Source organism: Candidatus Omnitrophota bacterium (assembly GCA_018830005.1).
Classification (GTDB): Bacteria; Omnitrophota; Gorgyraeia; order JAHJTE01; family JAHJTE01; genus JAHJTE01.
The window spans coordinates 57,065-114,735 of sequence record JAHJTE010000001.1 but is presented as its reverse complement, the minus strand read 5'-3'; the positions used below and the strand labels follow the sequence as shown (position 1 = coordinate 114,735).

General features: G+C 39.4%; 64 protein-coding genes and 4 tRNA genes (2 of these 68 running past the window's edge). 3 read left to right on the top strand and 65 right to left on the bottom strand.

The genetic code is table 11. From position 1 onward, the window contains the following. From KJ593_00670 to KJ593_00630, 9 genes are all read right to left on the bottom strand, one after another. Positions 1-552: the 5' portion of a hypothetical protein gene (locus KJ593_00670; protein MBU2540392.1), read on the bottom strand. It extends 12 nt beyond the left edge of the window; only the first 552 of its 564 coding nucleotides appear in the window; the start codon lies at positions 550-552; its stop codon lies beyond the left edge, outside the window. Next, positions 545-1,495 (bottom strand): outer membrane protein assembly factor BamD, encoded by a 951-nt coding sequence (gene bamD / locus KJ593_00665; GenBank protein MBU2540391.1) that lies wholly within the window; start codon positions 1,493-1,495, stop codon positions 545-547. Before bamD ends, KJ593_00670 begins: the two co-directional genes overlap by 8 nt. Before the next feature lie 19 nt (positions 1,496-1,514). Continuing rightward, positions 1,515-3,131 (bottom strand): ComEC family competence protein, encoded by a 1,617-nt coding sequence (locus KJ593_00660; protein MBU2540390.1) that lies wholly within the window; start codon positions 3,129-3,131, stop codon positions 1,515-1,517. Between the two features lie 65 nt (positions 3,132-3,196). After that, complete coding sequence (gene glgC, locus KJ593_00655; GenBank protein ID MBU2540389.1) at positions 3,197-4,411, bottom strand: glucose-1-phosphate adenylyltransferase; 1,215 nt, start codon at positions 4,409-4,411, stop codon at positions 3,197-3,199. Between the two features lie 41 nt (positions 4,412-4,452). Further along, on the bottom strand, positions 4,453-4,797 hold the full coding sequence (locus KJ593_00650) for a helix-hairpin-helix domain-containing protein (GenBank protein MBU2540388.1): 345 nt from the start codon (positions 4,795-4,797) through the stop codon (positions 4,453-4,455). Next, complete coding sequence (locus KJ593_00645) at positions 4,790-5,623, bottom strand: HD-GYP domain-containing protein (GenBank protein MBU2540387.1); 834 nt, start codon at positions 5,621-5,623, stop codon at positions 4,790-4,792. Before KJ593_00645 ends, KJ593_00650 begins: the two co-directional genes overlap by 8 nt. A gap of 11 nt (positions 5,624-5,634) precedes the next feature. Further along, positions 5,635-8,073, bottom strand: coding sequence for a leucine--tRNA ligase (gene leuS / locus KJ593_00640; GenBank protein ID MBU2540386.1), 2,439 nt, complete (start codon positions 8,071-8,073; stop codon positions 5,635-5,637). A gap of 175 nt (positions 8,074-8,248) precedes the next feature. Further along, positions 8,249-8,324 (bottom strand) — tRNA-Ala (locus KJ593_00635). Further along, positions 8,315-8,734 carry a hypothetical protein gene (locus KJ593_00630; GenBank protein ID MBU2540385.1) on the bottom strand — a complete coding sequence of 140 codons (420 nt, stop codon included), beginning with the start codon at positions 8,732-8,734 and terminating at the stop codon, positions 8,315-8,317. Before KJ593_00630 ends, KJ593_00635 begins: the two co-directional genes overlap by 10 nt. Before the next feature lie 111 nt (positions 8,735-8,845). On the opposite strand from KJ593_00630, the gene KJ593_00625 reads away from it, so the two are divergent. From KJ593_00625 to KJ593_00615, 3 genes are all read left to right on the top strand, one after another. Then, entirely contained in the window at positions 8,846-10,234 is a 1,389-nt protein-coding gene (locus KJ593_00625) for a nodulation protein NfeD (GenBank protein MBU2540384.1), read from the top strand. 46 nt (positions 10,235-10,280) lie between these two features. Continuing rightward, on the top strand, positions 10,281-11,027 hold the full coding sequence (locus KJ593_00620) for a slipin family protein (GenBank protein MBU2540383.1): 747 nt from the start codon (positions 10,281-10,283) through the stop codon (positions 11,025-11,027). Positions 11,028-11,074: 47 nt separating this feature from the next. Beyond that, positions 11,075-11,157: transfer RNA gene (locus tag KJ593_00615), tRNA-Leu, on the top strand. A 51-nt stretch (positions 11,158-11,208) separates the two neighbouring features. Here KJ593_00615 and KJ593_00610 read toward each other — a convergent pair. The 56 genes from KJ593_00610 to KJ593_00335 form a co-directional block, all read right to left on the bottom strand. Then, a complete protein-coding gene (locus KJ593_00610; GenBank protein ID MBU2540382.1) occupies positions 11,209-12,249 on the bottom strand; it encodes a hypothetical protein in 1,041 nt (346 codons plus the stop codon). Next, positions 12,246-12,809: a hypothetical protein gene (locus KJ593_00605; protein ID MBU2540381.1), complete on the bottom strand. Its 564-nt coding sequence runs from the start codon at positions 12,807-12,809 to the stop codon at positions 12,246-12,248. Before KJ593_00605 ends, KJ593_00610 begins: the two co-directional genes overlap by 4 nt. A gap of 4 nt (positions 12,810-12,813) precedes the next feature. Further along, the gene (locus KJ593_00600; GenBank protein MBU2540380.1) at positions 12,814-13,266 is read right to left on the bottom strand and encodes a hypothetical protein; all 453 of its coding nucleotides are present in this window, start codon (positions 13,264-13,266) and stop codon (positions 12,814-12,816) included. Between the two features lie 14 nt (positions 13,267-13,280). Beyond that, entirely contained in the window at positions 13,281-13,784 is a 504-nt protein-coding gene (locus KJ593_00595; GenBank protein MBU2540379.1) for a hypothetical protein, read from the bottom strand. Positions 13,785-13,803: 19 nt separating this feature from the next. Continuing rightward, on the bottom strand, positions 13,804-14,757 hold the full coding sequence (locus KJ593_00590; protein ID MBU2540378.1) for an acetyl-CoA carboxylase carboxyltransferase subunit alpha: 954 nt from the start codon (positions 14,755-14,757) through the stop codon (positions 13,804-13,806). Between the two features lie 91 nt (positions 14,758-14,848). After that, positions 14,849-15,670, bottom strand: a complete 822-nt coding sequence (locus KJ593_00585; GenBank protein MBU2540377.1) for a L,D-transpeptidase family protein — start codon at positions 15,668-15,670, stop codon at positions 14,849-14,851. Between the two features lie 61 nt (positions 15,671-15,731). Continuing rightward, the gene (locus KJ593_00580; GenBank protein MBU2540376.1) at positions 15,732-16,181 is read right to left on the bottom strand and encodes a divergent PAP2 family protein; all 450 of its coding nucleotides are present in this window, start codon (positions 16,179-16,181) and stop codon (positions 15,732-15,734) included. A gap of 10 nt (positions 16,182-16,191) precedes the next feature. Then, the gene (locus KJ593_00575; protein MBU2540375.1) at positions 16,192-16,797 is read right to left on the bottom strand and encodes a hypothetical protein; all 606 of its coding nucleotides are present in this window, start codon (positions 16,795-16,797) and stop codon (positions 16,192-16,194) included. A 285-nt stretch (positions 16,798-17,082) separates the two neighbouring features. Continuing rightward, positions 17,083-17,499: a secondary thiamine-phosphate synthase enzyme YjbQ gene (locus KJ593_00570; GenBank protein ID MBU2540374.1), complete on the bottom strand. Its 417-nt coding sequence runs from the start codon at positions 17,497-17,499 to the stop codon at positions 17,083-17,085. Between the two features lie 177 nt (positions 17,500-17,676). Further along, positions 17,677-18,126: a prepilin-type N-terminal cleavage/methylation domain-containing protein gene (locus KJ593_00565; GenBank protein MBU2540373.1), complete on the bottom strand. Its 450-nt coding sequence runs from the start codon at positions 18,124-18,126 to the stop codon at positions 17,677-17,679. 326 nt (positions 18,127-18,452) lie between these two features. Next, positions 18,453-18,854 carry a hypothetical protein gene (locus tag KJ593_00560; protein MBU2540372.1) on the bottom strand — a complete coding sequence of 134 codons (402 nt, stop codon included), beginning with the start codon at positions 18,852-18,854 and terminating at the stop codon, positions 18,453-18,455. Further along, positions 18,851-20,299 (bottom strand): glycosyltransferase family 39 protein, encoded by a 1,449-nt coding sequence (locus KJ593_00555; GenBank protein ID MBU2540371.1) that lies wholly within the window; start codon positions 20,297-20,299, stop codon positions 18,851-18,853. The genes KJ593_00560 and KJ593_00555 overlap by 4 nt, the downstream gene beginning before the upstream one ends. 8 nt (positions 20,300-20,307) lie before the next feature. Further along, positions 20,308-20,703 (bottom strand): hypothetical protein, encoded by a 396-nt coding sequence (locus KJ593_00550; GenBank protein MBU2540370.1) that lies wholly within the window; start codon positions 20,701-20,703, stop codon positions 20,308-20,310. A 23-nt stretch (positions 20,704-20,726) separates the two neighbouring features. Continuing rightward, a complete protein-coding gene (folE, locus tag KJ593_00545) occupies positions 20,727-21,287 on the bottom strand; it encodes a GTP cyclohydrolase I FolE (protein MBU2540369.1) in 561 nt (186 codons plus the stop codon). A 15-nt stretch (positions 21,288-21,302) separates the two neighbouring features. Next, complete coding sequence (gene mnmE, locus KJ593_00540; GenBank protein MBU2540368.1) at positions 21,303-22,703, bottom strand: tRNA uridine-5-carboxymethylaminomethyl(34) synthesis GTPase MnmE; 1,401 nt, start codon at positions 22,701-22,703, stop codon at positions 21,303-21,305. Between the two features lie 22 nt (positions 22,704-22,725). Further along, positions 22,726-24,117 (bottom strand): bifunctional folylpolyglutamate synthase/dihydrofolate synthase, encoded by a 1,392-nt coding sequence (locus KJ593_00535; protein ID MBU2540367.1) that lies wholly within the window; start codon positions 24,115-24,117, stop codon positions 22,726-22,728. 33 nt (positions 24,118-24,150) lie between these two features. Continuing rightward, positions 24,151-25,713 carry a bifunctional phosphoribosylaminoimidazolecarboxamide formyltransferase/IMP cyclohydrolase gene (gene purH, locus KJ593_00530; protein MBU2540366.1) on the bottom strand — a complete coding sequence of 521 codons (1,563 nt, stop codon included), beginning with the start codon at positions 25,711-25,713 and terminating at the stop codon, positions 24,151-24,153. A 62-nt stretch (positions 25,714-25,775) separates the two neighbouring features. After that, entirely contained in the window at positions 25,776-27,734 is a 1,959-nt protein-coding gene (locus KJ593_00525) for an elongation factor G (protein MBU2540365.1), read from the bottom strand. Positions 27,735-27,978: 244 nt separating this feature from the next. Next, a complete protein-coding gene (locus KJ593_00520; GenBank protein MBU2540364.1) occupies positions 27,979-29,169 on the bottom strand; it encodes a KamA family radical SAM protein in 1,191 nt (396 codons plus the stop codon). 18 nt (positions 29,170-29,187) lie between these two features. Further along, complete coding sequence (locus tag KJ593_00515) at positions 29,188-30,192, bottom strand: ATP-grasp domain-containing protein (GenBank protein MBU2540363.1); 1,005 nt, start codon at positions 30,190-30,192, stop codon at positions 29,188-29,190. Between the two features lie 255 nt (positions 30,193-30,447). Further along, the gene (locus KJ593_00510; protein ID MBU2540362.1) at positions 30,448-31,086 is read right to left on the bottom strand and encodes an HAD-IA family hydrolase; all 639 of its coding nucleotides are present in this window, start codon (positions 31,084-31,086) and stop codon (positions 30,448-30,450) included. Positions 31,087-31,102: 16 nt separating this feature from the next. After that, positions 31,103-31,435, bottom strand: a complete 333-nt coding sequence (locus tag KJ593_00505; GenBank protein MBU2540361.1) for a DUF1805 domain-containing protein — start codon at positions 31,433-31,435, stop codon at positions 31,103-31,105. After that, positions 31,380-32,345 (bottom strand): PAC2 family protein, encoded by a 966-nt coding sequence (locus KJ593_00500; protein ID MBU2540360.1) that lies wholly within the window; start codon positions 32,343-32,345, stop codon positions 31,380-31,382. The genes KJ593_00505 and KJ593_00500 overlap by 56 nt, the downstream gene beginning before the upstream one ends. A gap of 32 nt (positions 32,346-32,377) precedes the next feature. Continuing rightward, positions 32,378-33,259, bottom strand: a complete 882-nt coding sequence (locus tag KJ593_00495) for a PD-(D/E)XK nuclease family protein (protein ID MBU2540359.1) — start codon at positions 33,257-33,259, stop codon at positions 32,378-32,380. A 145-nt stretch (positions 33,260-33,404) separates the two neighbouring features. Next, positions 33,405-33,662, bottom strand: a complete 258-nt coding sequence (locus KJ593_00490) for a hypothetical protein (GenBank protein MBU2540358.1) — start codon at positions 33,660-33,662, stop codon at positions 33,405-33,407. Between the two features lie 55 nt (positions 33,663-33,717). Continuing rightward, positions 33,718-34,827, bottom strand: a complete 1,110-nt coding sequence (locus tag KJ593_00485; protein MBU2540357.1) for a M20 family metallopeptidase — start codon at positions 34,825-34,827, stop codon at positions 33,718-33,720. A 48-nt stretch (positions 34,828-34,875) separates the two neighbouring features. Beyond that, on the bottom strand, positions 34,876-37,785 hold the full coding sequence (locus KJ593_00480) for a BamA/TamA family outer membrane protein (GenBank protein ID MBU2540356.1): 2,910 nt from the start codon (positions 37,783-37,785) through the stop codon (positions 34,876-34,878). Then, entirely contained in the window at positions 37,730-38,551 is an 822-nt protein-coding gene (locus tag KJ593_00475; GenBank protein MBU2540355.1) for a WYL domain-containing protein, read from the bottom strand. Before KJ593_00475 ends, KJ593_00480 begins: the two co-directional genes overlap by 56 nt. Positions 38,552-38,572: 21 nt before the next feature. Further along, positions 38,573-38,992: a secondary thiamine-phosphate synthase enzyme YjbQ gene (locus tag KJ593_00470; protein ID MBU2540354.1), complete on the bottom strand. Its 420-nt coding sequence runs from the start codon at positions 38,990-38,992 to the stop codon at positions 38,573-38,575. A 2-nt stretch (positions 38,993-38,994) separates the two neighbouring features. Beyond that, entirely contained in the window at positions 38,995-39,315 is a 321-nt protein-coding gene (locus KJ593_00465; GenBank protein MBU2540353.1) for a hypothetical protein, read from the bottom strand. 61 nt (positions 39,316-39,376) lie between these two features. Then, positions 39,377-40,951, bottom strand: coding sequence for a type II secretion system GspH family protein (locus KJ593_00460; GenBank protein ID MBU2540352.1), 1,575 nt, complete (start codon positions 40,949-40,951; stop codon positions 39,377-39,379). A gap of 11 nt (positions 40,952-40,962) precedes the next feature. Continuing rightward, positions 40,963-41,514, bottom strand: coding sequence for a prepilin-type N-terminal cleavage/methylation domain-containing protein (locus tag KJ593_00455; GenBank protein MBU2540351.1), 552 nt, complete (start codon positions 41,512-41,514; stop codon positions 40,963-40,965). After that, positions 41,511-41,897, bottom strand: coding sequence for a hypothetical protein (locus tag KJ593_00450; GenBank protein ID MBU2540350.1), 387 nt, complete (start codon positions 41,895-41,897; stop codon positions 41,511-41,513). The genes KJ593_00455 and KJ593_00450 overlap by 4 nt, the downstream gene beginning before the upstream one ends. Positions 41,898-41,992: 95 nt before the next feature. After that, positions 41,993-42,071, bottom strand: a tRNA-Asp gene (locus KJ593_00445). Between the two features lie 23 nt (positions 42,072-42,094). Then, positions 42,095-42,168, bottom strand: a tRNA-Val gene (locus KJ593_00440). Positions 42,169-42,218: 50 nt separating this feature from the next. Continuing rightward, the gene (locus KJ593_00435) at positions 42,219-42,833 is read right to left on the bottom strand and encodes an MCE family protein (GenBank protein ID MBU2540349.1); all 615 of its coding nucleotides are present in this window, start codon (positions 42,831-42,833) and stop codon (positions 42,219-42,221) included. A 25-nt stretch (positions 42,834-42,858) separates the two neighbouring features. Continuing rightward, positions 42,859-43,587 carry an ATP-binding cassette domain-containing protein gene (locus KJ593_00430; protein ID MBU2540348.1) on the bottom strand — a complete coding sequence of 243 codons (729 nt, stop codon included), beginning with the start codon at positions 43,585-43,587 and terminating at the stop codon, positions 42,859-42,861. Further along, positions 43,574-43,915: a hypothetical protein gene (locus tag KJ593_00425; GenBank protein MBU2540347.1), complete on the bottom strand. Its 342-nt coding sequence runs from the start codon at positions 43,913-43,915 to the stop codon at positions 43,574-43,576. The genes KJ593_00430 and KJ593_00425 overlap by 14 nt, the downstream gene beginning before the upstream one ends. 3 nt (positions 43,916-43,918) lie before the next feature. Beyond that, positions 43,919-44,710, bottom strand: a complete 792-nt coding sequence (locus KJ593_00420) for an ABC transporter permease (GenBank protein MBU2540346.1) — start codon at positions 44,708-44,710, stop codon at positions 43,919-43,921. A 12-nt stretch (positions 44,711-44,722) separates the two neighbouring features. Next, the gene (locus KJ593_00415) at positions 44,723-45,181 is read right to left on the bottom strand and encodes a YbhB/YbcL family Raf kinase inhibitor-like protein (GenBank protein ID MBU2540345.1); all 459 of its coding nucleotides are present in this window, start codon (positions 45,179-45,181) and stop codon (positions 44,723-44,725) included. Positions 45,182-45,248: 67 nt separating this feature from the next. After that, positions 45,249-46,178 (bottom strand): DUF2156 domain-containing protein, encoded by a 930-nt coding sequence (locus KJ593_00410; protein ID MBU2540344.1) that lies wholly within the window; start codon positions 46,176-46,178, stop codon positions 45,249-45,251. A gap of 61 nt (positions 46,179-46,239) precedes the next feature. After that, on the bottom strand, positions 46,240-46,782 hold the full coding sequence (locus KJ593_00405; GenBank protein MBU2540343.1) for a VanZ family protein: 543 nt from the start codon (positions 46,780-46,782) through the stop codon (positions 46,240-46,242). Positions 46,783-46,793: 11 nt separating this feature from the next. After that, positions 46,794-47,588 carry an alpha/beta hydrolase gene (locus KJ593_00400; protein ID MBU2540342.1) on the bottom strand — a complete coding sequence of 265 codons (795 nt, stop codon included), beginning with the start codon at positions 47,586-47,588 and terminating at the stop codon, positions 46,794-46,796. Continuing rightward, on the bottom strand, positions 47,585-47,647 hold the full coding sequence (locus KJ593_00395; protein MBU2540341.1) for a hypothetical protein: 63 nt from the start codon (positions 47,645-47,647) through the stop codon (positions 47,585-47,587). The genes KJ593_00400 and KJ593_00395 overlap by 4 nt, the downstream gene beginning before the upstream one ends. A 48-nt stretch (positions 47,648-47,695) precedes the next feature. Further along, the gene (locus tag KJ593_00390) at positions 47,696-48,037 is read right to left on the bottom strand and encodes a histidine triad nucleotide-binding protein (GenBank protein ID MBU2540340.1); all 342 of its coding nucleotides are present in this window, start codon (positions 48,035-48,037) and stop codon (positions 47,696-47,698) included. A gap of 22 nt (positions 48,038-48,059) precedes the next feature. Then, positions 48,060-48,509 (bottom strand): V-type ATP synthase subunit K, encoded by a 450-nt coding sequence (locus KJ593_00385; GenBank protein ID MBU2540339.1) that lies wholly within the window; start codon positions 48,507-48,509, stop codon positions 48,060-48,062. A gap of 2 nt (positions 48,510-48,511) precedes the next feature. After that, a complete protein-coding gene (locus tag KJ593_00380; GenBank protein ID MBU2540338.1) occupies positions 48,512-50,254 on the bottom strand; it encodes a hypothetical protein in 1,743 nt (580 codons plus the stop codon). An 8-nt stretch (positions 50,255-50,262) separates the two neighbouring features. Continuing rightward, positions 50,263-50,880: a V-type ATP synthase subunit D gene (locus KJ593_00375; GenBank protein ID MBU2540337.1), complete on the bottom strand. Its 618-nt coding sequence runs from the start codon at positions 50,878-50,880 to the stop codon at positions 50,263-50,265. Between the two features lies 1 nt (position 50,881). Then, positions 50,882-52,177 carry a V-type ATP synthase subunit B gene (locus tag KJ593_00370; protein MBU2540336.1) on the bottom strand — a complete coding sequence of 432 codons (1,296 nt, stop codon included), beginning with the start codon at positions 52,175-52,177 and terminating at the stop codon, positions 50,882-50,884. Then, complete coding sequence (locus KJ593_00365; GenBank protein ID MBU2540335.1) at positions 52,170-53,915, bottom strand: V-type ATP synthase subunit A; 1,746 nt, start codon at positions 53,913-53,915, stop codon at positions 52,170-52,172. The genes KJ593_00370 and KJ593_00365 overlap by 8 nt, the downstream gene beginning before the upstream one ends. Beyond that, positions 53,915-54,448, bottom strand: a complete 534-nt coding sequence (locus KJ593_00360; GenBank protein ID MBU2540334.1) for a DUF2764 domain-containing protein — start codon at positions 54,446-54,448, stop codon at positions 53,915-53,917. Before KJ593_00360 ends, KJ593_00365 begins: the two co-directional genes overlap by 1 nt. Then, positions 54,445-55,047, bottom strand: a complete 603-nt coding sequence (locus KJ593_00355) for a hypothetical protein (GenBank protein ID MBU2540333.1) — start codon at positions 55,045-55,047, stop codon at positions 54,445-54,447. The genes KJ593_00360 and KJ593_00355 overlap by 4 nt, the downstream gene beginning before the upstream one ends. A gap of 74 nt (positions 55,048-55,121) precedes the next feature. Beyond that, positions 55,122-55,805, bottom strand: coding sequence for an orotidine-5'-phosphate decarboxylase (gene pyrF, locus KJ593_00350; protein ID MBU2540332.1), 684 nt, complete (start codon positions 55,803-55,805; stop codon positions 55,122-55,124). Then, positions 55,802-56,752 (bottom strand): dihydroorotate dehydrogenase, encoded by a 951-nt coding sequence (locus KJ593_00345; GenBank protein ID MBU2540331.1) that lies wholly within the window; start codon positions 56,750-56,752, stop codon positions 55,802-55,804. Before KJ593_00345 ends, pyrF begins: the two co-directional genes overlap by 4 nt. Positions 56,753-56,758: 6 nt before the next feature. Further along, positions 56,759-57,205: a hypothetical protein gene (locus KJ593_00340; protein MBU2540330.1), complete on the bottom strand. Its 447-nt coding sequence runs from the start codon at positions 57,203-57,205 to the stop codon at positions 56,759-56,761. Between the two features lie 117 nt (positions 57,206-57,322). After that, on the bottom strand, positions 57,323-57,671 hold the 3' end of the coding sequence (locus KJ593_00335) for a glycosyltransferase (protein MBU2540329.1). The gene runs 803 nt beyond the window's last position; 349 of the gene's 1,152 nt are visible here — the last part of the coding sequence; its start codon lies off the right edge, out of view; it ends in the stop codon at positions 57,323-57,325.

Below are 57,671 nucleotides of genomic sequence, written 5' to 3'. Positions count from 1 at the left end.
TACAACTCTTTCTACAATCCTGCGCGCAAGATCAGAAACAGCATCTTCCACTGCCACAGTCTCGCTTTTCGCTAAAGAACCTTGAGTATAATAGGTAGCTTCACCAGCGAAATTATTCTCTTGAAAGACGACCTTATCATTGGCCTTATCTTTTAATGTTATATTTGAGAAAAGGGTAACGCGATACTCTGTAACATCTTCATTATTATCAGTATATTGAAGTGCATCGCGCTTATATCTTAGAATTTCGCCTTCCAGAATTAAATCCGTGTTTTCTAAGCGGGATACTTTAAGATTTCCATCCATCAGGAAACGATCAACAACAGCATTCGTTACCTTTGTCTCTAAGAGTGGGAAATAATTTACGAGTCTACGATATTCACTCCTTTCATCAGCGATATTAATTTTATTCAAGAAAGGCATTATGGCAATTGTGGTGCCAGCAGGATAAATACTCGAGCGCGTAGTATAACCGCAGCCGACAAACGCAAAAATAATAAGATATAAGAACAAAAATTTAATAGGCCCAACAAGGCGTAATCTTTTACTCATTTTCCTCCTTGATTTCTGCCAGCCTCTCTTTTGCCTTCTTAGCCCAAGGACTTTGAGGATGATTAGCAATAACGTATTGATAATAGATTTTAGCGCTTTTATAGGCCTTCTGTTTTTCATAAAAGTGGGCTGTATTAAAATTGCCCTGTGCTTCGTCTTCTTTCAAAGTAGCAACCCTCTTACTAGCCTCAGTCTTCAATTGCGTATCCGGATGTTCTTTAATAAAATCTTCCAATTGCCTCCTGGCTGAAGAAGCGCCGGCCTGATCGTAATCAAAGCCTCCTGACATCTTGGCTGTAACTACAGCGATCTGATATTCAGCTTCCTCAAGCCATTCGCTATTAGAATAATTATCCAAGACCTTAGTAAATGCCTCTTTTGCTTCATAGAGACGCTTGTCCTTTAGCAGGGCAAGCCCTAACTTATATTGACTGGCGGCAGCAAATTCACTATAAGGGGCATTTTCGATTACGCTAGAAAATATCTCTATTGCTGGTTCATCGCCGCTTAAAAAACTATTCCATGAATGTTTTACCTTTCCTTCAAGAAATAGATTTCCTATTTCGTATTGACGCTGCGTCATTTCCATAATCCTTTCAGAAAAAGGATACTTTTCTATTGCTAGCTGATATGCCTTATAGGCGTCATAATACTGATTCAATTTCTCAAGGCTTGCCCCAACATAAAATTGACCTTCAGCTGCCTCACGCGCACTCGGAAAATAACTTACTAACTTTCTCGCCTCGCGTAAACTTAGAGTATATTGCTCACTCTTATAGTACTTGAGAACTTCCTCTAGCTGCAATCTTGCATTCTCTTTAGCGCTATATTTGGGATTTATCCAGCGTTGAGTCTCAGGTGTCCAAATCCAGAATGCACTTACGTCGCTAACCCATAAGATTAACAGAAATATCGCCAATATACTAATGACTTTCTTGTTCATGCTCTCAACTTTAACATAGCTATGTTTCTTTGTCAACCCCGTTAGATAGACTTTGCCTAAAAGAATCGATACGTTCATATAATCCAAAAATCAGGAAAAACAATAAAATGTAGTAGCCAACGATTGGCCAAAGAGTTAGCTTAAAACCCACGTAAAAATAAGCCCCTGGGAGTTTACTGACAAAAGAGATAAAATGGATCATAACCGCTGCCGCCATTCCTAGAGGTGTAGCCAAAATTACGGCAATTGGTGGAAGAAGAGTAGCAAAAAGCAAAAATGTAAAACCCAATGCCAAAATTAGAGTTAAGGCCGGAATCACGATGATATTAGTTAGAATTGCAAATGGCGTAATAATCCTAAAATGATAGATTAACAACGGCATAACACTCAAGTAGGCACAAATCGAGATAGAAAAAGCACAAATTAGTGCCCTAAAAAAGCTAGGCAGGTCTATAGCACCCTTATAAAATTTAGCCAAACAAAACATTATCATATTCTCTAAAATTTGCTCAAGGCGCGAACTAAAAAGAACAATGCCTAAAACAGCGAAAAATGAAAGCTGAAATCCTACTTCAAATATATAGCTTGGCTTAAATAATAATATCAAAAATGCCGCCAGAGAAAGGCAATTATAAATATTCTCCTCTCGCTCAATTAAGATGGCGACGATAACAAAAGTTGCCATTATTGTTGCGCGCACTACCGGCGGCCTCATCCCAGAAAGAATGCAATAAAATATAAGACAGATCAGAGAGATTATCAGCCTCGTTCTCCTTTTCACGCCAAAGGCCTTAAGCGTTAGAATAAAGATAAAGGCAACTATTCCAATATGCAGGCCGCTGATAGCCAGAATATGCGATGTGCCAGTATTGGCAAAGACCTCTCTTAATTGCGGATAAAGGACCTCCCTTCTTCCTAATAACATTGCCGCGTAGAAAGTTGCGCTTATTGGTGGTAACTGAAAAAATAACAAATCATTTAACCTCTCGCTTATCCTAGCGGCTATTCTTAAAATAAGATATCTCTTGTCCATACCAAGTATCTGGATATTGGCAGCATCTCTTATATTAATAATAAAATGTATGCCCTGCCTCGCCAGATACTGGCGATAATCAAAAGAACTCTTTGCCTCCTTAAAGCTAAGTGGCCTATAAATCTTCCCCTTCAATCTAACATTGTCAGCGCAAGAGAGATCATCTATCAAGTCCTTATCTACTACAGCTAAAATCTTGCCTGATGCGTTTAGCTTTAGGTTGTCTTTACAAATGCTTTTAACCTTAACTCTAAACTGGGCCTTTGACTTCTTTAAGACAGGGCTATCTATAATAGTGCCTGTTAATTCTAGGGGATTGTCCTTGGATTTAAATAAGTTGCTGATGTGGTTGGAACTTAATGCATTGCTATTGGCTAAAACAGATGAGCCCAAAAAGAAAAAGCCAATTAGCAATAAAAATACTGATTTCCCAGGCTGGTTTATAAGGATAGAGGCAAAAATCAGAAATAATGCAGATAATAACGCAGCTATAAAAAAACCAAATCCAAAAAAATGATTACAGATTATGCCTAAAATAAAACTGATAACAAGAGCGGTGAGGATACTAATTTGACTTAACTTATCAGATAGGACTAAAGACAAATGTGCTAATTTTTTAGAAGCGAGAGGCACTTTATTTATATCTAATGGAAGGGGGTAATATTCTTCTAGGTGATTTTTTCACCCTTAGCAACAACAACAATCCCGCTATCAGTTACAAAAAAGCGTTTTTTGTCTTCCTGGAGATTATAGCCAATTTGCATATGCTGTGGGATTTTTACATCCTTATCTATAATGGCACGTCTTATTTTTGCATAACGGCCTATATCTACTCCTTCCATGAGAACGCAATCCTCTACCAAAGAAAAGCTATTAATGCGCACATTAGCTGAAAGCACCGAACTTACGACTTTGCCTCCGCTTACAATCACCCCGTTGGATAACAGAGACTGTATTGCTGTGCCTTTTCGGGAGGGATCCCAAGAGCCATCATAGACGGTTTTGGCAGGAGGGAATTGGCCTTGAAGCGTTCTTATCGGCCACTCCTGATCATATAGATTAAATGTCGGTGTTACCTGGATAAGGTCCATATTTGCTTCATAATAGGCGTCTATTGTTCCAATATCCCGCCAATAAGTGCCGTACCTTTCATGTTTATTAAAATCATAAACAAGAACTTTATATTTGTTACAGATAGCTGGCATTATATCCCTGCCGAAGTCATAATGAGATAGGCTCCCGGATTGCTCGCATAAGATCTTTTTAATCATAGAACTAGAGGCAAAATATATACCCATAGATGCATAGATTCGCTTATTATCACCCGGAACGGTTTTGGGATTTTGCGGTTTTTCTTGAAATCCAACAAGTCGACCGCCTCTATTTACCTCACATACTCCAAGTTGACTGGATTTATCTATTGGCATCCTGACTACACCGATGGTAAAATCTGAATTTTTTTCTTTGTGGAAACGGATCATGTTCCGGTAGTCCATTTTATATATATGATCACCTGCTAAGATAAGAATGTAATCAGGTTTTTCGCTATCTATGATATATATATTTTGATATATCGCATCAGCCGTTCCCTTATACCAACTCTCGCCTACGCGATGCTGAGCCGGCACAGCATCTATATAATTTCCTACACGCGGATCAAAAATATTCCAACCTAGTCTTATATGCCGATCTAAAGAAATAGACCTATATTGTATCAGTACGTGTATCCTGTTAAGTCCGGAATTCAGACAGTTGGATAGAGAAAAATCAATAATACGGTAAACTCCTCCGAAAGGGACTGCGGGCTTAGCCCTGTCTCTTGTAAGAGGAAGCAGCCTTTTTCCTCTGCCTCCGGCCATTATGAATGTAACGACGTTTGATATATTCATGCTATTCTTATCTACAATTTAAATGTCTCTCTTTGCTACTCTATCCTTATATACTGCTCTATTTTCTTAAATTTCTTCTCGCCCATGCCTTTTATATTTTTTAGTTCTTCCTTTTCTTTAAAATCACCGTGGATTTCTCGATAACGGATAATAATCGAGGCGGTTTTCTCGCCTACTCCCGGAAGCTGCGTAAGCTCTTCTTTAGTGGCATTGTTTATGTTAATATTTAGATGTTTGCTATCTTTATCAATAGCAGAACATTTATAAAAACGACTTAAGGCCGGTCGCTTTTTTAAAGCATAATTTATACATACACCTGAAAGAATCGTTATAGCTAAAAAAACAAGAAGCAGCCTCTCTTGACGTGTAAGACTAAGCATAAAATCGGTTGATTATAGTTAAGAATACCTTAACAAGATGGGGATCAAACTGCGTACCGCTATTTTCTTTAAGTTCCTTTATAACAACGGACTTGGAAAGTCGCTTGCGGTATACCCTATCAGAACTCATGGCATCAAAGGAATCAGCAATTGCCAGAATGCGCGAACCCAAAGGGATCTGATCCATTTTAATACCCTCTGGATAACCTTTGCCATCATATCTTTCATGATGATGTAGGATTATTCTCTTTTCCTCGTCGATAAATTTTAGCGGCTCCAAAATAGTAACGCTCTTTACAGGATGACTCTTGATAACCTCGTAATCTTTAGCACTTAATCTGCCTTCAAAAAATAAGATACTGTCCTTTATTCCGATTTTTCCAATATCATGCAATTTGGCAGCGCGCTCAATTACATCTACTGTATGTAGGGGCAACCTAAGTTCCCTGGCTAAGGAAACAGAATATTTGGTTACGCGATTCGTATGCCCGTAAGAATAGGGGTCTTTCGCTTCTTGACTTAAGATCAAGGCCATAATCGCATCTAGTTCGCTCTCTTTTAGAATATCTTTGGTGATTATTAACTCCCGATTAATCCTTTCAAGCCTTGCTCGATCTCGCAATTCTGCAATCCAGAGATAGCCTATGCAAACTAAAGCTACTGTCAGCGACCAGCCTACAGAAAATATATCAACTCCAGGATAATAAAAGATTGTTATCACCCTTAGGGCGATAAGAATAAAAAGGAAAATAAGCACAGCTAACTTAAACCCCTGCTGGGCCAAAAGATTGTTTACGCTACTACGCATAGAAGTTACATAGCTCATATATTCTCCTTTTAGATAACTATATTTACCAGTTTTCCTTTAACCGTAATTATCTTTTTAATTTTTTTACCTGCGATTAACCTCTTTATTTTTTCATCATTTAGGCTAAGTTCCTTGATCTTTTCATCCTCGACCCCAGCATCTACATCTATCTTAGAGCGCAATTTGCCATTAACCTGGATGATTATTGTCATACTGCTCGTCTTTGTCAATTCTTGCTTATAGGTTGGCCAAGCTGCTTTGGCAACGCTCGCTTTCCCACCCAAAATCTGCCACATCTCTTCGCAGATATGAGGGATAATAGGAGCCAATAATAAAACAACCGTCTTAACTGTCTGTTTTATCTCTAGCGAGACTGCCGGCTGTTTATAAATCTCATTCACTAGCTCCATTACTGCGCTAATGGCGGTATTAAATTTAAAATTCTCTAAATCCTCACTAACCTTCTTAATCGTCTGATGAGTTTTTCTTTGCAATTGAGGATCTGGAGTCTTCTCTTCTCTCTTGCATCCAGCATCTTGCACCCTCTCCAGGAGTCTCCATACACGCTGCAGGAATCTCCAACTGCCTTCTATAGCACGTTCATTATATTCAAGTTCTGTCTCTGGAGGAGCGGCAAAAAGTATAAAAAGTCGCAAGGTGTCAGCCCCGTATTTATTGATAACAGTATCTGGATCTATGACATTGCCTTTAGACTTAGACATTACCTCTCCGTCTTTAAGTACCATGCCTTGAGTCAGCAAGCGTTTAAACGGCTCTGGAAAATTGAGCAGGCCCAGATCCTTTAAAAATTTAGTGAAAAAACGCGAATATAACAAATGCAAAATAGCATGTTCAATGCCACCAATATATTGATCTACCGGCATCCAATATTTTACATCTTCCTGTTTAAAAGGGGCTTCATTGAATTTGGGTGAGCAAAAACGCAAGAAATACCAAGAAGAATCAATAAAGGTAGTCATTGTATCCGTATCACGACGAGCTTTTTTATTACACTTCGGACAGGAAACATCTAAAAACTCCTTACTTTTTGCTAAGGGAGAGCCTTCTTTGCCTGATACCTTTAGATTTTGCGGCAGTCTAACAGGTAAATCCTTATCAGCTACAGGAACAGTGCCGCAATCCGAACAATAGATAATAGGAATAGGCGTGCCCCAATAACGCTGCCGCGATATCAACCAATCACGCAGACGATAATGAACAGTTCTTTTTCCTATCTTTTCTGCTTCCATCCAGCATGCAATCTCTTTCTTTGCCTTCTGATTATCCATGCCATCAAATTGACCAGAATTCACCTGTTCACCATCTGCCTCATAAGCCTCAGTCAAATCTTGCACTGTTTGAGCCTTACTGTTCGGCTCTTGAATAACAATCCGCATCGGCAATGCGTGCTCTTTAGCAAATAGGAAATCACGCTGATCGTGACAAGGCACTGCCATAATTGCGCCTGTGCCATACTCCATTAATACATAATCGGCTATATATATCGGTATCTTTTCATTATTCACAGGGTTGGTGGCAGCCACACCTTTTATTTTTACTCCGGTCTTTTTATTAATCAAATCTATGCGTTCGCGCTTAGTCTTTTGCTGCGACTTCTTAATATATCTTTCAACTTCTTTGATATTTGATATCTTATCTTTGATTTTTGATATTATCTCATGCTCGGGGGCAAGCACAATATATGTAGCACCGAATATAGTATCAACCCTTGTAGTAAATACACTAATCGTTTGGGGAAAACCTTCTATTTTAAAGGAAATCTCTACGCCCTCACTTCTGCCGATCCAATTTTCCTGCATGGTCAGTACACGGCTTGGCCAATCTTTAAGCAACTTTAAATCTTCCAATAAAATATCTCTGTATTCTGTAATTTTTAAAAACCACTGCTCTAATTCCTTCTGTACAACAGGCTTATCGCAACGCCAGCAAACACCTGATGCAACCTCTTCATTAGCCAAAGTCGTGGCACAATTTGGGCACCAATTCACCGTAGCCGGCTTTTTATATGCCAGACCACGCTCATACATCTTTAAGAATATCCACTGATTCCACCGGTAATATTCCGGCTCACAAGTTGAGATCTCTCGCGGCCAGTCGTAGGAAAAGCCCATGCGCCGCATCTCTTGTCGCATCCAATCAATACATTTATATGTCCAGCTTGCTGCATCGCTCCTGTTTTTAATAGCGGCATTTTCCGCAGGCTGACCAAATGCATCAAATCCGATTGGGTGCAAGACATTGTAACCGCGCATCCATTTATAGCGTGCTGTGACATCAGCGATTGTATAATTACGCACATGGCCCATATGGATTTTTCCAGAAGGATAGGGAAACATCTCTAGACAGTAAAATTTGGGCTTCTTGGCGTCAGGCATAACCTCAAATACCTGATTCTCCTCCCAGAATTTCTGCCATTTTTCTTCAGTTGCTTTAAAATTGTAAGTCATATTTTCTGATTTGTTTATTGTATCTTTTAAGTAACTTATAAATTCTATCAACAATCGAGGTAAAAGTCAACTTGTAGCGAGTGATTGACAAAACCCCCTGCAGGTGTTATGATTTCTACAGTTTAGAAGGATTATTATGGGCAGACGAAGAGAGGCGGTTCGTTTCCTAAAAGGATGGTGGAGCTGACGGGGTTCGAACCCGTGACCCTCTCAATGCCATTGAGATACGCTCCCAACTGCGCTACAGCCCCACAGCTGTAAAAATATAACATTTATAATAAACCCTGTCAATACATTCGTATCTTAAAGATACCCTGCGTTGACACTGACTGCGACCCCCTAGGTTGCTTAATCTGATTACGTTGAAACTAAATAAAATTGAAGGCATTAAAATCTTTGCGCTCATTGAAATCTCAATTGGAGGATTGACGCTTTCCTCAACTATCGCATCAATACTTTTACATACATCAATAAAACCCCTCAACATCCTGACATTCGTACTTATCACAAGTCTTATATCCTTATTTATTGGGTTCGGTTTGCTGTTCAAAAAGAGTCTTGCTGTAGGGCTTCTTAGATATTTTGCCTTTAGTATCATCTTAACTAAAATACTTATCTTTGCAAAGATAATATATCTAAACGGGGCTTTGGAAACAAACATTCCTGCCGATATAAAGAATTTCGTATCTATTATCTATCACTCTTTAATTCTCTGGTATTTTAACCAAAAAAATATAAAATTAGACTTTGAAAAAACTAAAAGGTGATAAAAATGATTAGAAAAACTAAAAGAATGTATCTAATATTTGCTCTGTCTTGTATATTTGTACTTCTTAGTGCGCCTTTAGGCTATTCGCAATCTAGGAAAATCAACGTCGTCACCATAGATAACTATATTATTAATCCAGTAACCAGGGATTATATTACAGAGGCAATTGAGACAACACAAAAAGATAACGACATCTGCCTCCTGATACAGCTGGATACTCCCGGCGGCCTCTTAGAGGCAACTAGAGACATCGTTAAAAAAATGATGAATGCTGATATACCAATCGTGGTATACGTTGCGCCTTCGGGAGGACGGGCTGCCTCAGCAGGATTATTCATAACGCTTGCAAGTCACGTGGCAGCTATGGCGCCTTCTACCAATATTGGAGCAGCCCATCCTGTTGCCTTAGGAATTGGTGCACCAAAATTTGATGAGAAAGATAAAGAGGCTGAAAAATTTAATTTTTCAAAAAAAGACAAAAAGCAATCAGAATCCCCTGATGCAATGGCAGATAAGATTATGAATGATACAATTGCCTGGGTTACTACTATTGCTAAAAACAGGAATCGCAATGTAGACTGGTCAATCAAGGCGGTTACCGAAAGCGTATCCGCAACAGAAAAAGAAGCGCAGAGACTAAAAGTTGTAGATTTTATCGCCGATGATTTAGACCAGCTAGTTAAAAAACTCCACGGCCTGACAATCAAAACAAAAACAAAAGAATTTAAATTGGACACAGAAAACTCCCAGATAAACTTTATCGAATTGAGCACACAGCAAAAAATCTTGAATTCCCTGATAAACCCTAATATCGCCTACATCTTCATGCTTCTAGGGTTTTTGGGGTTACTTTTTGAATTTACGCATCCGGGAATTGGTTTTCCTGGCATTGCCGGACTAATAGCTATAATCCTTGCCTTTTATGCATTTCAAGCGCTTCCAGTAAATTATGCCGGGGTAGCCTTAATTATCCTGGCAATAATACTTTTCATCGCCGAAGCCATGACCCCGACATTCGGACTGCTGACATTAGGAGGGCTTGTGGCAATGACATTGGGCTCTTTGATGTTATTTAATTCAAAACTGCCTTTTTTGCGAGTTTCTTTAAATGTAATTATTCCAATAGTTCTGGCCAGCAGCCTTATTATAATATTTCTGATGAGCAATGTAATTAAGGCACATAGAAAGAAGGTGGCTATAGGGCCTGAGACAATGATCGGGAAAGAGGCAACTGTTTACAGTCAGATAAGAAAAAAAGGCAAGGTTTTCTTTGACGGCATGATCTGGAATGCCATAAGCACATCAACCATAGGCAAAGGCCAAAAGGTCATTATTGAAAAAATTGACGGCCTTACCCTGACAGTTAAAGCGAAGAAAAAAGAAAAAGGTTAATCTATCCGCCAAACTAGTTGGCGGACTCATTAAAAGGAGGTAATATATGAACTTCGGAATTTTTGTTGCCATCATTGTTTTTTACCTGTTAAACTGCATCAAGGTTTTAAATGAATATGAACGTGCCGTTATCTTCAGGCTAGGCAGGGTTGTCTCCAAACCCGCTGGCCCGGGTCTAATCTTCATCTTCAAGCCTATAGATCGTGCCATAAGGGTTAGCCTGCGTACTGTAACCTTAGATGTCCCGCCACAGGATATTATCACAAAAGACAATGTCTCGGTAAAAGTAAACGCTGTTGTCTATTATAAGGTTATGGATCCTAACAAATCAATCCTCGACGTTGAAGACTACGATTTTGCTACAAGTCAGATGTCTCAGACAACTCTGCGCAGTGTAGTAGGTCAAGCTAGTCTTGATGAGTTATTATCAGAAAGGGATAAATTAAATTCGCGCCTGCAGGAAATTATTGATAAGGCAACTGACCCCTGGGGAATTAAGGTCTCCACAGTTGAGATTAAACATGTTGATTTACCTCAGGAGATGCAGAGGGCAATGGCAAGACAGGCCGAGGCAGAAAGGGAAAAGAGGGCCAAGATTATAGCTGCAGACGGCGAACATCAGGCAGCAGAAAAATTAACCATGGCGGCGGAACGTGTTGCCAAACAGCCGCTTGCAATGCAGCTGAGATATCTGCAAACACTGGTAGAGATAGCTAGCGAAAAATCTTCTACTATAGTATTCCCCATTCCCTTGGATATGCTTAGTTCTATATTTAATACGGGAAAGAAATAAGAGCTTGGAAAGATTTCAAAACAAGGTTAGATAGATTAAAGATTATTGCTGGAGTGGTGGAATGGCATACACGCCAGTCTCAAAAACTGGTGGGGTCACACCCGTGTGGGTTCAAGTCCCACCTCCAGCATTTTTTTATATTAGCTAGGGATTGAATAAGAAGGGTTAACCGAAGAAAGATTTAGGGATTTATTTCTCTCCAGGATATAAGCTGGGCATCTGCCTGGATACTTGCTGAGAGTGCTACCATATAATCAGCGTTATAGTTTACCGTTGCGTTTCCGTTGATCCTTGTCTTAGTACCTGACCAGACTCCGCCATCAATATTTAATCCTCCGCCGCCGCCATTGATTCTGAATTCTCCCCGAGTGTAGACGCAACCATCAATCTCGCCTACTCCATTAATTGTAGCATCATAAACTGCTGAAGGATTATTTAACACATCGCCAACAACGATAAAAAAGCCTCCTATGTCAATATTGCCATTTAATACTAAGTCTCCTTCAATATAGACAAAATTAGGATCTCCTGTTGTCGGATCCCCAGGAATAACTGGAGGCGTATTCCAAAAGGAGCTGGGAAAAGAATCCGTCCCGTCTTTCACATCCTTTAGTCTCTGTACATCGTATACATTCCCCTGGATTGCACTTTTATTATACAAGTCCTCAAAATCTAACATTGCTAAAGGATTTGCTGTATCATCCTGGGTAACCGTGCCAGTGATATTGCTAGGATTATCTAACTCTGAGTAATAAACAACATCTCCGTTAATTGTATAAGCAGTTCCATTTAAATCCACCTCTCCGGAAGAATATATGGCATTATCATAAAAATTACTTGGTATATCCTCCTTCATCCATGCCTCAAGCATTTTTTTCTCTCTGTAATTTGCCTGATCTGGTATAAAACCCGTACTTTCCACAAGCTTTTTTGAACCAACTGTTGTTACGCTGATGAGGAATTCTCCATTCTCAAAAGGAATTAGATTTCCTGAAGGCGCCCAGCTGTAATTATCCCTCAAATTTGATAAGGCATAGTCTAGGCCTGATTCAGCAATATGCAACGCCTGCATCCTCTCTATATTGCGTGATGAAAACGATTTATTAACAAATATTTTACTGCTCAAAGCAATAAATAAAACCAGTAGCGCAACTGAAATTGAATAAACAAAAACCAATGTTAAGCCACCGCGTTCTTTTGAAAAATGAATATCTTTTTTCATGGTTCATTCCTCATTTTGACTTGATTAGTTAATGAAATTTCGATCGTACGATTGAAAAACGTATCTTTCTGAAGAATGATTGAAACATCTATGAATGAAGGCGCAACTACAGAACGCCTAAACAGCAACGATGTTACATGGTTAGCCAGAATAGGAGCACGGCCGTCTCCGGCAGTCCTAATTAACTGGCTTCCTGAAAGTGCATAGGTGAGTGTCCAATTTGCTGGATTCTGATCTGACCACTCGATTAAACCCGAAGAATCTAGTATATCACCATCAGCATCAATATCATAGGGTATGGCGAAAGTAATGGAATTATACCACATACCATCAGCAAGTATAGGACCATCGTTTATCTTGGTGCTAGTAGTCTCTCTCAATTCAGCAGTTACCAAGCTTAAGGCATTGTACATCTCTTCCTGGAGCTCTGTACTTACTATAACTACCTCTATTGATTGCCGGGTGTAATTTAAGGTCAAAACTAAGGCTAAAGAAACAACTAAAAAGACAAATGCAGCAATCATAAACTCAGCAAGGGTTATAGCTCTGTTTGTCTTCATGGGTTTAGCGTCTTGTGACATAGCTAGCAAGGGTAACTGGAGAATCCATCTTATTATTATTGGGATTGGTATCTTCTGCTGGATCTAAGATGCCATCCAAATTGGCATCCTCACCAATAACCCTGCCATCAGAACTCCTCCAGCATACTGCGATATATGCCTTTAGAAGATCCGGATTTGAATTGTCTATAGTAACAGTGCCCTTGCTTGATCCAGCCGGTAATTCAGCAACTTCGAAAGTATGTCCGTTATAATAATTATAAACATCAATAAAATTATGCCCTCTAATCTCTTCCATCTTTGCAGAAGCACTATACAAGACGAAAAATGACTCCTTTGAGACCTGGGCTAATTTAAAACAGCTGACTATGCCGAATAAAAAGGCAACAAAAGTAATAATAATAATCGCACTAGTTATTGCCAATTCTATTAATGTTATACCTCTTCTAGGAAACATATGATTCCTTCTAGCTATTCCTGCTCCAGCCTTAAATCCTCTTCTATATATTGCTGCATCTGGGCCTGGATAGACTCAATCCTTTCCTGCTCTATTCTTTCCTCTTCCTCATCCTGGGCATCAATCTTAGCGCGGTAGTCCGGGTCATTTTCATATTTATGGTATTTCGCACCTTCTACGGGAGCACGAAAAGGAGCAGAGAAAGATGCTAAAAAGAGTCGAGTGTTCTCCATAACTCTTGAGCCAAAATATCCAATCTCTTCATAGAAATGCAATATCTTCTTTTTTCTGCGCTTGAGGCGCTGCTCTGCAGTCTTGATATCCTCCGGAGCTTTTCCTTGATTATCTATAGTGAATTCAGGGATAATAACTTCATTTCTTTTTACGACATAACCATTATTGTACTTCTTTCCAGCACGCTCAATCTTATAGATTGCAGCGCAACCACTAAGAAATACAGCCGCAATGCAAACCGCAAATAGTAAAAGAGGTGTTTTTCTTCTTGAATAATTTATCATCGTTGCCTGCTTATTATGATTAGCTAGACTGAATACGGCCAATGCTCCTGAATTTTTCGTAACGAGCCTGTAAGATTTTATCAATACTCTTTGAATCCAATTCATCAAACAGCCTTATAATTGTCGATTTCATCTCATTGCCTGCTTTATGAGGATCGCGGTGGGCGCCTCCCAATGGTTCAGATATTACCTCGTCAATAATCCCAAAATCCAATAAATCTTTTGCTGTCATCTTGAGGGTCTCAGAAGCCAAAGGCGCCTTGCTGCTGTCCTTCCAAAGTATGGCTGCACATCCTTCAGGGGAAATTACAGAATAATAGGCGTTTTCCATAACGCAGATTTTATCACCAACGCTTATGCCTAAAGCTCCGCCACTACCACCTTCTCCAATAACAACAACTACAATCGGCACTGCCAAAGAAATCATTCTTCTAAGATTATAAGCTATTGCTACGGCCTGTCCTCTTTCTTCTGCGCCTATGCCTGGATATGCTCCAGGGGTATCAATGAATGTGAGAATCGGAAGTTTGAAATCTTCCGCTAGCTCCATAAGTCTTATGCTTTTGCGATATCCTTCAGGATGAGCACAGCCAAAATTACGCAATATATTTTCCTTTGTATCTCTGCCTTTTTGATGGCCTATAACAACTATCTTACGCCCCTCAAGTTTAGCTAGACCACCGATAATCGCCAAATCATCAGCAAAAGCCCTATCCCCGTGTAACTCTAAGAAATCAGTCAAGATCATCTGGATATAATCGGCTGAATAAGGCCTTTTGGGATGGCGCGCAATCTGAACTCGCTGCCAGGCACTAAGATTACTATAGATTTCTTTTTTAAGTTTCTTTAACTTCTCCTCCAGCTTATTTATTTCTGCTTTGATGTCGATTTTTTTATCAGAGGTAAAATTCCTCAGTTCTTCAATCTTTCTTTCTAGTTCTATAATTGGTTTTTCAAAATCTAATCCATTCATATCTTTTTAAGTCAAAAATAGAATATTAAAATACAGTCATTTTGCTACATTGGCGTTTACGGAAGCTTTGAAAAATCGTATGGATAAGCACTTAGTCTATTACAGTTACCTCAGTACCTAAAGGAAGGAGATCGAACAATTCTTCTACTTGTTGGTTAACCATGCGTACACAACCGGCTGTTATCTGCTGGCCAATGGTCTCTGGCTCTGTTGTCCCGTGTATACCGTAACCAGCGATAGAAAAACCCAACCAGCGGGACCCCAATATATTCTCAGGGCTATCAGGCAAAACTATCGCCCCCTGTTTATACCAGACAGGATCTATTAATTTGCTAGTTATTGTAAATATTCCTACAGGAGTGGAATTGTGCTTGCCTGTAGAAACTGTATATACCTTAACCACTTCATCATCGGATTTAAGGGTCAATGTATTCTGGGATTTGTCCACAATACAGGAAAATTTCTCAGTCCATATGCGCAGGCGCTGCTCTGGTCTTATAACGTTGCTCTTTAAGTTGTTGCTACGTTTTATCAAGGCAACGGTGGTATTGAATTTCTTGGCAATCTTAGATAGGACATCGCCAGGCTTAACCTCATAGATAATCGTCTTTTCTGTCTGCAATGTTGAAAAGATTATACGGATATTAAGATCATAAAGCTCTTCACCCGCCTTAGTGATAATCTTATTGTCACTGGCTATAGATATGATACGTTGGTAAGCCTCTTTTGCCTGGAGCAAATCGCCTTTGTTTTGAGCAAGTCCGGCTATATCAAAAAGCTCTGATACAGAAGGGACATCGCTACTTTCCTTTAAGCCAGAGGAAACCTTTTTGCCTGATAAAGAAAAAACAAAGAATAAAACTAAAAGAACAGCCAAAATAACGCTGATCAAAATAATAACATTTCTCTTCATAAACAAGCTCCAAATGTTTTATCTGCCTTAGCCGCAGATAGTTGCAAAAATAATGTGATGATTATAAATAGCTTAAAGCAACAAGAATGCCCACAAACGCCCCAGCAATAACCTCAATCGGTGTATGACCCAATAATTCTATAAGCCTCTTTTCTTGCACCTTGATATTTTCAGGGTGTTCTGAAATTAATTTATTCAGGATGCTTGCTTGTTTGCCTGCTGCGCGTCTTACGCCTTGAGCGTCAAACATAGTAACTACAGCAAAAGTTAGGCCTAGAGCAAACAAGGCAGAATCAAAACCAAACTCAATTCCTATTGCAGTAGCTAAGGAGGCGACTCCTGCAGCATGTGCTGAAGGCATACCGCCGGTTCCCAGCAGCCATCTAAAGTCAAATTGCTTCTCGCGAATTGTGCCTATACCTATCTTTATGCCTTGAGCAGTCACCCATCCTAAAAGGGTACTGATAAGGATGTCATTATTTAATGCTGCGGATATAATACCTTTAGTCATTTATTTATTATTAAGGTACAGGTAAGACTCTGATATCGATGCTGGATTTATGAGTAGATTTTCCTCTTTTAATTAAGTAGCCTTTATTACCAGAAGAATCATCTCCTTCTTTACTCTGAGATTGGAGCTCTTCTGAAGGATTGTCTTTAAGCCGCTTAATTACCTTTTTTAACTCAGTCACTGAATTAAGCCGCATCTGGAGATCTTCCTTTTCTTGTATTAGCTCTTTAGCCTTTACTATTAACCTCTTTCCTGCCACAGCTAACCTATTTATACGCGAGCGCAAGGTTTCATTATCCTTCTCTAAAGCGTCTGCATGTACTTTTAGGCCACTTATATCCTGCTCCAAGCCCTCAATTGCCTGCTTTGATCTTGTTATCTCTTCCTTAGCAAAAACAAATCCACGCTCTAAAATTATTTTCTCCTGCACAAGACGCCTATTAGAAACAATTTCACCATCCAGATCTACCTTTAATTGTGAGATCGCCGTATGCGCCTTGGCTAAATCCGCAGCAAGTTGTTTTGTCATTCTAAACAAAGAAAGATAATTCCAAAAAGAAAATACAGCCAATCCTATCAGAATGGCCACAACTATTCTAATAATCCTCTTTTTCATAATATCCTCACCCTGCCCTTTTTTTTGACGTTGCTTCCTGCTGTGTTAGATTAATTATAATCATATCCATTCTAAAAAGCAAGGATTTTGTCACGGCGTTATTATGCTCTCCAAAACAAAAGACTGATAGATAGATTTGTGGGAAGGAAGAATAGGAAGACTATATGCGAGTCTTTTGAAATGCCTTTAATTTATCCTTATGTAATTGCTTTCTCTCTCTTTGTAGACGCCATATATTCTTCTGTCTTCTTGTAATCTTTTCTTTAGTCATTTCATAGACCACATTTATTCACCGATAATCTTAACTAATACTCTTTTTCTCCTCTGGCCGTCAAATTCTCCGTAAAAAATCTGCTCCCAAGGCCCAAAATCAAGCTTAGCGAGCGTGATAGCCACAACAACCTCTCTGCCCATAATTGTGCGCTTTAGATGTGCGTCAGCATTATCTTCGCCATTATTGTGCTTATACTGGGATATCGGCTCATGCGGTGCAAGTTTCTCCAGCCAAACATCAAAATCATGGTGCAGGCCAGACTCATCATCATTTATAAATACACTTGAAGTGATATGCATGGCATTGACCAGACAAAGGCCCTCTTTCACCTTACTCTTCTTGAGAAGCTCCTCCACCTGATCTGTTATATTAATAAATGCGTATTTCGTCCTCGTATTAAAGGAAAGATACTCTGTTAAGACCTTCATTGCCCTTCCATCTTATATATAGATGAACGCATATTATCTGTTATCGAGTTAGTGTGTTTGCAAGTTAACCAGTTAATTGTTGAACCCCCTATAGAAAAATCTAGACCAATGGCTCAGTGACTTAGTAATTATAACACGGCAATCCCTAGGTCCGATAAAGGATAAGCGATCTACCGGTTATTTATGTGGGAGATCCTGATAACAATCCACCACTGCGCCCTCAGCAGTAAATAACCATTTCTTACCTCTACAATTTGGCGGGTCAGGCAGCGAACAGGGATAGAATGCATGGGGGCATATTATTTGCCACTGGTCTATCGAAAAATGCAAATACCACTCTACATTCTCCTTAATGGCACAGTCAATACAATGAGGCGGCGGATTCTCCAAAAGATCAAATGGATTCTCGCTTGAATTTACCCCCCACCATCTACCGTTAGCGGCAAAATACAGAAGGGCAGCAGACTTTAGGGCACACATCGTCGCCCTTTCCTGTACATCTAATGCCTTGTTCGCTATATCTACAAACCGCGCAACAGCATAACTGGCAAGAATTGCCAATAATGCCAAGGCAATGATCAATTCCAGAAGAGTAAAAGATTGGTTATTGCCCCTCTTTCTCTTCATCTCTTGCTCCTAAATTTCTCCTCATTCTTACTTGTACAAAAAAACATGGAGCGAATTTATTGTGACTACTCTGCTAACCTGTATATAACAATTATACTACTTGAATAAACAGTAGAAAAGGTCAAAATTTGGTAAGGAACGAATAAAGTAGACAAAAGAATAAAGGAATAATTTTTCTCTTTAGCAGATAACAAATTAATTTAAAAATCTCCTTGGAGATTTTGTTAACCCGCTAACGCGCGAACTCGCTTATCTAGATATCTATAATCATTTCTATGCTCTCATCCGCGGGTTACCACAAACAGAAAATTCGCAATCATCCGCGTTTACTCCTCTGTCTCAAACCTCATCTTGCAATTTTCACACTCATATACACTCATCTCATAATGAGGTTCAACAAAATGCGTGTTCTTACTGTAACATTTCGGACAGCTTACGGGTGGATGCCAAGTTGGGATCTCTTCTTCTTCATCCAAAGAGCCTCCCTCTACATCAATAACATCTTTATCAAAAGTATTCTGTGTATGTTTAAAGAAATTTGTATAAAGCCCCTTTCCAAAAAGGACAAAAGTAAACATCAAAAGAAATATTAATGCTATCTCGATTAGTAGCCAGTAATAAAAGCCGAAAAATACCCAGCCAAAAAATAGATTAAGCACTATAAGCGTTGGCAATAACATGGCGATTTTTCCTAATATAACAAAAGGCTTGATATTATTCTGTTTCATAGTCTGTTAGCAATTAATATCTCCTCATTCAATATTAATAGTATATGCCACCCATTCTTTATTGACGCGCTCAAGGAATTAAAATCTACTTTATTAATAAGGCAGAATCTTTTATTTACTGACGCCTTGTTTTCTAATAGATTTTTCAGAGATTCGTAATCTTTTATGTGTGTAATATTATCTAATTCTTGAGAGTAGATAATTAGAGCAGCATCGTGTTGGTTAAATGTAAAAAAATCATAGTGCTGCTCTTCTTGTAAAAGACTATCTATATACGCTGCAACTTGCACTTTATCCATAAAAAATGTCTTGCCCCAACGAACTGGAATAGATAGACGCAATAGCCCTAAGAAAATCAAACCAACAATAAATATCTTTAAAATACGCAACTTAATCTTTTGTTTACATAGCTCATTCAGAGCAATCCCGGCCAGGAGTGCGGCAGCTGGATACATAGAATAAATAAAGTAGTGAAGTTTGCGATTACCGAAGGAAAAGGCAAAAGGGATAAATACGGCCCAGGTTAAAATCAACAAAGGTTGATCGGATTCTCTTGTTTTGGCCTGGCGAATTGCAAGAAAGGCGCCATGAACAAAAATAGGAACAAAATAAAAATATCGTTTTATAATCTCACGCGGATAATAATAAAAAGGCGCCGCAAGTTCCTTGTGTCTGAGCAGATGGAGAAAATTCCAATTAAGCCATTTAGCGAATAAGGTTTCACCGTATATATGCTTCTCAAGCCAGATCCAAAGCAAGACAGGAATAAAGGAGATCACGAAGCCAAACAAAAAATAAGGATCAATTAATTTCTTAAATTGTCGGCTTATGAGTAAATAGATACATGCTATTGCCAATGGCGCAAGACCATTAACATCCTTGGTCATTATTGCTAGGCTGGTGAATAAACCGAACAGCAAATAAAAGGTCTTTTTACCTCTAACTGCGAGGATAAAAAAGTAAAGACTTAAGATAATAAATAAGGTAAGCGGCATGTCCATACGGCATTGCTGGGCGAGACGAGGGGTATAATTAATCAGCAAAAAGACCACGGATGCAAAAAAACCAACCCAGTTATTTTTGATAATTTTACCAAAGTAAAATATTGCAATTACAGCACCTAAGCAACTAAGGAGTGAAAATAAGGAAGCGCTCACTACATTCACCCCGAATATCTTAAAACTTAATGCGCTAACCCAAATCGCAAGAGGAAAATGATAGTAAAATTGGCCTCCCCAGCTTGAGTCCTTAATTGCTAACCACCTGCCTGAATCAGCCACCCACTTTGCAGTCTGGGCATAGCCAAGAGAATCACCGTCAAGATATCCTGGCTGCCAACAAAAGGCAAATACAATGATAAATGTCATTCCAATAAGAAGAATCAAAAATAATGAGTCCTGTATATCTGAGGGGTTATTTCTCATCTGGAATATATCGTTAAACATATTAATCATTAATACTGCCAGCTATATAGCAGATTATCCTTAAAATTTAAGTAATAGCTGCGTCTGGTTAAATTCGTATAATCTATATCTTTGTATATCCATTGCTCATTAACAACGTTATTAGTAGCAGTGCGGTAAACAATAGTTGGCGCGCCCCAGCTTGCCCTCACCTCTTCTTTGCTCATACCCTTTATAATCTTTCCCTCTGCGATTGCTTTATTCATCTCTAAACTCAAATCAGGGTACTTCTTTATATATTGCCTCCTGCCATGTTCTAACATCTCCTGTTGATATTCTAAGTCATCTTCAGAAGAATACTTCTTCTTTGTTATCGGGCCTTCAACCGTAGCGCAACCATAAAAAAAGAGAATAGATACTATTAGAAACAAACCAAATCTCTTCATCTTATCCCTCCGCTCTAAAAAATTCAACGCGCATTAATTAAAGAAAGCGCTTCGCTACGTGTCTTAAAATTATCTTTGAAGATCCCTCTCACCGCGCTGGTAATAGTAAGTATTCCGGGTTTCTTGACTCCTCTCATACTAAGACAAAGATGCTCTGCTTCAACAACCACCATAACCCCGCGTGGTTTTAACTTCTGCATAAGTATATCGGCTATCTGAGTAGTCAATCTCTCCTGGACCTGAGGTCGCTTAGCCAGTATGTCAACAACCCTGGCTAATTTGCTCAATCCCGTAACCCTGCCCGCCTTAGGAATATAAGCAATGTGCGCCTTGCCAATAAATGGAATGAGGTGATGCTCACAGACTGAATAAAGAGGGATGCCTCTTAAGAGTACTATCTCATCGTGCTTGTGTTCAAGGATTACCTCAATCGCCTTCTTAGGGTCTTCTTTTATGCCGCTAAATATCTCCTCATACATCTCCGCAACCCGGCGTGGCGTGCCTTGCATATCTTTTCTGTCCGCATCCTCACCAATTGCCTCTAAAATCATTCTAATTGCTTTTTCTATTTTTTTCTTATCCATATTAGTACTCCCTAATTATTTGCCGATACAGAACTGAGAAAATATTGTATCCAAAAGCTCCTGTTCATAATCATCCGATCTACCGCAAAGCTTATTAACTGCTGATAAAGCTCTTTTTAAATCCTCAACAATAATTTCCAATGAAAGCTTAAGTTTAAAAGAAGAGAATGCCCTCTGGAAAGATTCTACTGCATCCAAAAGCAAATTCTCCTGGCGTGCATTGACAACAAACTCATGATTGAGCTCTGTTATTCGACCCTGCCAAAATCGTCTGGTGATTCTTTTCTTTAACTTATCCAATCCCGTCATCTTGAATGCGGATATTTTTGTAAAATCTCCGAATGCACTCTTAATAATACTCTGATTAATCTTTGTAGGCAAATCTATTTTATTCAATACAACCAATACGTTCCTCTTGCGTCTAAATTTATTGATAAAACTCAAATCCGACTCCTTTATAGCTGATGCGCTATCAAAGACTAATAATATTAAATTGCTGCTATTTATAACCTGTTCGCTTCGTCTTACCGCCACTTTCTCGACGGGATTATCTGACCTTCTCAGGCCTGCTGTGTCAAAGATGCGCATTGGTATACCATCAAAACAGACTGATGCCTCGATTGCATCTCTGGTTGTTCCAGCATAAGGCGTAACAATGCTGCGCTCCTCATTAATTAATACATTCAAAAGAGAGGATTTTCCAACATTTGCCCTGCCGCATATGGCAACACTCAATCCCTCCCGCACTACCTTTGCCTCCTGAGTGCTCTTCAGGCAAAATTTTAGTGTATTTTCTATTTTTTCTACCCGCCTAAGCAGTTTTCTTAGCGGATAGGCTGTATCCTCTTCGGGAAAATCAATTTGGGCCTCGCACTGTGCAATCACATCAAAAAGCTCTTGGTTCAACTTATTAATTTTGCGTGAAAATCCGCCGCTCATACGATTCACGCAAGCATGATGATAGCTTTCACTTCTTGTGCGTATTATCTCCAGGACCGATTCTGCCTGGGAAAGATCAATCCTGCCATTAAGAAACGCTCTGCGTGTAAACTCTCCTGGCTCAGCTAGGCGCGCACCATAGCTAAGCAGGAGATCGAGGATTTTCTTTAATGGCACAATGCCAGAATGACAGTTGACCTCTATTATATCCTCTCTGGTATATGTCTTTGGCGCCTTCATAATTGTCAACAATACCTCATCAATAACATTTTGATTGCGCCTGTCTACTATCCAGCCATAGTTAATGCTGCCAGACTTAAGAGAAGAACTCACAAATCTTCTCCGGCCATTATGATTTGCAGATTTAAAGATTTTATCTGCAATTAAAAGGCTCTTTTTTCCGCTTAAGCGGACTATGCCAATGCCCGCCTCTCCGATCGGCGTTGATATTGCTACAATAGTATCGTTAATATTCATAATATTAAATTGGCTGTTTTATTTAAACAGTTCTGGCTTGCTCAAGATGCCTTCTAACGTCCCCGATTAAAAAGATGGATCCGGTAACAACAATAAGCTCATTAGATTTAGCGCGCCTTTTTGCCAGATCAAGTGCCTGCCTGAAATCTTCACGAGCAGATAAGGAAAATTTTCGGCAATACCTAGATCTTGTCTTTTTTAAATTCTCGACTAAACAAGAAGTCTCTGCGGCCCGGGCATTGTTTGAACGTGTCACGGTGATAGAATCTGCGACCTTGGAAATCTCCTTTGTTATCTCGGCTATATTCTTATCTTTGGAAATTCCTAATATTATATGTTTAGGCCTATGAATAAAATTCAATCTTAAGCTGTGTACTAAAGCTTCCATAGCGCCTTTATTGTGTGCGCCATCGAGTAAGATCTCAGGGGAGCCAGCAATCAATTCCAGTCTGCCTGGCCAAGAGGTAGCAGTCAGGCCCCTGCGAATAGAATCCTCTGATATCCTAACGTGAAAATTACCTAGCTCTTCTATTGCTGAAACCGCACAAGAGGCATTTATTAACTGGTGAGTCCCTAACATTTTAATAGAAAGATTACGGTAGTAATTCCTGGGCGTCTTAAGATTAAAGCATTGACCTTCTGAATTGGTGTAATTTTTTTTAAAGCTGCTATCTTTACCCAGCTGTATTAATCCTACGCCCAAATCCCTGCATCTATTTTTAATTACCTCTCTTACACATCTAGGCTGAGAAGCACTAATAGTAACCAAGTTTTTTCTCTTCTTAATAATCCCGGCCTTTTCTGCTGCTATCTGCTTCAATGACTTACCTAAAAACTCTTCGTGTTCATAGCTTATTGGTGTTATGACGCAGAGCAAGGGGCGAATAACATTGGTTGCATCGAGCCTGCCACCTAATCCTGTTTCCAAAACAACAAAATCAGTTTTTTTTCTTTTAAAATATATTAAAGCGATTAGCGTAATGACTTCAAAAAATGTCAAAGAACCATAGCTTGAGTGCTTATTAAACCTCTCTAGTCTTGGTCTTAAGATTGATAGTATTTTTATAAAATCGTTCTTTGAGATTAAGCCTTCAAATACACTTTTTTTTATATTCCGGGAATGCCCTGGCGAGAGTATTCTAATGCGCTCTCTAATATCGCTTAAGTGAGGAGAGGTATAAAGTCCGGTTGAAAATCCAGCCTCTCGCAATATATAAGCAATAAAGGCAGATGTGGAACCTTTTCCGTTGCTGCCGGCAACATGGATGACGTTTAAATTCTTTTGGGGAGAATTGATGCTTTTTAAGAATGTGGTGATTTTATGTATGTTAAAAACTGGGGCAGTAGAAAACTCACGGATATTCTCATAATTGGTCAAGGAATTAAGGTACTGTAGAGCCCCTCGGTAAGTCATCTTATGGTTAAGCCAGTTAAGAGGCTAAGTGAATTAGTGCTTGAAGTGACGTATGCCGGTAAATACCATAGCTATACCGCATCTATCAGCTTCTTTTATAATATCTGCGTCGGCAATGGAACCGCCCGGCTGAATAATCGCCTTTATCTTGGCCTTTGCAGCTAATTTGATACTATCGGGCTTAGGAAAGAATGCATCAGATATAAGACAGGAGCCATTTTTTAGTTTTCCTGCCTTTCTTATGGCAATATGTACTGCATCCACCCTTGATGTCTGACCCGGGCCGATGCCGACTGTCCTTGTGCCCCTAACCAACATAATAGCGTTAGATTTAGTATGTCTTATTGCCTTCCAGCCAAACAAAAGAGATTGCAATTGGCTTGAGGTAGGTTTTCTCTTAGTGACCACTTTAACAGAATCCTTATCCAGGTTTTCCTTATCCATCTCCTGAACAAGGAGACCGCCGATAACCTTTCTCATGTCAAAATTATCTTCGTATTCTCTCAATAGATCTGGAACTTCTATAAGGCGAAGATTCTTCTTTTGCTTTAATATCTCCTGTGCCTTTTTACTAAAACTAGGGGCAATTACGCATTCTAGAAAACCGCTCTTGCTGATATATTGGGCAGTCTTGGTATCAACATCTTTATTTAACCCAACAATGCCCCCAAATGCAGAAAGTGGATCGCATTTATGTGCTGCCAGATATGCAGCACTTATGGTTTTATCTTGTGCAACTCCGCAAGGATTAGTATGTTTTATCACCACAGCTGCCGGGCCGCTAAATTCTTTCACTATGTCTAAAGCAGCTGTCAAGTCAAGGATGTTATTAAATGATAGCTCTTTTCCATGTAGCTGTCTAAAATTATCTGCCCAGCGAAATTGTTCCTGTCGATATAGCGCTGCCTTCTGATGTGGGTTTTCGCCATAGCGTAAATCCTGCACCTTTTCAAATGAATGATTGAGCGTAAAAGGAAAGGTCTCATCAAATATTGGCACTGTTGCCAATGTGCCTTTTAAGTATTTATGAATAGCGCTGTCGTAGTGGCTGGTTAATTCAAACACCTCGAGCCCTAACTGCGCCAAGGTATTATCGCTGATAAGGCAATTCTGACGCTTCATCTCCTCAAGTATTGAATTATAGCGCGCCGGATTGCAAACTACAGCCACACTATTATAATTCTTTGCAGCAGAGCGTAACATCGAAGGTCCACCAATATCAATATTCTCTATAGCCTCAGCGAGTTCAATATCTTTTTTCTTTATTGTCTGCTCAAAAGGATAAAGGTTAACAACTACCATATCTATAAGGCCGATCTTATGCTGATGCAAACTTTCAAGATGCTCTTGATTATTACGTAATGCCAACAATCCGGCGTGGATTTTAGGATGCAATGTCTTAACCCTGCCATTGAGCATTTCAGGAAAACCAGTATAATCTCCCACCTCTATAACGTCAATCCCACTATTCTTTAGGAGCGCTGCTGTGCCGCCAGTAGAAATAATCTCAGTACCCAACTCCTTCAATCCCTTAGCAAATTCCACAATTCCGGTTTTGTCAGAAACGCTAATCAATGCCCTTTTTACCTTTACCATAGCAAAGCTCCTTTTAATGACCCTATAATCTCGAGGCTGCCGGATTATTCGGGTGAATCAGTTTATTTCTTTTCTTCTTTATCTTGCTTTGCAGCTGCAACTATTCCCTGCAAAACCTTCTGGGGAGTGTCTTCGTAATGAGAAAAACGCATACTATAGGCACCTCTATCAGCAGTTATAGATCGTAAGTCATTGGCATACTTGAACATCTCTGAAAGAGGCACCTGTGCCTTAATCTTCTGTTTTTTGCCAACAGTCTCAATGCCCATAATCCTTCCGCGGCGAGAATTCAGGTCTCCTGAAATCTGCCCTGTATAGTCATCAGGAATCACTATCTCTACGTCCATAATCGGCTCAAGTAATTTAGGCGCTGCCTCTAAAACTCCCTTGCGTAAGGCCATTGCGCCTGCAATCTGAAATGCCATATCCGAAGAATCGACATTATGATAAGAACCATCATAAAGAATGACCTTAATATCTACTATCGGATATCCAGCAATTGCACCTTCTCTACAGGCCTGCAGCACACCTTTTTCCACAGAAGGTATAAAATTTTTGGGGATTGCTCCACCAAAGACTTTATCCACAAACTCAAAATTCTCACCCTGAGGCAGAGGTTGCAACTCTAGCCAGACATCTCCATATTGACCTCTGCCGCCAGATTGCTTCTTATATTTAGCCTGAATCTTTACTGTTTTGCTTATTGTCTCTTTATAGGCAACCTTTGGTGTACCCATTTCAACATCAACATGGAAGCGTTGGCGCATACGGGCAACCATAACATCAAGATGCAAATCTCCAACCCCGGATATAATAAGTTCTTTTGTCTGTTGATCAAGGCTTATTTTGAAAGTAGGATCTTCCGCAGTCAATTTAGAAAGTGCAACAGAAATCTTCCCCTCGTCAGCGCGTGATTTTGGCCTTATAGAAGAAGATATGGCTGGCTCGGGAAATTGTATAGGCTTGAAGAGAAAATCTCCTGCTCCATCAGTTATGGTATCGCCGGTTTTGGTTGATTTTAATTTAGCAATAGCTATGATATCGCCGCAACTAGCAGTCGGTATCGGTTTTTGATTCTTACCTTGAAGCGAATGGATCTGGCCAAATCTTTCCCACACATCCTTAGTGACATTATAAAATGAACCGTTGGAAGAAAGTGTTCCAGAAAATATCCTCAATATGGAAAGTTGACCAACGTAAGGATCAGATATTGATTTAAAAACTTGTGCGCTCAAAGAATCAGAATCAAAAGAAGTGATCTCTTTTTCCTCTTTGGTCTTAGAATCGATAACCTTGAGTGGGGGACGTTCAAGTGGAGAGGGAAGATACTTTATGATTGCCTCAAGAAGCTCTCCTATTCCCTCTTGTTTATGTACGCTGCCGAAAACCAAGGGAAAAAGCTCACATTTTGAAGTAGCCTTATGTAATGCAGGAAGCAATTCCTCTTGACTCAAAGACCCCTGCTCTAGATATTTCTCCAGCAAGGCATCATCAGTCTCGGCAATTGACTCAATCGCTACTTCATCAAACTCTTTACCAACAACGATTATTTTTTTTGAAAGACCTTCTTTTATGTTTCCTAAAAGCTCCTCTGCGTTAACATCTTCCTTATCTGTCTTGTTTACAAAAATTATCCGCGCCAGGCTGGCTTCCTCTAAAAGCGCCCATACCCTTTCAGTTCCAACCTCAATGCCTTGAGCCGCATCTATAACCACAATGCCGGCGTCTACAGCGGGCAGGCTTGAGTAAACTTCGCCTATAAAATCTGCATAGCCCGGGGTATCGATAATATGAATAAAGTGGCCATTATAAGAACAATTTATAATGCTGGAATTAATCGAGATCTTTCTTTCGATTTCGTCATGATTGTAATCACTTAACGTATTGCCCTCTTCCGGCTTACCTAAGCGGGAAGTGGCTCCAGTAACAAACAATAAACTTTCTGCCAGAGAGGTCTTCCCCGCCTGGGCATGTGAAACCAAGGCAATGCTTCGCACCATCTTAGGATCAAAACCTTCCATATTAAATACCTCCGTAATCTTAAGAAGATTGTATAGGGCTGTCCGTCTAGGGCGAAGACTCTAAAAAGATGCCATAAGTTATCTATTAGTTAGCAGCTAGATTGGTGAGTGTAAACTTCACGCTCTAAGTTCTGAGTTCAATTAATCTGTAATATAGGCCAATATTATAATAAAAAAGGAGGTTGGCGTCAACTAATTAAAGCCTGACACCAACCTCCAAATAAAATTCCTTAATTTCTCAGAATTACTCTATATACTTATAGATCTTACCCCTGAAGTTCCGCAATACGTATTTCCCCTTAGATTGTGATATTAAATAATTCGGGCCCAAGGGTATCTTGCCTCCACCACCCGGTGCATCTATTACATATATTGGCACTGCATAACCAGAGGTATGACCTCTTAACTTCTCAATAATACTTATTCCAGCAGCAATTGGGGTGCGAAAATGTGTCGTACCTTTTGCCGGATCGCACTGATAGATATAATATGGCCGCACTCGCAGGGTAAGAAGTTTATGCATTAATTTCTTCATAATAAAGGGGCGATCATTTATGCCTTTTAACAATACTGTCTGGCTACCTAAAGGAATACCGCTATCTGCTAATAAATTGATTGCCTTTTGCGTCCTTGCTGTAATCTCTTTAGGATGATTGAAATGAATACTAATCCATAGCGGCTTATATTTCTTCAACAAGGCTATGAGATTATCGGTTATGCGCATGGGCATGGTAACCGGAACGCGCGTGCCGAGGCGCAAAAATTCAATATTGTCTAATGAACTAAATTTTTTAAGTATCTCTTCTAATTGATTGTCTTCAAGCATAAAAGGGTCACCGCCCGAGATCAGACAATCACGAATCTTCTTGTTAGATTTTATATACTCGACTGCAGCATCTATTCTTTTAGTATAAACACTAACTGATTTATTGCCTACCAATCTCCGACGCGTACAGTGGCGACAATACATGGCGCACTGTTCAGTAGCAATAAACAACACTCTATCTGGATAGCGATGCACTAATCCTGGCACAGGAGAATCTCTATCTTCAGCGCAAGGATCAATCATTTCGTGAAGATATTTCTTAAACTCTGCAGCCAAGGGTACGCCTTGTTTACGAATAGGGCAATTAACATCCACAGGATCCATCAGATTCGCCCAATAAGGCGTAATCGCCATGGCAAGACGCCCGTCAGAACGCCTAATACCCTCTTCTTCTTGCGGTGTCAATGTTATAAAGCAAGATAGCTGCTCCTTGGTATAAATTCGGTTCTTTATCTGCCAATGCCAATCTTCCCACAACTCTGCATCTACATCCTTATAAATCTCAAAGCGGTGATAATCAGTGCTGCCTTTACGGAAAGTAGGAGGCGCCTGCTTCTCCAGTTGAGATGCATCCTTTGTCTTTATATTTTGTTCTGTTGTTGAGGGCAATGTATCCTCTTTAGTTTTTTAATTCCAATTATACCTTTTGAATGCACTCCTTAGAATTTCTCCAATTACGTCGGAAAATTTTAAACCATCATATTCAGCTATCTTCATAAATACATCATCCGTAGATAAAGAAGGCAGGGGATTAACCTCAAGCACAAAAATTTCATTTTTTTCATTTACCCTAAAATCGACCCTGCCGAAATCACGACATTCCACGGCCTGATAGGCTGCAAGTGCTAATTTGCGAATCCGCTCAGTCAAGGCCTTGTTAATCTTTGCAGGATAAATATATTCCAATTTATCAGAAGTTATGCGCTCAAAAGTGTAAAATAAATCACCTAATTTTAGTTTTCCATCTATCTTAATCTGCACAGGACAATAGACAGTAGGTTTATCGTTACCGATTATCGGAACAGTGAACTCCTTGCCCATTATAAATTCTTCAATTAATGCTGACTGTTGATATGTCTCTATGAGCCATTTAACCCGCTTCTTTAAATTTGAAAAATCATATATTAGAGACTCCTGATTTACTCCTTTTGAAGAACCTTCAAAGCGTGGTTTAACAATTAAGGGATACTTTAACTTCATGGTTCCTAAATCAGAGGCATTATTTGCCTGAAAAAAAGCAGGGGTTGGGATACCCTCGGCAATAAAAATTTTTTTTGTCATGATCTTATCTAAGCTAATTCCCAATGTTAAGGCATCCCCTCCTACAAAAGGAAGTTGCAAAAATTCTAAAAACATTGGCACTTGGGATTCGCGATTCCTTCCTAGTTCACCTTCAGCAAGGTTAAAGACAATATCTACTTGCGGCCTTCCTCTTAAATTCAAAAGCGATTTTATATCACCTAGTGGTAAAACCTTGTGGCCATTATCTTCAATCGCCTTTTTTACTATATCAATGGTTGCCTTTACATCAAACTCGGCATATCTATCTACTGGATCGCCTTTCTTTAATCTATAATCTTCCTTCAGATCAAAGGTAAGTCCGATTGTTTTGTGGTTGTTATTATTTCTCATATCTTGAAAAATAAAAAAGGATAGCACGCCTTATTAAAACCTTAAAGGGCTATCCTTTCCTGCGACGGAAATTTACAATCCTAACATTATTTATTTTTTTCAATTTAAATTATTTTTCTCAAAAAATTAAATTTTGCTTATAAAAAAATTTTATACGTTTTTATAACACCTGTCAAGTTATATTTGTGATTTTTTGAAAAAAAATTGATTGTGTAGATTATTTTTTTTATTAAACTTAACAAATAAAGAAATAAATTATGCGGGGAGCGCCTTTTTTTCTTGTTTTATGATTCCTGCATCGTGCAGTGCGCTCATAAGAGGTGGGAATGACTTAAAGACAACTGCGGGAATGGAAAGTAGTTTTGCCGCAGCAATTAGATCATCTCTGTCATCTATATAGAATGCCTGCTCAGGTCTTACTGAAAACAAATCAAGGGCATGTCGATAAATTTCAGGAGCGGGTTTTCTTAAGCCTATCTTATAGGAAAGTACTAACCTATTAAAAGGATCAAAGATATTAAAATTATTCTGCAGATATTCGAAGTGCAGCTGGTTTATATTTGAAAGTAGGACTATTTTATATTGCGTTTTCAACGTAGAGAGGAGCTTGTGGACTGCAAGATTATCCGGAGTAAGATAGAATATATCATTCCATATTGGCAGGAAGCGTTCATAGTCTATATCTAACCCTAAATCTTCTTTCACTGCCAAGAAAAAATCCTCGGGAGTCATTTTGCCTTCTTCAAAATCTTTCAAGGTGGGAGAATCGAAAAACAAGGTATGAATTGCATCGAGACTCTTTGAGCTGTATTTTAATAATTTATTTGCAGCAATCCAATGATTGAAATTTATTAAGACATTGCCTAAATCTACTATAATCAATTTATACTTCATATTTTTAAAAAATTATCTAACTTAATTTTAAGATGGCTTCACTTGCCTTCATATCAGGATAAACGCCAAGTTTACGCGCACGTTTAGTCGCAAATACAATTTTTGCTTTGAGCAAATCCTTGATAGTTTTAACCCCCTTAACAATACATGCAGCATCGTCGAATTTTTCTGCTGCAGCCAAATTAAGATAGCCGCACATTATATAGCCCTTCTTCGCCTTAAGTAAAACTATTCTTTTTGCTCCTAATTTAAAAACTAGCCCGAAAATCTGCCTGTCTGCAATCGCAAAATTTTTACTGATTACTCGACCTTTTCCTGTCTTTGAACAAATCCAAAAATCTATCTTCATAATCCTTATAGATGCTCCATTTATCCAATTCACATTTGAGTTCGTTGGCCTTGGAGATATCTTTCTTTACTACCTCAAACAGTTTCTCAATTCTTTCTTTAACTGAATTAGGCAATTTAGTGTAAAACTGTAGTGACTTTTTAATACGCTCTATCTCTTCCTCACTTATCGTTTCTTTATGCTCTGAGCCGCCTCTAAAATATTCTATTAATCTATTCATCTCTTCTTCCTGAAGCTGTGCTTGAATTCTTAATTCATCTAGATTTATACGAATGCCTAAAACCTTTGTGAAAATTTCCAGTATGGCTAAACTTGCCTTGAGATTGTCAATCTGAATTGTATAGAGAGGGACCTCTCCTAATAAACAAACACCGCGCTGGCCTCTTTCTCTGACAATCGAAAGCAAAAGTCCGTTCAGACCGCTAATCTGACCTGTGTCCATACGTTTTGCCTTAAATCTTTTTAAATCCAGGCAAAATGCTCTATCCGTGGCTGCAAACCAGACGTTTGATTTCTGGGTATGCTCAATCGGCGCTGGCATTGCAGCAAAGGTAAACACCTTTTTAACCTGAAAACTTTCTGCCACTTCCATTATCTTGTGAGTATAGAAATACCCCTTATCTGCGGAGGGTTGAGACTCAGAGATAAAAATAATCAAATCATTTCTACCAAGCTTGTTCTTCCAATAATAGAACTTACCTTTAGGGAAATAGGGAACCTGGATAATACCTTCCTTAACCAAGGCCTCATCAGGATAAAATAAATCTGCGGTATCCAAAATAGCGAATTCCTCAGCATGCAGGCTATCCTTCAAATACGTGGCGCATTTAATAGCAACATTACCCATACCTGGCCAGGCAGCAATAAAAATTGGGCTTTTTAGTTTAACCTTTCGTGTAAATTTAATCATGTTCTTCATAAATTACCTATGAATACCTTACGTTACCTTGTTCCGTAAGCCATACCCTCACTTGAGGCTTCTTTCATCGCTGCAGCAGGACAGATAGTTGCAAAATTACAACCCTTGCATAAATTAAAGTTTGGCTTAGGAATAAAGTCTTCTTTCTTCCTGAAAGAAACCATCTTTCGCGCCTGCTGGATTATATAATCCTTGAGCGTGTCAATCTGTTCTTTCTTGCGTCTTGTAGGAAAACTCTGTGCTGTCTTCAAAAAAGTAAGTTCTGCCCCGATTCCTTCGATATTTACAGCAAAGTGCAAAGAGGCCCATAAAATATAAACGGAAAGTTGTAAATCAGTATCAGCCGATACGGAAACCTCCTTACCGGTCTTCCAGTCAGAAATTATCAATTCTCCTGCAAGATTTTTTGTAACTAAGTCTGGTTGCACCCAGACTTTAACATCCCCAATCTGAAAATTCTCCAATCGCTCATGAGCGAGAATTTCTAATGATTCATAGCTAGGCCAAAGCACCGAAAAAAAAGTAGTAATCTGAGATAGGGCGTCTTGCCTTTCATTTTCTAAAAAAGATCTTTCCAGAGGAAAACCATTATGCGCCTCGGATATGTATTTGGCCTGGTCATTAGATATCTTGCTGAATTCTAAATCAATAAAATTTTTTGCTGCCTCTAAACTTATCGGCCTCTTTGATATCTTTTGAGTAATCTGGCCTCTAACAGCGCTGTGGATTAAAGTCCCTTTGAAAAAATAGAATTTTTGCAATTTAAGCAATTGTGTAATTGTTTTTCCTTCTTCTGTCTTTTCATACCTACCTATATAGGTATAATAATAGGCAAAGGGGCATTGTTCTAAAATCCCCTGACGAGATTTTGACCAGCTAGGCCGCCTCTTCCAATAAGTATTCATTATTATTCAAATATGATTATAGAGATTAATTTAACGCTGCATCTGATTACAGATAAGAGGAAATCTCGGATCATCCTTATGTCTTTGAGCCTACATTAGCACAAAACAAAACCCGCGTCAACCAAACAGTAGAAAGACTTAATATTCAGAGCTCTGGCAAGAATTCATTTACGGCCTCGGCTATCTCTTCCCACCTCTTAGTATTGTGAATACTAAATTTCTGCTTTCTCTTCCAGCCCTCTTTTTTCTTCTGCCATAAATAAATATTTATCATCTTTCTACCCCAGCCATCTACTAAAACTACTGCCTGCCACCAACCTGCCTTTTTGGAGATAGTCTTAGATTTGACCACAGCTAGCGGAGCACCAATTGGTAGCTGTTCCTGTTGTGTATTTTCTGTCATATCTCTCACCTCCTACAATTTAGCTCCCCCATGCACTGCCTAAATTGTTCCCTCATCAAAACTCTTTAATAAACTTCTCCAATGCCAGAGCGCCTCGATATAGATTACTAACTTTAACATATTCGTCAGCTATATGTGCACAGCCGCCAGAACCAAATCCGGTTGCAACAGCTGGTATCTTATGTCTCTTAAAAAATGTTATAACGGTCGCTCCTTCACTTCCGCTTAAAGTGAATCTCTTATCAGATTCGAGGATGCCCCTTATGAAGGTATGCCTTTTAGAAATTTCATAAGGCACTTGTAGGGAATCTACATGCAGAGAAAATTTCTTTATTCTGGAACTTATAATTTTCTTTATCTGTTTTAAGATCTGGGCTGGATTCATTCCTGGCAAAAATCTTAAATCAACCTCAAATTCACAATAATCAGCAACTATATTTACTTTTTCTCCGCCTGAAATCTTTCCAATATTTATAGTGGGGGCCTTAAGATAAGCATGACGCCTGAAATGAAAGTTTAAATTGCCTAAATCGCCTATTACCCTAGAGGCTATCTCGATAGCATTTACGCCTCTGTCGGGATAAGCGCCATGGGCCTTTTTGCCAAATATCTTCACCTTAAAATGAATAAGTCCTTTCTGGGCAATAATTACTTTAAAATCATCACTATCTAAAATCATGGCAAAGTGAGGTTTTAAGATCTTCCTCTCCAGCAACTTAATCATTCCTTCATGGCTTCCGGTCTCTTCATCAACCGTAGCAGCGATAATTACGTCTCTGTTTAAAACTATTTTTTCTTCTGATAAACTTTGCATAATCTCAAGTGATACTGCCAAATTTCCTTTACAATCAGTCGCACCCCTGCCAAAAAGCCTGCCTTCTGAAATCTTCGGCTTGAAGGGATCGCGTTTCCAATTTTTGCCAGCAGGCACTGTATCCATATGCGGGCTCAATAGGAGGGAGCCTTTAGAGCCTTTTCCTTTCAATATCCCAATTACATTTGGCCTTCCTTTTGAAAAGGCATAGGTCCTGACAATCGGGCCCTTCATCCTAAGCATCAATTCCTTGACATATTGCGCAACCTTCGCCTCCTGACCCGGAGGATTCTCAGAATTTATGGATATCAAATCCTTTGTTAATTTAATAAGGCGATTCTTATTTATCATATTCTCTTACTCTGAAAGCTTACCATCTGCTAAGCGCAATGACTACTTTTAGAATGTATGGCTTATACCCAGCCAAACGCGTCTGTCCTGATCAGGGTCATTAATTGCCTCTGCCACGTCCAAACGCAAAATTAAACGCTCAAAAAGTGATGCGATATCCACATGAAAACGCAAACCAAGCCCTGCATCCTTCTTAAAATCCTTGCTGCGATAATTACCACTCCAGGCCTTACCAACATCAAAGAAGCTGACAAGTTGAATATCATCTATATTAATAATATTATCGAACAAAGCAATACCTAAATCCTCGATTATAAATAAGCGGTATTCAAGACTCAAGAGAAGACATCGACTTCCTTCAATGCTCTTATTCTGATATCCTCTCAGGCCATCAAATCCACCTAACTGAAACAGTCTTTTATCAGCTGAGCCTCCCCAGCCGAATTTAATCCGCGCTGCAATCACATCTTTTTTGTTTATAGGTTTGTAAACCGCGAATTCCTGCAATAGGCGCCAAAATGATTCCTCGCCACCTAAAAAATGCCCTGCTGATTCAACAGTGCTATCAAAAGAAAATCCGCGCGAGAAATCAGGATAGGGACCACGCCGAGCAATATGAATCGTGCTACCAAATATAGCCTCTTCATATTTACGATAATACAGATTATCTATCCTCTCAGCGGAACCAGGCGAGCCTTTCCATTGTTGGTTGCGAAGTAAATATAAAGTCAAGTGGTCGTTATTATCAATCATACCATAGGCTGCAGGCCACAGTTGCTGCCGCAAAAATATCTTTCCGCCGCGTAAATCTTCTACATCATCGTCGTGATAATCCTCATTAAAAAAGCTAAATCCTAGACTTCGTTGCCTGCCAGCTATATGTTCCTTTATGATATCGACCCCCGTATTTAGGCTCTCGTCATCAAAATTGAAATTACCAGAAACCGAAAACACAAGATCATCGGGTTTCTGCAAGGAGGACTTTAGACCTAGGCCATTGGATGCTAAAGAAGGGCCAGTTATTATATTAAGGGCACCTCTATCTAAAAACAATGGGATCTCATAGGCAAAGAAATACAAAGGAACAAATTTTGCCTTTACTTTAGTAGGGTAGCTATTATTTGTCTTGTCTATTTCTAAGATGCGATTCTCAGGATCAAGCTGTACTGACTTAATATCCGCATCAAATATTATCTCTTCTCTCTTATCTTTAAACTCTAATTTTCTTCTGATTATTCTATTATTCTCCAACCCTACCTTAACTTCAAGCGGCATGGAGATTGCTCCTTTATCTTCAATTATAAGCCGATTTCCTTCTACCTTAGCAATTGCATAGTCGCAAACATTGTCTGTCTCTAGCCATTGCTTGAAAAATACATCTAGATCCTTATCAGTGAAATCTTGTGCAATCTTTTTAAAGTCCTCTACGCTTGCATTTTTGAACTTAAATTCACTGTAGTATCTGGACAGTACACGCGAAAATGCCTCATCGCCTAAAAGGTATCTGAGCATAGAAAAAACTTGAGCACCCTTGCCATAGGCTAAAGCAAAAATGCTTGAGGGTTCTTTGAAGCTGGACAAAGTGCCCAAGATTGGTCTGGCAATACCATTTTTTGCCATATAAATATATCTGAAAATCGAGGAATCCCTAAAAGTAAAATTAGGTATAAGCCAGTCAAGGAATCTCGGCAACTCAAGCACCTCTGCCTTATCGCCATATTTTGACTCCAAATAAGAAAGTAAACAATAAGAATTCAGGCCCTCATCAAGCCAGGTCTGGCGATACTCATCAGAGCCGACTACATTAAACCACCATTGGTGGCCAGTCTCATGCGAAATCAAAAAGTCAAAATATCTTATAAGAAACTTCGGCAATCTATAGACACGCGTGTCGATAAAAATCATATTTGAAGTCTCATGTCCTCCACAAGCAAGATATACAGGTGCAATGCTAAATTCGCTGTAAGGATATTCTCCGTAATGTTTTGAGTAATAATTTATAGAATCGCAGGCAAAATTTGCAGCTTGCTCAGCATAAAACTCATCACCTTGAAGATAAAAGGATTTAACCAGAATATTGCCGCATCTTTTCGTAATTACTTTATAGCTTGGGCTTAAGGCAAGTGAAAAATCTCTTGTTGGTCTTTGCGTCTCTAAGCTGATTTCCTTAAGGCCGCCATCGAGTGTCTTTCTAGATGTCAATACGCCGCTGTGGACAATAACTAAATCTTGAGGTAAGGTTAGATCAATCTTATATGTGCTTGCGTCTGAAAAATAGGGCTGGTGGAAAAGATAAAATGGATAATTATGCCAGCCTTCATCATCCAACACCGAAAGCAGAGGATACCAACGGTGTAAAGAGATTATATCTTTATGCCAGCCGAATCTGCCATAGGCATGCGGGATAGTAACGTCAAAATCTATTTCCAGCTTTACGCTTTCACCCTTTTTAAGGCTAAAGGGTAATTTTACTCTCAGGATTGTCGCATCTGGATCTTCTATAGAAAAATCTAATCTCCTTTGATTTAGCACTATATTATGGATATTTAAAACGCTTTCCTGAAAACCATCGGGAAAAAGATTGGCCTTAAAATATCCCGCAAACTGATAAATAAATTCTTTTTCTTTTTTGTTAAATTTTTTGTTAGGATAAATGTGAAAATAAAGCTCCGTTATTCCTTTTTCGTAGTTATTTGTAAATGTAACCACTTCATGCGCAGAAATAGAGTGCTTTTCTATATCAAGGCGTGCTTGTATATCATAATGCGGATAGCCATCTGCCCTTGCTGGATGAAGGACAAAAAGACCTAGCGTAAAATAAATAAGTGTTATTATAAGGATTTTAAGAGAATGGCGGATATCTATCTTCATTTTCAATAATATATGCTCAAGAAATACCGAGTTAGGTCTTAACGTCCAAATGAAGTATGGAATCAATAGCAAAATTTCTCTCATCATTGCGCAGATGGCAATATCCTATTAGATATTTCTTACCATGTTCTTCATAAATCTCTTTAGGGGTAATATTTCTTTCAGTGACCTGTGCTGAGGATTTGGAAAAATAGCGAATGGCGAGATTAAAACGAAAATCAATCGCCCTTAAGATGAATGCGATCTTTTGCTCGTTGGCCTGGCTCAATAAATCCGGATTAAATCCGCAAAGCGTATAGACTTCGGAAAAATTCTTAATACCTCTTCCTTTTAATATATCAAGCAGTGAGCTTAAGACATTCCAGCTCAAACGGACATCATTCAGGGCGCGGTGAAGCTTGAGATACTTCAGATCAAGACTATTTGCAACATTAGCTAAAGAATAGCTTGGTAGCTGTAATAAAGTACGCCGGGCAAGAGCAAGAATATCAAAAAACAAAATATCCTCTCCAATAGTCTTGCCCATGGTCTTCAATTCATTTGTCAGAAAATTCAAATCAAACCTTATATTGTAGGCAGCCAGATATGTCCCTGAGATAAACTTTGCAAAATGCGGCAAGACATCAATATTTTTAGGAGCATCCTTTAACATCTCCTTATCAATACGGTTTATCGCATAGGCAGCAGGGGATATCGGCCTTTGAGGATCAATCAAAGAATGGAAGGTGTCAATCACACTATCATCTTTATACTTTATGCCTGCGATTTCGCAGATACGATCTCCTTCTTGAGGATTCAAACCAGTTGTTTCTAAATCAAAGATTACTAATTCCTTATCCTTTAAATCATTCATTGAATTTCTCTTATAAAAAACTCACCTACCGCTAAACTGAAAGACAATCTTTCTCTGACGTGGCCTTGCATCAAAATCAATAAAGATAATCTGCTGCCATGTGCCTAGACAGAGCTTGCCGTCTGAAAAGATGAATGTCTTACTCGGGCCTACTAAGCTTGCACGCAGATGCGAATGACCATTACCATCATGCCAGGCCTCATCGTGGCAATAATGACGATTGGCAGGTATCAACTCCTCGAATAATGCCTTAAGGTCCTTTACTAATCCTGGTTCAAACTCACAGGTTGTCACCGAAGCCGTAGAACCAATAGCGCTGACAGTAACTGTGCCCTCTTCTAGGCCACTTTCTGAAAGAAAGTGCTGTATCTCGCTTGTAATATCAATTATATCTGTGTTGCCGGATGTTTTAAGTTTTAAAAATTTGGTTTCTACTTTCATCTTCACATCACACTACTTCCCAGTTGCATTTCTCTTTCTGGCATAAGTAAGCTGATGCCTTCAGCATCTCTGGCCGCAAGAAGCATTCCCTCTGATTTTACGCCTCTTATTGTTGCTGCTTCAAGATTATCTACAACTACGATTTGTCTTCCGATTAACTCCTCAGTTTTGTAAAAGTTGCGTATGCCAGCAACAAGCTGCTTCTCTTTATCTCCTAAATTAACCTTTAAGACATACAACTTATCTGCGTCAGGATGATCTGAGGCATCGACGATCTTGGCAATTTTCAATTCTAATTTCTTGAAATCATTAAAACTTACCATAGGAACTCTCCATTTAGTAATTGGTTATTAGCGATTAGTACTTTGGAAGGGCGGGTTATACTTAACCTTTCCACCAAGCAACCCTTTCTGTCTCAACAGCAAAGGGCGTAAAAGGCGGAAGCTTTGTGCTGTCATTAAAGTCTGTGTCGTAATCCCAATCTCTTCTGGGGGCTTCATACTGGGGGCTGCCATATTGCCAGGCACCTTGAGCAATCTGACTGTTCCATAGCCCGACGAATGAACCTCGAATACTTAGCGTCTTATTGCTCCACGTCTCAAGAAGTCTGGGATAATTTTCTAGGCCGCCATTATAATTGCCGACGCTCGTCTCATCAATCCCGGCAATAAAGGCCGCGTTCATAGTAGTATTCGTGGCAACTCTGCTGCTTAAGTTAAAACTGCTATTGGCATCGTCCCAGTTATTAGATAAAAGATTCAAAGAATCACAGATTACTGCAGCTGGTTTCTTATTGGTATTATTATAATCACCTTGAACATACACCGGGTCATTAGAAACAACGGTTAAGTCTGAATTAAGCTCGCTAGCGTTATTAAGACGGGCTCCATTTGGAGAGGAACTGCTAGCATCAGTTCGAGTAATATAAAGAAGGCCATTGGAAGGAAAAAATCCTGAGCTATTAAGCAAATTCATATCGATATTAGTTACTGTAACCCAGGTTGCTTCACGTTGATTATAAAAATTACTTTCGCTGATTGTCCCAGCTGGCAAGACAACAGGAGTGCCTGATGAATCATAGGCATTAGTATTTACTATCTTCAAGTCAGCATTATCTGCATAGTAACTATCAGGTTCTATAGAGCCGACTTCAGGAGCGGCTAAAGAGGTCACTCCATGAACGCCGCTTTTTACTGTTCCGTTCCAACGATTCTGAGATTCATCTGTCCAGTCACTACGATCAGAATCCAAAGGATCTATGTCTCCTGCTTCTTTCATAAAGTAGTAATCACTTGTGCCGCTTTTCTTAATGCTCACACCGCCATCCATGCTCAATGCGCTATCTTTGCGTCCATTGTAAATATTGCCGGCGCTGTAGAGATACTCCGAATCAATGGTGAACGTATTATGTGTACCAATGTAGATATCTTCGTTTGAATGTACTTTTCCAGACAGAGTCATGTCCGGACCTGGCAGCATCTCCAAATCATAATTATAAAATACTGCATGCTGAAATGTGTATGTTTTTTTACGGGCAACAATTTGGTTGACAATGCTTGAAATTCCATAATTGATATCGGTAGCCACAGCAATTATTTGGTAGTGTCGAATAATAGTAATTATGCCTAAGGAATCCGCAACAGTGTGATCTACATCTAAGGCTGTCCAGCTATAACTCAGATTAAAATCCGAAGACAGACTCACAGTATCAGTGAACGTATCAGGTACAGGCAGGTAATTTGCTACATTGTAAGCGAGTGTATAGGCAGCCTCCTCTATTGCCCCTTCAGCAAGATAAAGGCCTTCTGTAGTAATTTTATTTCTCCGGGCTAAATTAAATTCACTCAAGGCACGTTGCACTATTGTTGCCGCTAGAATTAACAAGACAACTATAACCATATAAGATGTAATTAAAACAATGCCTTTTCTATTCATCTGTTTAAGGATAAGGGTCGCCATTTTAGCCTGCCTTAATTGCGCATATTTATTATACTGGTGGAGATAAAATTGTGCGTCCTGCCTTCGCTACTTGTCTTTTCTAATTCCATTATGACCTTTAATTCATCCAAATATAATGTCGCATCAAGATTGTGGTCGAAGAAATTTATATCTTTAACATTATTAGCTAAGACAGTCTCATTGGAGTTCACGGTCTTGATCAAAGAGGAAGTGGCAGTATCTAAGCTAATTGTTATATCCGTAGTATCCCATACCAATGCGTCTGCGACTATATCTGGGAGCCCATCAGAATCGCCATCAAGAGGTAAGTGATATGTAATTGAATCTATACCAGCAGAGGGCGTGTTTTGCAAGATTGTCATCTGCGTGTACGCCGTCCTTCTTAAATCGGTGAGCATATGATTAATACCGAGGCGTGCGTCAGACTGAAGAGAAACCAAGATATCGCCTGATTGAAACACAGAGCGCGCCTGAATGAGAGAAAAGCTTAATATACCGACTAGTATCACAATAATGACAGTAACAACTAAAATCTCAATTAGCGTTACGCCGGTTTTATTCATAGCATCTGCGTCCTCAGCGTCTTGAAGATTTGAGATCGCGCTCTACTATCTTTACTCGTCCAAGTCAACTCAACTTCTATCTCTAAAGGATCAACGTTGGTGCCTTGAGGGTAACGCACAACAATGGCCTCATCCTGCAGAAGAAAACCTCCTATAAGGGTAGAATTAATAACTGCTCCATCAGGGAATTGAGTAGTAAGATCTACAAAGGCAGTAGTCTTAATCCGCTCTAATACATCCGTAAGATCATCCGTAGCAATATTTATTTCCTTTGTAAGAGCAATTTGATTTAGGGCATTAATAAAAACAACCAATAAGGCCACTATGGCAACTACTAAAATAAGAGAAACAATCATTAGCTCTACAAGCGTTAATCCTTTCATACTACCTTCCTCGACTCTGCTAAATACTGCAGAGTTATTTTAAATACATCTATTCTATTTTATGATTATTGCTAGCAACCGCAAGTTAATTTTCTTGGCGGGGGTGAAGGGATTTGAACCCTCGGTCTTCAGATCGACAATCTGACGCGTTAAACCATACTACGCTACACCCCCCGTTTAAACCATCCTAAAATACGTGGGCGATACAGGACTTGAACCTGTGACCTCCTGAATGTAAATCAGGCGTTCTAACCAACTGAACTAACCGCCCCAGGAATTAGCATTATAAAGAATAACGGGTTTTAAGTCAATTATTATCAACTATTTCTCGCCACTCTTGGTGAACAAACTAAAAAGACCACCTTCAATGACCTTATCTTCCACCCGCTCTACGGTTCTGGCAGATAAACGAGTAAATATTTGCAAATCATCTACAAGGCCTGCCATCTTTGTAGATAGGTAATTAAAATATTCTGTTGTCTCACTAAAATCATCGGCCAGATTATATAAATCAATTGCATCCTGACCTATAACATATCCTTTCTTTGATAGTTGCACTGGCATGGCAGTAGGGTTCTTCTGGATGTCTATTAATTTATCTCCTAGCAATCCTTCGGTCTTAACTGTGTATAAGGAGTGTTCGTCCAGTTCCTTTTTGTATTTGGAAAGTACGCTTAAGGTAACCCTGACCCGCTGTCCGGATTGGACAGGCCTAATAAACTCTATATCAACAACAGAGCCTACTGTTACACCTGAAATTCTCACTGGTGCACCTATCTTTAGCCCTCCGATGTCATTAAAGAGTACATATTGGTAAAATTTGGATTCTCCGATGCCTACCTTTGCCCCTAATGAAAAGATAACAATAATAATAAAAAATATACTAACAACAAAAAATGCTCCGGCAATAATTTCTTTATTTGTCCTTGATTTCATAATCAGCCTCCGATTTTACCAGTGACTAATGAATAAGCTGGGGAATAAATTTTCTTACTATTGGGTCTTGACTACTCTTAATCTCTTCCTGATTGCCAACAGCTAAGATCTTACCCGCATGGATAATAGCGATGCTACCACTTATATCAAAAAAATTCAGACAATCGTGGGTTACGACAATGGTTGTAGTATTTAATTCATGGCATAATTTCAAAATCAAGCGAGAAATCGAATAGCCTGTTGCTGGATCAAGCCCAGCTGTAGGTTCATCGCATAATAATATTTTCGGCCTTAATATGATTGCCCTGGCTAAAGCGACTCTCTTTCTCATACCAACGCTGATTTGAACAGGAAATTTCTCAGCTATACCTTCTAACTCTACCTCACTTAACGCCGCCTCAACCATCTTAAGAATCTCGCCTTCTTCTTTTTTAGTATGTTCCCTTATCGGCAAAGCAAGATTATCAAAAATATTCAGATAATCAAAAAGCGCTCCTTCCTGAAAAAGATAGCCAGCATCACTCCGCAAGGCTAAAAGTTCATTCTCACTTAATCCTGTAACATCCTGGCTATCAATAAAGATTGTGCCGGAATCGGGTTTAAGCAAGCCAATAATATGTTGTAAAAATACAGACTTACCCTGACCGCTTCCGCCCATAAGCGTAAAGAATCCTCCTGTATCTACCTTCAAACTTATATTATCTAAGACTAAATATCCGTCAAAACTCTTTGTTAGGTTTTTAATCTCTATCATTTTTTTCTTTTAAGAGAAACAATCTGTATTTATGATAGTTAAATTTTGTATAAAGCCGATTGTAAGGTTTTATCTGGCGCAGCTCTACGTAAAAAGGAACCTGCTGGAATTCTCCTACATATTCCATTTCCCTATCCAGATGGTTCTCAACGTGTTCAGTAGGATACAAACTCTTACTCTCATAGATTATAGGGCTTCCCTCTCTAATCCAATCAGCCTCTTTTATTGCATAGTCTCCTCTTATCCTAGCCCAAGAACCAGAAGCGCAACCTGTAAAAATAATCACAAGAAGCATTAGGCCTATAAGAATAAATATTCTATTAGTCATCTCCTACCCCCAGAAATTAATAATTATTTTTGTCAATAAGAAATTAGAAACTATAACCAAGATGCTTGAAAGCGCTACAGCCTCAGTTGTATATTTGCCAACTCCAATGGAACCACCCCTTGTTCGAAACCCTTTATAACAGCAGATTATCCCGATAATTAGGGAGAAAAATAGCGTTTTAACCATACCGCCGACAAAATCAACAATGCGTATAGAATCGAATGTCTGATTTATATAAGAAAAACAGCTTACACCTTCTTGTAAAACCGTTATAAGCATTCCTCCCAAGATTCCCAAAATCTCACACCAAAAGACAAGAAGTGGCAACACTATTATACAAGCTAAAATTCTGCTGATACCAAAAAAATCAATGGGGTCAATCCCCAAGGCACGCGTGGCTAAAATCTGTTCGTTGACATTCATCGCCCCAATCTCAGCAGAAACCTTTGCCCCGGATTTGCCGATAAAAATGAGACTTGTCAATACCGGACCTAACTCTCTAACTAAAGATAGGGCAACCAATTTGGCGATATATTCTGTTGCCGCAAAGCGCACTAAAACTACGGCAGACTGAACAGCCAACACCATTCCCGTAGCCAAAGAGGCAATACTTACAATCCAGAATGCACTCACGCCTAGTTCATATATCTGGTCAGCTATCTGACGAGGCCGCAGGCCCCTTCGAAAAACAGTAGCAAAGACATCAATAAGAAAACAAATTATTGCGCCGGCAAGTTGGAGGGCATGAATAACATAACTACCTATCTTCTCAAGAACTTTTATAATTTTATCCATAAATTATTGCCTCTATCTTTTGTATAAACCAACTAATTCTGCCTCTGCCAAAATATGTCCTTGCATTGCTTTAAGCAATGATTTCTTGTTTGCACCTGGCTTTAAACCTAAAACAGTATCCAAGGCGTAAAGCTTAAAGAAATAACGGTGTGGCTTGCCCGGTGGAGGACACGGCCCGCCATAGCCGACACTGCCAAAACTTGTAAGCCCTTGCATCGCATTAGCCATAAAGTGCATTTTTTGCATATTCTCTTCTAGACGGTTTACTTGGACCGGTATATTATAAACTAACCAGTGCACCCAATCTCCACCAGGCGCATCCGGATCATCATTAATTAAGATAAAGCTTTTTGTTCCTTCTGGAGCATCTTTCCAAAAAAGAGGAGGAGAGATATCATCTGCCTCGCATGTATATTTTTTTGGTATAAATTCTCCTGCTTTGAATGCGGGGCTCTCTATCTCTAAGGCCATAGCTGCACCTCCTAGGATTAAGAAAATAATTCCTAAATTCAATAATATTTTTTGCAACATAAATTTTTTAGCTCTTTGAAACAATAAACTTTTTAATGAAAGTATGCGGTTGATATGAAGTCTTTGCTTTTCTTAAATTCATCAGGCCTAAATCTTGCTCGCGATTTATAAAGGAAAAACTCTCAGGGATACTAGAGGCAAAAAAATTATTAATTGCCTGATATATACCAACGAATTTCCCATTGCCTTTTTCTGCGTGCACGACGAATGTAGTATCATTGAGTTTTTCACCCAAACTAAATGCCTCTAATTTTGCGTTGATTTCAATAACAACCCCGGAGAGTTGAAGTGCCTCAAAATTAGAAAGCATTTCTCTAATTGCTTCTTTTTCTCTCATCAAGCCAGCATCGTTGCCACAAGACCTATAATCGCACCACTCTTCTTGAAACTTGAGGCAATTTTCTATGTCAGCCTCTGACATCTTCCTCAAAACAGGCTTGTATGTGTTAATAAAGCGCCTGATGAAATTTCTTTTTGCATCATACTTTTTGCCCTTGAGCTCGACCAAATCAACCCTGCGGTAAATATAATCATAATTATCGCGGTCTTCTTTTATTTTAAAACCTGCCTCATTGGAAAAGAGCAAGGCAAGAGAGGCAGGAACACGAAAAACCCTAGCACCCGGAACCTGCTTTAGACAAACTCTAACTATCCCTTTTAAATCGCCATTGCCAAGAGGCGCAAAAAACAACACGTCATCGTCTTGCTTTGAAGAGATGATTAAAAAGTCGTCTAATCTTGATATGGCAAGTGAGTATGCCTCTTGCCAGCAAAAAAGATTAGTAAAACTAAATTCGGAAATCTCAGGCTGCAATTGCCTAAAAAGCGCATCAAAGGTCTGTTTATCTTCTAACTTGATTCCTCGCTCATCAGGAAAAGTAGACAGACTAGAAAGCCTATCTTTTATCGTTCCTTTATTTGCCTGAACCTCAACCATATCTTCCTGTGTATGTATTATAGCACTAATGCTAGTATCAGAAAATCCTATTTGTTAGGTATCAAGACAAATGCTTAAAGCAATATAGGAGACCTTGACCCAATAATACACCGTTGCCATTCAAAAGTATATCCTTCACATCAAAAACTCGATTAGGAAGCATATACTGAATTACCTCATCAATGAATCCAGCGATAAAGCCAATTACAAAAATCTTGACATATATAGTGCTTATCTTCTGCTCTTTCTTGAGAGAGCGGTAGATGAACAGCGGTAATATTACATATTCAAATAAATGAATTCTTTCTGCGGGAAGTTTGAGACTGCGCAAGATAACTAAAAAAAGAGAAAAAACAACACAAATAATCAATATCCCAACTAATGTTTGCTGTCTTCTTAACGATAAAAATTTAAAGATTATAAGGGTGCCAGCGAGAACAACTATAACAAAAAGAGATGATTCTACCCTATTGCCGAAATTGGCTATAAGCCTTTCCCAGATGCCAGGGGCAAAGGGCAGGCTTATGTAAATAAAAGCGACATAGGCAAAAAATAAACGCCAGCGTCTGATAAGGACATAGGGCTCTCTGATAATCAATCCCATATCTAGTCTTGCTATAATTTATTTATAAATTCTTTAACTCTTGCTGCAAATAATTCTTTTGAATCAAAGACTGCGTTGTTGTGCGCTCCGATAATCTCTAAGAATTCTTTGGGCTGGCGAGCTTTCTCATATAATTTTTTACCTAATTTAAAAGGAACGATTTCGTCATTACGACTGTGAATTATCAGTTTATGGCAATCTATATTAGGAATCTTAGCCGCCGAATCAAAACGCACAGACAAAAAAATTGTAGGTAAGAACGGGTAGATAGCACGCGCCATATCCTTAGCAGATGTAAACGCTGCTTCTATAATAAGCGCAGCTATTCTTTCTTTGCCTGCCAAATCAATCGCCGCTTGAGCCCCTAAGGATTCTCCAAAGACTATAATCTCATCAGCGGTTATGCCTTTCTCTTTAACAAGATAGTTATAGGCTGTGTGGGCATCTAGATATATTCCGTCTTCAGTTGGCCTGCCAGTGCTTCTTCCGTATCCCCGATAGTCAATAATGAATGTGGTTATGCCGATTTCATTAAAGATTGCTATTTTTTCTAGTCTGTGGCTGATGTTGCCGCCATTGCCATGCAAAAAAAGCAAAACCTTTTTATTGGCTCCAGCTGGCACATACCAGCCATGAATATTTTCTCCGTCTGGGGTTTTTAAATTTACCTCTTCAAAGCCTAGGCCTATATCCTGCGGCGTAACCTCTATCTCTTTAAAGGGAAAAAATATACTTCTTTTCTCTATATATCTTGTGTAGAAAACCAAGAAAAGAATAAAGCTTACGATAAAAACAAATATCTTCATAATTTACTCTCTTCTAGCAATTTCAAGTCCCTTCTCGCTGTCATTTCTCCTACCTTAATAAAGCGAGATACCTTTTTTAGATTGCGGCTATAGAGAGATAAGAAATCCTAGACCATACCACCATCAGGTGACATAAGGTGCAGATGTAAATGAAAAATCGTCTGACCAGCATCCGGACCAACATTAATAATCACCCGGTAGCTATCCAGCTTGATCTTTTTGGCCACATCAGCGACTGCAACCATTAGCCTGCCGGATAATGAAATATCATTCTCTTCCAGCGCAGACAATCCTTTTCGATGTTCTTTGGGAATTATTAAGATATGCGTTTTTGCCTTAGGGTTGATATCCGGAAAGGCTAGGACTGTATCGTTTTCAAAAACAATCTTTGCCGGAATTTCCTTTTTAATAATTTTGCAGAATATGCAATCCTTAAAAGAATCAGTCATAATTTTCCTGTTTCTTATGATTTTACATCTTGCCTGCTGCCATGAGAATAAACACCATCACAAACAGCGCTACTGTCTCAATTATACCCAGAACCATAAGGTAATTACCAAAGCCCTTGCCTGTCTCTGCCATTGCATCAGAGGCAGCTGCGCCAGCCTTGCCCTGCATCCAGGCAGACAGCCCCATTGCCATGCCACCCAGAATTCCTGCTGCCCACATAAATTGGCCTTTGCTTGCTAACTCTAGGAGCGCATTCATCACTATCATGCCGTAAATTGTCTGAGAAAGCGGCGCTCCTACGAAGACAGTAAGGATAAAGGGTGCATTTTTGTTCTGGGCAAAACATTTTTTCCAAGAACCAACCGCAGCCATACCCGCTGCACCAGAACCTAAGGCAGAGCCCATTGCTGCAAACGCAAGTGATGCTGCAACACCTAAATCCTTAAACTGTACTAATAAGCTTGTATCCATTTTTATTCCTCCCTGATTTTAAACGGTGCGTATTCTGTACCTGACCATTCCATATTTAAGTGGCTGGAAAATTCCAAGACATTCAATCTAACGCCATGAACCAAAATTGCCATTGCACCCAAAAGAATATTTAAGGTATGTCCGAATAAGAGAATCAGCGCTGTCAGAAATCCCATCAATAGATTATTATATCCTATGGAAGAGGCCATCTGATTGAAGGCATCTGCAACTGCAACAGTTGCGACTCCTACTGCAAATAATCTAATGTATGATACAACATCTGTAAAACTATTTATAACATGAAGAAGAAAATCTCCAATTCCGAAGCCAATACCTTTGAGGATATTTTTCCTTGGACTTGAAAATAAAATTATTAATGCGGTTCCTGTGCCAAACAGCCATTTAGCAAAGACAGGAAAACTAGCCCCTAGAATTAACAGCCTTGCCAAAAAGTACGCTGCCCAGAGCACTGCTATCCAGCCAGCCTCAGAGGCGGCATTTAATCCTGGTAACTTACGCAGGAGTCTCCAAAAATGTGCAATACTTAAATGCAGGGCGCCTATAAAAAAACACAGGGCCTGGACATTGGAATGTTCTTTTAAAAAAGGAAGCAGCGGTCCGACTCCTGCAGGAAGATATGCCTTGCCAAAAAATGTAGCGGATAACACTCCCCAGATTATGGCAGAAGAGCTTAAAACATACATAAGGAAAAATACAGACTTATCCAAGCGCGAGTCTTTAAACTTTATATGACAAACTAAATTAATAAGCAAAAATACTAATCCGTATCCAGCATCGCCTATTAATATCCCGAAAAATACTGAAAAGAACAACAAAAACCAGAAACTTATATCTAATTCCCTGTAGCCGGGTATGGTCTTTATCATATTAAAAACTGGTTCTATTATTTGAATCCAGCGCGGGTTCTTTATCAAGGTAGGAACATTATCCAATTTATCCGGCTCTTCAATAAGTAGGCCCCATTTTTCTCTTTCTGCTAATTGCTCTAATGTCTTAACGCTATAGTCAGGGCAATAACCTTTTAGGTAGGCAAGTCTTGCAAAACTACCCATGCCTGCGCGTACGCCGTGAAATTCAAGTAAGGATTTGAGTCTTTGCCTGTAAGAGGAAAGTGCGTTTTTATATTTTGCAAACTCAAATAATCTTTTCTCTATCTGGGCTATTTCACTTTCTGCCCTTTCTAGCTTAAGGATCATCTCGTTTAAGCCTTCATTTGGCAAGGAAAGAGTCTCAAAAGGCAAGGTTGTTTTATTTTTTGATATAAGTGCACAATAAAATATGTTTCCTTTTTTAAAAATTTCCTCTAAGACTACTTCTTGCGGCACCTGGGAGAGCTGCTTCTTATTTAATTTAGCTAGATATATCCGGATATCGCTATCCTTCAACTCCTCTATAAGTTTTGGCGGAAAATCTCCCCATTCCCTCCAGAGATCTATATTCTTTTTTATCTTCTTTAGATCCTCTCTAATGACCTCTCTTGCCTCAAGCAGGGCAAGGATTCCCTCAGAGGCCTGGTTGTAATCAGGGACTGTGTTTTCTTGAACCTGAACAACAGGCAAGGTCTCTATTGCCTTTGATAATGATTTAAGATTTTCTTCTAGCCTTGAAACGCTTTCGCTTCGAGGCGCTCTCTGATGCTCTATATGCAAGACGCCTGCTCCTGCCAAGACCTTAAGCGTAGGCTCGACATCTTTTGTCTGCACCAAAACTGTTATCTTCTTCATTCCTACGATCATAAGACGGCTTCCTCTAAAACTAAGCTCTCAGTTTTTTTCTTGGCAATCTTTGAGCGGCCAACCGCGTTTGTCTGCTGATCGCCCAAATAAATCTTTATAATACGCACGTTCTCTCTTGCCTCAGGTATCTTTACCTTTTCGAACAAATTAACCCTCTGGGCTGTCAGTCTTAATTCATGCTCCAGGATCTCTAGTTGAGAACGAAATATCTTCTCTTGCTCATATAAAACTACAAGCTGCCTGATTTTCTCAATAGCGATATCTACCCATAATGGTGTTAGAAATAAATCATATTCACTATCTGCAAAATTCACGCGTACAAACAAAGGTATATCAACACCTGCGATATTGAACTTTTTGGTAATAATCTCTTTGGGGGTTATCCAAGCAACTATATCCTTCTGGCCTTCATTCAATAATCCTGCCCAGATACTTATCGCAGCCTTTGAACTACTTATCTCATTTAATTTCAAATCCAATCTTTCATGCACGTGTTGAATCTCGATCTGTAGCTGTTGCTTTTTTAGCTGCAGAATCGGAAGATAATGCTCAAACTGCTTCAAGCTATCACGTTGTCTTTTTAGTTCACCTTTTGTAAATTTAATCTTTGCCATATTATTTCTTGGGCCAGAATTCCTCGATAAGTTCTGACTTTATACCCGTCTCAAAAGGCTGAAAGGCCTCTGCCATAATCTGCCAACCTAAATCCAAGGCCTCTTCAAGTGATATATTTACAGAAAGATTCATCATTTTCTCCTGGAAGCTCTTTCCATAACGCAGGAGTTTCTTATCCCATTGGCTCATCTGAAATCCCATGGCCTGTTTTTCTAATGTTGAGCGATAATCAGCAAAAAACTGAATCATCCTGTCCATAACAGTCCTGTGATCTTTTCTTGTCTTGCCATTTACTAGCTGTTTAAGCCGACTCAAAGAACCAAAAGGCTCAATAGACTTGTTTCTTAAGTAGAACTGTCCTTCCGTTATATATCCAGTATTATCAGGTATGGGATGGGTAACATCATCTCCCGGCATTGTAGTAACCGCTAGAATAGTAATAGAGCCGGCAGTATCAAAATCAACAGCCTTTTCATAGCGTGAGGCCAGCTGGCTGTATAAATCACCCGGATAGCCCCTGTTTGAAGGAATCTGCTCCATGGTAATAGATATTTCCTTTAAGGCATCGGCAAAATTTGTCATATCACTAAGGAGCACTAAGACGCGTTTGCCGCTAAGTGCAAACTGCTCAGCAACGGCTAAACTTATATCTGGAACTAGGAGGCACTCTACAGTAGGATCTGATGCAGTGTGCACAAAAAATATTGAACGTGATAATGAACCGTGCGCATTCAATGTGTCCCGGAAGAAAAGATAATCATCATATTTTAGACCCATACCGCCTAAGATTATCAAATCTACCTCTGCCTGCATTGCAATCCGCACCAAGACCTCATTATAAGGCTCTCCCGGCACAGAGAAAATAGGTAGCTTCTGAGATTCCACCAGGCTATTAAACACATCGATCATGGGTATGCCTGTACGCACCATACGCCGCGGAATAATCCTTTTTGCCGGATTTACAGGCGGGCCGCCAATCTCTATCATATTCTCACTTAATGCCGGGCCATTATCTCGAGGTAGGCCTGCGCCGGTAAAGATTCTGCCTAGGAGATTCTCACTAAAGGAGACCCTCATCGCATGACCTAGAAATCTTACTCGATCACCAGTTGAAACACCCCGGCTTCCAGCAAAAACCTGTAAATAGATGCGCTCTCCATCTATCCTAATTACCTGGGCTAAGGATTTAGCGTTCTTGGAAGATATCTCAGCCAGGTCTTTGTAGCCTATATCCCTTGCTTCAACGGTTACAACGTTACCTGCTATCTGCGTTATGCGATTATATATTTTATGCATTGGCGGATCCTGCCTTTTCCTTTTCGCTTATTAACTTCTCTATTTCTTTTTCTTTTGCAGAAAATGCATCTGTTTTCCATTCAATGGAGTTCCATTCTATAAATTTCTGGCTTAGATTCTGGAAGAAACTTCTAGCAGTATCTTTATCCCCAAGCTGGAAATCTCTCTCTAAGATTTTATAAATTGTATGGAATGTGTGTTTTTGCCTTTCGGCAATTGTAGCGGCATCCACTTCATCAAAGGCATTCTGCTGCAAATAAACCGAATCAAGGAATTCTCCTTTTAAATAAGTAATAAAATCAAGAAGCGAAGTGCCTTCTTCTCCCACAACCTTCATCATCTGATTTACCTCATGGCCCCTTCTTAAGATGGCCTGGGCTTTTTGTCTCTCTTTATCGTCGATAAAACTCTTGTATTTACTCCAGCTCTCTAAGGGATCTATTGCTGGGTATTTTCTTGCATTTGAGCGATCGCGTGAAAGTCCGTGGAATGCACCTACCACCTTTAGTGTTGCCTGAGTAACTGGCTCTTCGAAGTTCCCGCCTGCAGGGCTAACTGTACCGCCTATTGTTACAGAGCCAAGGCTGCCATCATGCAGTCTTACCAGTCCTGCCCGTTCATAAAAAGAAGCGATCCTTGTCTCAAGATAAGCAGGAAATGCCTCTTCTCCTGGAATCTCTTCCAGGCGACCTGACATCTCGCGCATTGCCTGTGCCCAGCGTGAAGTAGAATCAGCTAACAACAATACCTTAAGGCCCATTTGTCTATAGTATTCTGCGATCGTAACTGCGGTATAGACGCTAGACTCTCTAGCAGAAACCGGCATGGAGCTGGTATTACAGATAATAACCGTGCGCTCCATCAGCGGCCTATTGGTGCGGGGGTCTTTTAACTCTGGGAATGTCCTCAACGTTTCAACAACCTCACCCGCCCTTTCTCCGCAAGCAGCTATAACCACAATATCAACCTCTGCATGCTTACTAATCAACTGCTGCAGTACGGTCTTTCCTGAACCAAAAGGACCCGGAATACAATAAGTGCCTCCTAAAGACACTGGCATCAATGTATCAACTATTCTAATATTTGTAACCAAAGGCGTCTGGGGTTTTAATTTCTCAGCATAAGCTGTTATTGGTATCTTAACCGGCCAGATCTGCTGCATAGTAGCCTCATGTATCTTGCCGCTTTCATCTTTAAGCTTTGCGATTGCCTGCTTTAAATTAAATTTGCCTTTGCTGACAATAGTCTCTACTTGTAATTGGCCGCTTAATGCAAAGGGAACCATAATCCAATGCTCAATCATGCCTTCCTTCACAAAACCAAGTTTATCACCTGATTTTAGTTTATCGCCTCGCTTTGCAACAGGATGAAACTCCCACTTATTTTCATCTGGCAATGCCTCTAAATATACGCCGCGCTTTAAGAAAAACCCACACTTTTGGGCAAGCTGCGGCAGGGGATTCTGGAGTCCATCAAAAATCTGTCCCAAAAGACCCGGTCCTAGTTCAACTGAAAGAAGCTCATCGCTAAATTCGACTCTTTCTCCAGCCTTTAGGCCTTTGGTATCTTCGTAGACCTGAAGTTCTGCTTTATTGCCCTTTACGCGTATTACCTCTGATTTTAGGCGCTCTTTCCCGTGCAGAATAAAAGCGACTTCGTTTTGCACAACATAGTCATCAAATTCTGCAACTACCATGTTCCCGGTTATGCCTACAATCTTGCCTTGCCTTTTACCCATTATATTATCTCTTTCTCCAGTAATGCCTCTAATGCTACTATTGCTGGTTGTGAATTTATCATTTGCCAACGCTCTAAGATCTGTAATTGCAAGGCATATGTAATTAAATAATCAATATCAAAATAATGAGCCTTTGCTAATTCTTCCAACCTTTGCCATCTTTCACGGTCCAGGCTAAGTTCTGCCTCCATAGGAGAATCCTGGCTAGTAACCCAGTGCGCAAAAGAAGCAATAAAGGGATCCGAATATCCCGGGGCGCGTATATATTTAGCAGGGTCTTTTAATTTTCGGCTGGCCCTAAATTTGACTATCTCATTTCTTAAAGTAATATCGAATATCTGCCACTCTCTTAATGTTGCTTGTGACTCATCTACATCTTGCGCTGGCGTAATCTTGGTCCTTTGAATAATATCCATATCATGAGCACTTAACTGCTCTCTGGAGCACTTTAGGAAATCACTATATTTCAAAGGCGGCTTCATAGCGAATTCTAAAAGGGGCAGGCTTGCTATTAAATAATAATATTGTCTCATTTGAAAATCCTTGCAAGTTCTGGATTAAGATAGTTACGTATTGCCTCGGCCAAACCTTCATCTGTAAAGTCAAAAAACGACTTGCCTTTGTCAAAGCTTATGGAAAAACCAGTATTAATATTGGCTGCTGGCCTAAACTCTATCGGCTCTTTCAACCTCTCCTTTAACCTTAGAATAAAAGTCTTTTTAAGTTTTGCGAGATCTTCTTGTTTTAAGAGCACCTTTATATCAGAGGTCTCGCCTTTCTCCTTGGCAAAATTTATTATTAATTTCTCTAAAATGGCCTCAAGATCAACTGCTGACATTATCTTGGCAGTCTCTGCGCCAATAATCTTATTCAAAAGACTCCTGATTTCTTCTTTAAGAGAAAGCATTAGATTTCTGCCGGATTGCTTCAGGGCCAACTCACCTGCCTCTTTGACCTTGCGTGCATGACTCCTGGCATCATCTATAATTGCTTCTGCCTGCGACTTAGCATCTCTAAGAATCTTTTCAGCATCATCCTCAGCCTTTGATTCTATTCTGCGTGCCGCCTCCTCTGCCTGTTTTACGCCTTCTTCGTTAATCTTCTCAAGAAGGTCTTTTAGTTTTTCTGTCATGTCTATACCTTCCTCCTAAGACTTAGTATAAGCAAATAAGCCTTAAAATATTATTAATCAAAAAATAAATGCTTCTATCTTTCTTTGAGTGCGTTCAATATATTTACAGCTGCAAGAGAAGCAGAAGGAGCCTCTATTATTGGCCTGCCCACTACAATAAAGTCAACCTGCGCCTTCTTTGCCTGCTGTGGCGTAGCTATTCTTTTCTGGTCCGATTTTTTGTTGGTTGCGCTTCTTATACCCGGACAGACCAGAATGAACTTATGTTTTAGTTTTCTATGTAAAAGATGTGCCTCTTCTACTGAACAGACAATTCCATCAACTCCGCAAGATAGCGCCTCCTTTGCCAACCTCAGGACATCTCTTTTGGTATTGGTGGATTTCTGGCTGGTTAACACAGTTACAGCAAGCACAGCTGGTTTTTTAATCTTAAGGCGACTTGCCTCTGATCTGACTGCCTTGACACAGCCGCGCATCATCACCTTGCCACCAGTAGCATGAATCGTAAACATATAAACGCCAAGTTTGGTTATTTGCCTGGCGCTAGCAGCAACAGTATTGGGTATATCATGCAACTTTAAATCCAGAAACACATTCTTATGTTTGCGTTTTAGCCAGAGAACAATCTCTATGCCTGAGGCAATAAACAATTGGCTGCCTACCTTGTAAGCTCTCACACAAGGGCCTAATCTATTTACGATAGCCTTTGCCTTACTAAAACTATCAACATCCAATGCAACTATGAGTTTTGTCTTCATGTACGCAAACTACCTCTAAGCTTATAAATATCCTTAATCTTATTCTTTTTCAAATAGCCTTTTATTCCCGTCAAAATTTCCTTAGGGGCCTTGGTATTAATAAAGTTTACTGTTCCTAAAGACAACGCTGTTGCCCCGCAGGTTAAAAATTCGATAGCATCAGCGCTATTCATAATGCCTCCTCCGCCGATAATAGGTTTTCTCACTGCCTTGTATGTCTTATAAACCGCATAAAGACTTAATGGCTTTATTGCCGGGCCGCTTAAACCTCCGGTTATATTCGCAAGCTGAGGCCTCCTGTTTTGGATATCAACAGCCATGCCAAAATAGGTATTTACTAAACAAAGTGCATCTGCTCCAGCGCTTGAGGCAGCAATGGCTATACTAGAAATATCCGTAACGTTGGGCGTAAGCTTAACAATCAATGTCTTAGACGTTAGCTTACGCACTACCTTAACAACAGCAAATGTCTCATCTATACCTTGAGAAAACATTGTTAGGCCTTGCGTCTTTCTCTTTTTGATTTTCGCCTTCTTAATATTAGGACAAGAGATATTAACCTCTATTGCCTTCAAATCTTCTAATCTATCCAGACGCTTAGTAAGCCTTACAAATTCATCTTTAGTTTCTCCGCCTATGCTTATAATGACAGGGGTTTTTAATCTTGCTAAATATGGCCATTTATCCCTCAAGAATACATCAATACCAGGATTCTCTAGTCCAATGGAATTAAGCAACCCCCAGGGAGTCTCTATCAAGCGAGGCGGTGGATTTCCCTTACGCGCTTTTAGGGTTATTGTCTTTGTAATAATAGCGCCGAAATCTTTAAAATCAATCAGCCCCTCTAACTCCTGGCCATACCCAAACGTGCCTGAGGCAGCAATGAGAGGAGAAGAAAGGGCTAATTTACCGATGCGTACTGATAAGTTTTTCTGTTTAACTGCCATAATTAACTAGACTGCTCCTTTACTTTGGGGTTTAGATAGAACTAAATATGCCAGTGAACCAATTGTATAAACCGAAACCATAAATATTAAAATTACTAAAATGCTATCTTTTGGATAAAGTGGCAAAAGCGTCATATTATTATGTCCAAGTTTGACTATATAAATCGCAGGAACAATGAAGATAATATAGTTTATAACAAGAATAAATGCGGTAGGTACTTCTAAAATCCTTTTCCGAATAAGAATGACTAAACCATTAATTGCCAAAAAAGCTGAAGTAAGTATTAAGAATTGATAAAAAAGAGACAATAGCGGTCTTATAGAGATGGTTTTTTGATATCCATCGATAATTAGAATTAGCTTCAAATACTGCTTTGTTAATAGAAAATGTTGCAATAGGGCAATGACTATACTAGCTATACCAAATATAGTTATTCCTTTCTTTCTCTTCATCGCACCCTCCTCCTGACCCTCCCACAGAAATTCTGAAAGAATTTCTATTAGGACTGATCCTGTAGAATTCGTTGAATTCTGCAGGGGGGCTACTATCTTCAATTCCCCATCTCTGATCTAGAAACTTGGTTCAATGCACAATATCTTATGCTTGAAAATGCCTTCTAAGCCTCCGCGAATAAAATAAATATTGGTCAGGAATTTCATTGCACACCAGCTTAGAAATAATCTCCTTGGCTGCATATCAAAACAGGCCTTGAAATAATTAAAAGAAAACAAAACAAAACCCATCACAAAAATTCCCAGACTAACTAATAAACCGGCAGAACTGTTGCCTAAAATAATAGCAAGGCCAGAGACTAAAGAGAGAATAAGACAAAGAATCCCAAGCTGTAGGTTGCCAAGATAAATAAAACCTCGGATAGGAAAAGGAAAAGACAGTACAGGTTTGCTTTTTAAGAATTGT

Bases quoted from the DNA above. Each gene is read 5' to 3' on its own strand.
- bamD (MBU2540391.1), bottom strand. From the start codon at position 1,495: ATGAACAAGAAAGTCATTAGTATATTGGCGATATTTCTGTTAATCTTA.
- KJ593_00650 (MBU2540388.1), bottom strand. From the start codon at position 4,797: ATGCTTAGTCTTACACGTCAAGAGAGGCTGCTTCTTGTTTTTTTAGCT.
- KJ593_00645 (MBU2540387.1), bottom strand. From the start codon at position 5,623: ATGAGCTATGTAACTTCTATGCGTAGTAGCGTAAACAATCTTTTGGCC.
- leuS (MBU2540386.1), bottom strand. From the start codon at position 8,073: ATGACTTACAATTTTAAAGCAACTGAAGAAAAATGGCAGAAATTCTGG.
- KJ593_00630 (MBU2540385.1), bottom strand. From the start codon at position 8,734: ATGTTTGTTTCCAAAGCCCCGTTTAGATATATTATCTTTGCAAAGATA.
- KJ593_00625 (MBU2540384.1), top strand. From the start codon at position 8,846: ATGATTAGAAAAACTAAAAGAATGTATCTAATATTTGCTCTGTCTTGT.
- KJ593_00620 (MBU2540383.1), top strand. From the start codon at position 10,281: ATGAACTTCGGAATTTTTGTTGCCATCATTGTTTTTTACCTGTTAAAC.
- KJ593_00610 (MBU2540382.1), bottom strand. From the start codon at position 12,249: ATGAAAAAAGATATTCATTTTTCAAAAGAACGCGGTGGCTTAACATTG.
- KJ593_00605 (MBU2540381.1), bottom strand. From the start codon at position 12,809: ATGAAGACAAACAGAGCTATAACCCTTGCTGAGTTTATGATTGCTGCA.
- KJ593_00600 (MBU2540380.1), bottom strand. From the start codon at position 13,266: ATGTTTCCTAGAAGAGGTATAACATTAATAGAATTGGCAATAACTAGT.
- KJ593_00595 (MBU2540379.1), bottom strand. From the start codon at position 13,784: ATGATAAATTATTCAAGAAGAAAAACACCTCTTTTACTATTTGCGGTT.
- KJ593_00590 (MBU2540378.1), bottom strand. From the start codon at position 14,757: ATGAATGGATTAGATTTTGAAAAACCAATTATAGAACTAGAAAGAAAG.
- KJ593_00585 (MBU2540377.1), bottom strand. From the start codon at position 15,670: ATGAAGAGAAATGTTATTATTTTGATCAGCGTTATTTTGGCTGTTCTT.
- KJ593_00580 (MBU2540376.1), bottom strand. From the start codon at position 16,181: ATGACTAAAGGTATTATATCCGCAGCATTAAATAATGACATCCTTATC.
- KJ593_00575 (MBU2540375.1), bottom strand. From the start codon at position 16,797: ATGAAAAAGAGGATTATTAGAATAGTTGTGGCCATTCTGATAGGATTG.
- KJ593_00570 (MBU2540374.1), bottom strand. From the start codon at position 17,499: ATGAAGGTCTTAACAGAGTATCTTTCCTTTAATACGAGGACGAAATAC.
- KJ593_00565 (MBU2540373.1), bottom strand. From the start codon at position 18,126: ATGAAGAGAAAGAGGGGCAATAACCAATCTTTTACTCTTCTGGAATTG.
- KJ593_00560 (MBU2540372.1), bottom strand. From the start codon at position 18,854: ATGAAACAGAATAATATCAAGCCTTTTGTTATATTAGGAAAAATCGCC.
- KJ593_00555 (MBU2540371.1), bottom strand. From the start codon at position 20,299: ATGTTTAACGATATATTCCAGATGAGAAATAACCCCTCAGATATACAG.
- KJ593_00550 (MBU2540370.1), bottom strand. From the start codon at position 20,703: ATGAAGAGATTTGGTTTGTTTCTAATAGTATCTATTCTCTTTTTTTAT.
- folE (MBU2540369.1), bottom strand. From the start codon at position 21,287: ATGGATAAGAAAAAAATAGAAAAAGCAATTAGAATGATTTTAGAGGCA.
- mnmE (MBU2540368.1), bottom strand. From the start codon at position 22,703: ATGAATATTAACGATACTATTGTAGCAATATCAACGCCGATCGGAGAG.
- KJ593_00535 (MBU2540367.1), bottom strand. From the start codon at position 24,117: ATGACTTACCGAGGGGCTCTACAGTACCTTAATTCCTTGACCAATTAT.
- purH (MBU2540366.1), bottom strand. From the start codon at position 25,713: ATGGTAAAGGTAAAAAGGGCATTGATTAGCGTTTCTGACAAAACCGGA.
- KJ593_00525 (MBU2540365.1), bottom strand. From the start codon at position 27,734: ATGGAAGGTTTTGATCCTAAGATGGTGCGAAGCATTGCCTTGGTTTCA.
- KJ593_00515 (MBU2540363.1), bottom strand. From the start codon at position 30,192: ATGAGAAATAATAACAACCACAAAACAATCGGACTTACCTTTGATCTG.
- KJ593_00510 (MBU2540362.1), bottom strand. From the start codon at position 31,086: ATGAAGTATAAATTGATTATAGTAGATTTAGGCAATGTCTTAATAAAT.
- KJ593_00505 (MBU2540361.1), bottom strand. From the start codon at position 31,435: ATGAAGATAGATTTTTGGATTTGTTCAAAGACAGGAAAAGGTCGAGTA.
- KJ593_00500 (MBU2540360.1), bottom strand. From the start codon at position 32,345: ATGATTAAATTTACACGAAAGGTTAAACTAAAAAGCCCAATTTTTATT.
- KJ593_00495 (MBU2540359.1), bottom strand. From the start codon at position 33,259: ATGAATACTTATTGGAAGAGGCGGCCTAGCTGGTCAAAATCTCGTCAG.
- KJ593_00490 (MBU2540358.1), bottom strand. From the start codon at position 33,662: ATGACAGAAAATACACAACAGGAACAGCTACCAATTGGTGCTCCGCTA.
- KJ593_00485 (MBU2540357.1), bottom strand. From the start codon at position 34,827: ATGATAAATAAGAATCGCCTTATTAAATTAACAAAGGATTTGATATCC.
- KJ593_00480 (MBU2540356.1), bottom strand. From the start codon at position 37,785: ATGATGAGAGAAATTTTGCTATTGATTCCATACTTCATTTGGACGTTA.
- KJ593_00475 (MBU2540355.1), bottom strand. From the start codon at position 38,551: ATGAATGATTTAAAGGATAAGGAATTAGTAATCTTTGATTTAGAAACA.
- KJ593_00470 (MBU2540354.1), bottom strand. From the start codon at position 38,992: ATGAAAGTAGAAACCAAATTTTTAAAACTTAAAACATCCGGCAACACA.
- KJ593_00465 (MBU2540353.1), bottom strand. From the start codon at position 39,315: ATGGTAAGTTTTAATGATTTCAAGAAATTAGAATTGAAAATTGCCAAG.
- KJ593_00460 (MBU2540352.1), bottom strand. From the start codon at position 40,951: ATGGCGACCCTTATCCTTAAACAGATGAATAGAAAAGGCATTGTTTTA.
- KJ593_00455 (MBU2540351.1), bottom strand. From the start codon at position 41,514: ATGAATAAAACCGGCGTAACGCTAATTGAGATTTTAGTTGTTACTGTC.
- KJ593_00450 (MBU2540350.1), bottom strand. From the start codon at position 41,897: ATGAAAGGATTAACGCTTGTAGAGCTAATGATTGTTTCTCTTATTTTA.
- KJ593_00435 (MBU2540349.1), bottom strand. From the start codon at position 42,833: ATGAAATCAAGGACAAATAAAGAAATTATTGCCGGAGCATTTTTTGTT.
- KJ593_00430 (MBU2540348.1), bottom strand. From the start codon at position 43,587: ATGATAGAGATTAAAAACCTAACAAAGAGTTTTGACGGATATTTAGTC.
- KJ593_00425 (MBU2540347.1), bottom strand. From the start codon at position 43,915: ATGACTAATAGAATATTTATTCTTATAGGCCTAATGCTTCTTGTGATT.
- KJ593_00420 (MBU2540346.1), bottom strand. From the start codon at position 44,710: ATGGATAAAATTATAAAAGTTCTTGAGAAGATAGGTAGTTATGTTATT.
- KJ593_00415 (MBU2540345.1), bottom strand. From the start codon at position 45,181: ATGGCCTTAGAGATAGAGAGCCCCGCATTCAAAGCAGGAGAATTTATA.
- KJ593_00410 (MBU2540344.1), bottom strand. From the start codon at position 46,178: ATGGTTGAGGTTCAGGCAAATAAAGGAACGATAAAAGATAGGCTTTCT.
- KJ593_00405 (MBU2540343.1), bottom strand. From the start codon at position 46,782: ATGGGATTGATTATCAGAGAGCCCTATGTCCTTATCAGACGCTGGCGT.
- KJ593_00400 (MBU2540342.1), bottom strand. From the start codon at position 47,588: ATGAAGATATTTGTTTTTATCGTAAGCTTTATTCTTTTCTTGGTTTTC.
- KJ593_00390 (MBU2540340.1), bottom strand. From the start codon at position 48,037: ATGACTGATTCTTTTAAGGATTGCATATTCTGCAAAATTATTAAAAAG.
- KJ593_00385 (MBU2540339.1), bottom strand. From the start codon at position 48,509: ATGGATACAAGCTTATTAGTACAGTTTAAGGATTTAGGTGTTGCAGCA.
- KJ593_00380 (MBU2540338.1), bottom strand. From the start codon at position 50,254: ATGAAGAAGATAACAGTTTTGGTGCAGACAAAAGATGTCGAGCCTACG.
- KJ593_00375 (MBU2540337.1), bottom strand. From the start codon at position 50,880: ATGGCAAAGATTAAATTTACAAAAGGTGAACTAAAAAGACAACGTGAT.
- KJ593_00370 (MBU2540336.1), bottom strand. From the start codon at position 52,177: ATGCATAAAATATATAATCGCATAACGCAGATAGCAGGTAACGTTGTA.
- KJ593_00365 (MBU2540335.1), bottom strand. From the start codon at position 53,915: ATGGGTAAAAGGCAAGGCAAGATTGTAGGCATAACCGGGAACATGGTA.
- KJ593_00360 (MBU2540334.1), bottom strand. From the start codon at position 54,448: ATGAGACAATATTATTATTTAATAGCAAGCCTGCCCCTTTTAGAATTC.
- KJ593_00355 (MBU2540333.1), bottom strand. From the start codon at position 55,047: ATGACAGAAAAACTAAAAGACCTTCTTGAGAAGATTAACGAAGAAGGC.
- pyrF (MBU2540332.1), bottom strand. From the start codon at position 55,805: ATGAAGACAAAACTCATAGTTGCATTGGATGTTGATAGTTTTAGTAAG.
- KJ593_00345 (MBU2540331.1), bottom strand. From the start codon at position 56,752: ATGGCAGTTAAACAGAAAAACTTATCAGTACGCATCGGTAAATTAGCC.
- KJ593_00340 (MBU2540330.1), bottom strand. From the start codon at position 57,205: ATGAAGAGAAAGAAAGGAATAACTATATTTGGTATAGCTAGTATAGTC.